This is a genomic window from Aliidiomarina sp. B3213, from assembly GCF_003290085.1.
Taxonomy (GTDB): domain Bacteria; phylum Pseudomonadota; class Gammaproteobacteria; order Enterobacterales; family Alteromonadaceae; genus Aliidiomarina.
In genome coordinates this window covers 691,376-749,046 of record NZ_QMKJ01000001.1, presented here as the reverse complement: position 1 = coordinate 749,046, position 57,671 = coordinate 691,376, and the positions used below count along the sequence as shown (strand labels likewise).

Annotated in this window: 56 protein-coding genes and 7 tRNA genes (1 of these 63 cut by a window edge); 29 read left to right on the top strand and 34 right to left on the bottom strand. The window is 45.4% G+C overall.

Annotated features, from left to right (window positions below; genetic code table 11):
- The first annotated feature begins 98 nt into the window (after window positions 1–98).
- Genes carA through greA form a run of 3 tightly spaced genes read left to right on the top strand, consistent with a single transcriptional unit; the run spans window position 99 to window position 4,986 of the window.
- Window positions 99–1,268, top strand: coding sequence for a glutamine-hydrolyzing carbamoyl-phosphate synthase small subunit (gene carA, locus DQX04_RS03635; protein WP_111914502.1), 1,170 nt, complete (start codon window positions 99–101; stop codon window positions 1,266–1,268).
- 20 nt (window positions 1,269–1,288) lie between these two features.
- Window positions 1,289–4,513: a carbamoyl-phosphate synthase large subunit gene (gene carB / locus DQX04_RS03630; RefSeq protein WP_111914500.1), complete on the top strand. Its 3,225-nt coding sequence runs from the start codon at window positions 1,289–1,291 to the stop codon at window positions 4,511–4,513.
- Window positions 4,510–4,986, top strand: coding sequence for a transcription elongation factor GreA (gene greA / locus DQX04_RS03625; protein ID WP_111914498.1), 477 nt, complete (start codon window positions 4,510–4,512; stop codon window positions 4,984–4,986). Before carB ends, greA begins: the two co-directional genes overlap by 4 nt.
- A 73-nt stretch (window positions 4,987–5,059) precedes the next feature.
- Here greA and DQX04_RS03620 read toward each other — a convergent pair whose 3' ends face one another.
- Window positions 5,060–5,332, bottom strand: coding sequence for a helix-turn-helix transcriptional regulator (locus DQX04_RS03620; RefSeq protein ID WP_111914496.1), 273 nt, complete (start codon window positions 5,330–5,332; stop codon window positions 5,060–5,062).
- A gap of 66 nt (window positions 5,333–5,398) precedes the next feature.
- Between DQX04_RS03620 and DQX04_RS03615 the strand changes: the two genes are divergently transcribed.
- Window positions 5,399–5,935, top strand: coding sequence for a helix-turn-helix domain-containing protein (locus DQX04_RS03615; protein WP_111914494.1), 537 nt, complete (start codon window positions 5,399–5,401; stop codon window positions 5,933–5,935).
- Here DQX04_RS03615 and yhbY read toward each other — a convergent pair.
- Window positions 5,919–6,209, bottom strand: a complete 291-nt coding sequence (gene yhbY, locus DQX04_RS03610) for a ribosome assembly RNA-binding protein YhbY (protein WP_111914852.1) — start codon at window positions 6,207–6,209, stop codon at window positions 5,919–5,921. The two genes, DQX04_RS03615 and yhbY, sit on opposite strands and share 17 nt — an antisense overlap.
- A 137-nt stretch (window positions 6,210–6,346) precedes the next feature.
- On the opposite strand from yhbY, the gene rlmE reads away from it, so the two are divergent.
- The 17 genes from rlmE (at window position 6,347) to DQX04_RS03525 (ending at window position 23,835) form a co-directional block, all read left to right on the top strand.
- Window positions 6,347–6,973, top strand: a complete 627-nt coding sequence (rlmE, locus tag DQX04_RS03605; RefSeq protein WP_111914492.1) for a 23S rRNA (uridine(2552)-2'-O)-methyltransferase RlmE — start codon at window positions 6,347–6,349, stop codon at window positions 6,971–6,973.
- Between the two features lie 39 nt (window positions 6,974–7,012).
- Window positions 7,013–8,962, top strand: coding sequence for an ATP-dependent zinc metalloprotease FtsH (gene ftsH, locus DQX04_RS03600; RefSeq protein ID WP_111914490.1), 1,950 nt, complete (start codon window positions 7,013–7,015; stop codon window positions 8,960–8,962).
- A 62-nt stretch (window positions 8,963–9,024) separates the two neighbouring features.
- Window positions 9,025–9,837, top strand: coding sequence for a dihydropteroate synthase (folP, locus tag DQX04_RS03595; protein ID WP_111914488.1), 813 nt, complete (start codon window positions 9,025–9,027; stop codon window positions 9,835–9,837).
- Between the two features lie 5 nt (window positions 9,838–9,842).
- Window positions 9,843–11,180, top strand: a complete 1,338-nt coding sequence (gene glmM, locus DQX04_RS03590) for a phosphoglucosamine mutase (RefSeq protein WP_111914851.1) — start codon at window positions 9,843–9,845, stop codon at window positions 11,178–11,180.
- A gap of 103 nt (window positions 11,181–11,283) precedes the next feature.
- On the top strand, window positions 11,284–12,021 hold the full coding sequence (gene tpiA, locus DQX04_RS03585) for a triose-phosphate isomerase (RefSeq protein WP_111914486.1): 738 nt from the start codon (window positions 11,284–11,286) through the stop codon (window positions 12,019–12,021).
- 2 nt (window positions 12,022–12,023) lie between these two features.
- Window positions 12,024–12,344, top strand: a complete 321-nt coding sequence (gene secG, locus DQX04_RS03580) for a preprotein translocase subunit SecG (protein WP_111914484.1) — start codon at window positions 12,024–12,026, stop codon at window positions 12,342–12,344.
- A 20-nt stretch (window positions 12,345–12,364) separates the two neighbouring features.
- Window positions 12,365–12,451: transfer RNA gene (locus tag DQX04_RS03575), tRNA-Leu, on the top strand.
- A 95-nt stretch (window positions 12,452–12,546) separates the two neighbouring features.
- Window positions 12,547–12,623: transfer RNA gene (locus DQX04_RS03570), tRNA-Met, on the top strand.
- A 158-nt stretch (window positions 12,624–12,781) separates the two neighbouring features.
- Window positions 12,782–13,240 carry a ribosome maturation factor RimP gene (gene rimP, locus DQX04_RS03565; RefSeq protein ID WP_111914482.1) on the top strand — a complete coding sequence of 153 codons (459 nt, stop codon included), beginning with the start codon at window positions 12,782–12,784 and terminating at the stop codon, window positions 13,238–13,240.
- Window positions 13,241–13,261: 21 nt separating this feature from the next.
- On the top strand, window positions 13,262–14,767 hold the full coding sequence (gene nusA / locus DQX04_RS03560) for a transcription termination factor NusA (RefSeq protein ID WP_111914480.1): 1,506 nt from the start codon (window positions 13,262–13,264) through the stop codon (window positions 14,765–14,767).
- Window positions 14,768–14,779: 12 nt separating this feature from the next.
- A complete protein-coding gene (gene infB, locus DQX04_RS03555; protein ID WP_111914478.1) occupies window positions 14,780–17,437 on the top strand; it encodes a translation initiation factor IF-2 in 2,658 nt (885 codons plus the stop codon).
- 65 nt (window positions 17,438–17,502) lie between these two features.
- A complete protein-coding gene (rbfA, locus tag DQX04_RS03550) occupies window positions 17,503–17,889 on the top strand; it encodes a 30S ribosome-binding factor RbfA (RefSeq protein WP_111914476.1) in 387 nt (128 codons plus the stop codon).
- Window positions 17,890–18,813, top strand: coding sequence for a tRNA pseudouridine(55) synthase TruB (gene truB, locus DQX04_RS03545; RefSeq protein WP_111914474.1), 924 nt, complete (start codon window positions 17,890–17,892; stop codon window positions 18,811–18,813).
- Between the two features lie 126 nt (window positions 18,814–18,939).
- A complete protein-coding gene (gene rpsO / locus DQX04_RS03540; RefSeq protein ID WP_111914472.1) occupies window positions 18,940–19,209 on the top strand; it encodes a 30S ribosomal protein S15 in 270 nt (89 codons plus the stop codon).
- Between the two features lie 197 nt (window positions 19,210–19,406).
- Entirely contained in the window at window positions 19,407–21,533 is a 2,127-nt protein-coding gene (pnp, locus tag DQX04_RS03535; RefSeq protein ID WP_111914850.1) for a polyribonucleotide nucleotidyltransferase, read from the top strand.
- A 129-nt stretch (window positions 21,534–21,662) separates the two neighbouring features.
- Window positions 21,663–22,607 (top strand): lipoprotein NlpI, encoded by a 945-nt coding sequence (nlpI, locus tag DQX04_RS03530; protein WP_111914470.1) that lies wholly within the window; start codon window positions 21,663–21,665, stop codon window positions 22,605–22,607.
- A 79-nt stretch (window positions 22,608–22,686) separates the two neighbouring features.
- Window positions 22,687–23,835: a hypothetical protein gene (locus DQX04_RS03525; protein ID WP_111914468.1), complete on the top strand. Its 1,149-nt coding sequence runs from the start codon at window positions 22,687–22,689 to the stop codon at window positions 23,833–23,835.
- A 17-nt stretch (window positions 23,836–23,852) separates the two neighbouring features.
- Here the strand turns inward: DQX04_RS03525 and lipA are convergent, their stop codons facing one another.
- The 22 genes from lipA to DQX04_RS03415 all read right to left on the bottom strand — a co-directional run bounded on the left by lipA (window position 23,853) and on the right by DQX04_RS03415 (window position 45,134).
- On the bottom strand, window positions 23,853–24,818 hold the full coding sequence (lipA, locus tag DQX04_RS03520) for a lipoyl synthase (RefSeq protein ID WP_111914466.1): 966 nt from the start codon (window positions 24,816–24,818) through the stop codon (window positions 23,853–23,855).
- Entirely contained in the window at window positions 24,802–25,464 is a 663-nt protein-coding gene (gene lipB, locus DQX04_RS03515; protein ID WP_111914464.1) for a lipoyl(octanoyl) transferase LipB, read from the bottom strand. Before lipB ends, lipA begins: the two co-directional genes overlap by 17 nt.
- 13 nt (window positions 25,465–25,477) lie before the next feature.
- A complete protein-coding gene (gene ybeD / locus DQX04_RS03510) occupies window positions 25,478–25,741 on the bottom strand; it encodes a DUF493 family protein YbeD (protein ID WP_111914462.1) in 264 nt (87 codons plus the stop codon).
- Window positions 25,731–26,594 (bottom strand): aminotransferase class IV, encoded by an 864-nt coding sequence (locus DQX04_RS03505; protein ID WP_111914460.1) that lies wholly within the window; start codon window positions 26,592–26,594, stop codon window positions 25,731–25,733. Before DQX04_RS03505 ends, ybeD begins: the two co-directional genes overlap by 11 nt.
- Window positions 26,591–27,754 (bottom strand): serine hydrolase, encoded by a 1,164-nt coding sequence (locus tag DQX04_RS03500; RefSeq protein ID WP_111914459.1) that lies wholly within the window; start codon window positions 27,752–27,754, stop codon window positions 26,591–26,593. Before DQX04_RS03500 ends, DQX04_RS03505 begins: the two co-directional genes overlap by 4 nt.
- A 79-nt stretch (window positions 27,755–27,833) precedes the next feature.
- Complete coding sequence (locus tag DQX04_RS12570) at window positions 27,834–28,730, bottom strand: septal ring lytic transglycosylase RlpA family protein (protein WP_111914457.1); 897 nt, start codon at window positions 28,728–28,730, stop codon at window positions 27,834–27,836.
- Window positions 28,730–29,704 (bottom strand): lytic murein transglycosylase B, encoded by a 975-nt coding sequence (gene mltB, locus DQX04_RS03490; RefSeq protein WP_111914455.1) that lies wholly within the window; start codon window positions 29,702–29,704, stop codon window positions 28,730–28,732. The genes DQX04_RS12570 and mltB overlap by 1 nt, the downstream gene beginning before the upstream one ends.
- Window positions 29,705–29,712: 8 nt before the next feature.
- Complete coding sequence (gene rodA, locus DQX04_RS03485; RefSeq protein ID WP_111914453.1) at window positions 29,713–30,828, bottom strand: rod shape-determining protein RodA; 1,116 nt, start codon at window positions 30,826–30,828, stop codon at window positions 29,713–29,715.
- On the bottom strand, window positions 30,815–32,752 hold the full coding sequence (mrdA, locus tag DQX04_RS03480; protein ID WP_207801080.1) for a penicillin-binding protein 2: 1,938 nt from the start codon (window positions 32,750–32,752) through the stop codon (window positions 30,815–30,817). Before mrdA ends, rodA begins: the two co-directional genes overlap by 14 nt.
- Before the next feature lie 2 nt (window positions 32,753–32,754).
- Entirely contained in the window at window positions 32,755–33,225 is a 471-nt protein-coding gene (rlmH, locus tag DQX04_RS03475; protein WP_111914451.1) for a 23S rRNA (pseudouridine(1915)-N(3))-methyltransferase RlmH, read from the bottom strand.
- Window positions 33,226–33,228: 3 nt separating this feature from the next.
- A complete protein-coding gene (gene rsfS, locus DQX04_RS03470; protein ID WP_111914449.1) occupies window positions 33,229–33,552 on the bottom strand; it encodes a ribosome silencing factor in 324 nt (107 codons plus the stop codon).
- A 66-nt stretch (window positions 33,553–33,618) separates the two neighbouring features.
- The gene (gene nadD, locus DQX04_RS03465; protein ID WP_111914447.1) at window positions 33,619–34,230 is read right to left on the bottom strand and encodes a nicotinate (nicotinamide) nucleotide adenylyltransferase; all 612 of its coding nucleotides are present in this window, start codon (window positions 34,228–34,230) and stop codon (window positions 33,619–33,621) included.
- Window positions 34,230–35,291, bottom strand: a complete 1,062-nt coding sequence (gene holA, locus DQX04_RS03460; RefSeq protein ID WP_111914445.1) for a DNA polymerase III subunit delta — start codon at window positions 35,289–35,291, stop codon at window positions 34,230–34,232. Before holA ends, nadD begins: the two co-directional genes overlap by 1 nt.
- Window positions 35,291–35,683: an LPS assembly lipoprotein LptE gene (gene lptE / locus DQX04_RS03455; protein WP_165831929.1), complete on the bottom strand. Its 393-nt coding sequence runs from the start codon at window positions 35,681–35,683 to the stop codon at window positions 35,291–35,293. The genes holA and lptE overlap by 1 nt, the downstream gene beginning before the upstream one ends.
- Window positions 35,684–35,792: 109 nt before the next feature.
- The gene (gene leuS, locus DQX04_RS03450; RefSeq protein WP_111914848.1) at window positions 35,793–38,378 is read right to left on the bottom strand and encodes a leucine--tRNA ligase; all 2,586 of its coding nucleotides are present in this window, start codon (window positions 38,376–38,378) and stop codon (window positions 35,793–35,795) included.
- Window positions 38,379–38,440: 62 nt separating this feature from the next.
- Window positions 38,441–38,650: a hypothetical protein gene (locus tag DQX04_RS03445; RefSeq protein ID WP_111914441.1), complete on the bottom strand. Its 210-nt coding sequence runs from the start codon at window positions 38,648–38,650 to the stop codon at window positions 38,441–38,443.
- Window positions 38,651–38,778: 128 nt separating this feature from the next.
- Window positions 38,779–40,332: an apolipoprotein N-acyltransferase gene (gene lnt / locus DQX04_RS03440; protein WP_111914439.1), complete on the bottom strand. Its 1,554-nt coding sequence runs from the start codon at window positions 40,330–40,332 to the stop codon at window positions 38,779–38,781.
- Window positions 40,307–41,176: a CNNM family magnesium/cobalt transport protein CorC gene (corC, locus tag DQX04_RS03435; protein WP_111914437.1), complete on the bottom strand. Its 870-nt coding sequence runs from the start codon at window positions 41,174–41,176 to the stop codon at window positions 40,307–40,309. The genes lnt and corC overlap by 26 nt, the downstream gene beginning before the upstream one ends.
- A 50-nt stretch (window positions 41,177–41,226) precedes the next feature.
- A complete protein-coding gene (gene ybeY / locus DQX04_RS03430) occupies window positions 41,227–41,685 on the bottom strand; it encodes an rRNA maturation RNase YbeY (RefSeq protein ID WP_111914436.1) in 459 nt (152 codons plus the stop codon).
- Entirely contained in the window at window positions 41,675–42,691 is a 1,017-nt protein-coding gene (locus DQX04_RS03425) for a PhoH family protein (RefSeq protein ID WP_111914434.1), read from the bottom strand. The genes ybeY and DQX04_RS03425 overlap by 11 nt, the downstream gene beginning before the upstream one ends.
- A gap of 13 nt (window positions 42,692–42,704) precedes the next feature.
- A complete protein-coding gene (gene miaB, locus DQX04_RS03420) occupies window positions 42,705–44,153 on the bottom strand; it encodes a tRNA (N6-isopentenyl adenosine(37)-C2)-methylthiotransferase MiaB (RefSeq protein WP_111914432.1) in 1,449 nt (482 codons plus the stop codon).
- 102 nt (window positions 44,154–44,255) lie between these two features.
- Complete coding sequence (locus tag DQX04_RS03415) at window positions 44,256–45,134, bottom strand: DMT family transporter (RefSeq protein ID WP_111914430.1); 879 nt, start codon at window positions 45,132–45,134, stop codon at window positions 44,256–44,258.
- A gap of 99 nt (window positions 45,135–45,233) precedes the next feature.
- On the opposite strand from DQX04_RS03415, the gene DQX04_RS03410 reads away from it, so the two are divergent.
- Window positions 45,234–46,463, top strand: a complete 1,230-nt coding sequence (locus tag DQX04_RS03410) for an FAD-dependent monooxygenase (RefSeq protein ID WP_126266335.1) — start codon at window positions 45,234–45,236, stop codon at window positions 46,461–46,463.
- Between the two features lie 9 nt (window positions 46,464–46,472).
- On the opposite strand, the gene DQX04_RS03405 is transcribed toward DQX04_RS03410, so the two are convergent.
- The 7 genes from DQX04_RS03405 to DQX04_RS03375 all read right to left on the bottom strand — a co-directional run bounded on the left by DQX04_RS03405 (window position 46,473) and on the right by DQX04_RS03375 (window position 49,147).
- Window positions 46,473–46,557, bottom strand: a tRNA-Leu gene (locus DQX04_RS03405).
- Between the two features lie 25 nt (window positions 46,558–46,582).
- Window positions 46,583–46,657 (bottom strand) — tRNA-Gln (locus DQX04_RS03400).
- 26 nt (window positions 46,658–46,683) lie between these two features.
- Window positions 46,684–46,758: transfer RNA gene (locus DQX04_RS03395), tRNA-Gln, on the bottom strand.
- Window positions 46,759–46,772: 14 nt separating this feature from the next.
- Window positions 46,773–46,857: transfer RNA gene (locus DQX04_RS03390), tRNA-Leu, on the bottom strand.
- Between the two features lie 12 nt (window positions 46,858–46,869).
- Window positions 46,870–46,946 (bottom strand) — tRNA-Met (locus DQX04_RS03385).
- A 142-nt stretch (window positions 46,947–47,088) separates the two neighbouring features.
- A complete protein-coding gene (locus tag DQX04_RS03380) occupies window positions 47,089–47,760 on the bottom strand; it encodes an SDR family oxidoreductase (RefSeq protein ID WP_111914426.1) in 672 nt (223 codons plus the stop codon).
- A 7-nt stretch (window positions 47,761–47,767) separates the two neighbouring features.
- Window positions 47,768–49,147, bottom strand: coding sequence for an aspartate ammonia-lyase (locus tag DQX04_RS03375; RefSeq protein WP_111914424.1), 1,380 nt, complete (start codon window positions 49,145–49,147; stop codon window positions 47,768–47,770).
- Window positions 49,148–49,269: 122 nt separating this feature from the next.
- Between DQX04_RS03375 and DQX04_RS03370 the strand changes: the two genes are divergently transcribed.
- The 4 genes from DQX04_RS03370 to DQX04_RS03355 are packed head-to-tail and all read left to right on the top strand — an operon-like array spanning window position 49,270 to window position 53,571.
- Window positions 49,270–49,956 carry a methylamine utilization protein gene (locus tag DQX04_RS03370; protein WP_111914422.1) on the top strand — a complete coding sequence of 229 codons (687 nt, stop codon included), beginning with the start codon at window positions 49,270–49,272 and terminating at the stop codon, window positions 49,954–49,956.
- A complete protein-coding gene (locus DQX04_RS03365) occupies window positions 49,943–52,273 on the top strand; it encodes a bifunctional diguanylate cyclase/phosphodiesterase (RefSeq protein WP_111914421.1) in 2,331 nt (776 codons plus the stop codon). Before DQX04_RS03370 ends, DQX04_RS03365 begins: the two co-directional genes overlap by 14 nt.
- A 24-nt stretch (window positions 52,274–52,297) precedes the next feature.
- Window positions 52,298–53,146: a DUF3034 family protein gene (locus tag DQX04_RS03360; protein ID WP_111914419.1), complete on the top strand. Its 849-nt coding sequence runs from the start codon at window positions 52,298–52,300 to the stop codon at window positions 53,144–53,146.
- A gap of 8 nt (window positions 53,147–53,154) precedes the next feature.
- A complete protein-coding gene (locus tag DQX04_RS03355; protein ID WP_111914418.1) occupies window positions 53,155–53,571 on the top strand; it encodes a group 1 truncated hemoglobin in 417 nt (138 codons plus the stop codon).
- A gap of 62 nt (window positions 53,572–53,633) precedes the next feature.
- On the opposite strand, the gene ychF is transcribed toward DQX04_RS03355, so the two are convergent.
- From ychF to DQX04_RS03340, 3 genes are read right to left on the bottom strand one after another with little or no spacing between them, the layout of a single operon-like run.
- On the bottom strand, window positions 53,634–54,725 hold the full coding sequence (gene ychF, locus DQX04_RS03350) for a redox-regulated ATPase YchF (protein WP_111914416.1): 1,092 nt from the start codon (window positions 54,723–54,725) through the stop codon (window positions 53,634–53,636).
- 23 nt (window positions 54,726–54,748) lie between these two features.
- On the bottom strand, window positions 54,749–55,339 hold the full coding sequence (gene pth / locus DQX04_RS03345) for an aminoacyl-tRNA hydrolase (protein WP_111914414.1): 591 nt from the start codon (window positions 55,337–55,339) through the stop codon (window positions 54,749–54,751).
- Window positions 55,340–55,353: 14 nt separating this feature from the next.
- Window positions 55,354–56,019 carry a 50S ribosomal protein L25/general stress protein Ctc gene (locus tag DQX04_RS03340; RefSeq protein ID WP_111914412.1) on the bottom strand — a complete coding sequence of 222 codons (666 nt, stop codon included), beginning with the start codon at window positions 56,017–56,019 and terminating at the stop codon, window positions 55,354–55,356.
- Window positions 56,020–56,287: 268 nt separating this feature from the next.
- Here DQX04_RS03340 and DQX04_RS03335 point away from each other — a divergent pair, with 268 nt between their 5' ends.
- The 3 genes in view from DQX04_RS03335 to DQX04_RS03325 are tightly spaced (at most 27 nt apart) and all read left to right on the top strand, a layout consistent with a single transcriptional unit that may run on beyond the window.
- Complete coding sequence (locus DQX04_RS03335) at window positions 56,288–56,809, top strand: hypothetical protein (protein WP_111914410.1); 522 nt, start codon at window positions 56,288–56,290, stop codon at window positions 56,807–56,809.
- 27 nt (window positions 56,810–56,836) lie between these two features.
- Entirely contained in the window at window positions 56,837–57,661 is an 825-nt protein-coding gene (locus tag DQX04_RS03330; protein WP_111914408.1) for a DUF817 domain-containing protein, read from the top strand.
- Window positions 57,645–57,671: the 5' end (the start) of a hypothetical protein gene (locus DQX04_RS03325; protein WP_126266334.1), read on the top strand. The gene runs 432 nt beyond the window's last position; 27 of the gene's 459 nt are visible here — the first part of the coding sequence; the start codon lies at window positions 57,645–57,647; the stop codon falls past the right edge of the window. Before DQX04_RS03330 ends, DQX04_RS03325 begins: the two co-directional genes overlap by 17 nt.

The following is a 57,671-nucleotide window of genomic DNA, read 5'->3' as shown; positions in this document are numbered from 1 at the left end:
AGTAATGTTTAAATAGCGAACGATTTGGCATTGGATACGGTGTTAAAACGGGGAAGTAAGTGCGAAACTTGCCCGTTTTTTTATGTTCGGAGGTTCCCTTGAGTATTCAAGCGAGCAAGACTGCACGCAAAGCAATTTTGGTACTCGCTGATGGCACTGTGTTTTACGGACGCGCAATAGGCGCCGAAGGACACGCCGTCGGAGAAGTCGTCTTCAATACAGCGATGACTGGCTACCAAGAAATTTTAACTGACCCTTCCTATTCAGAACAAATCGTCACCCTGACTTATCCCCACATTGGCAATTACGGCACTAACTCTCAAGACTGTGAATCAAATAGCGTATGGGCTAAAGCGCTCGTTATACGTGAAGAGTCTCCAGTAGCGAGTAATTTCCGTAATGAAATGCCTTTGGGAGAGTATCTAAAGTCGAATAATGTGGTGGGAATTGCGGATATAGATACCCGCAAACTCACGAACAGACTGCGTGAAACGGGTGCACAAAACGGTTGTGTATATACCTACGCCGCAGACGAAGAAGCTCCGGTAGATGAGGCACTGAAACACGCTAAAGCGTTTGGTGGACTAAGCGGCTTAGACTTAGCAAAAGTAGCTACGTGTGACAGCAGCTATCCATGGACAGAGGGCACTTGGACTTTGGAAGATGGCTTCCAAAAGCAACAAGATACTCAGTTCCATGTAGTTGCATACGACTTCGGTGTGAAGCTCAATATTTTACGTATGTTAGCTTCTCGCCACTGCCGCGTTACTGTAGTACCTGCTCAAACGCCTGCGCAAGATGTTTTAGACATGAATCCTGATGGGGTTTTCTTGTCGAATGGTCCTGGTGACCCAGAGCCGTGTGACTATGCTATTTCAGCAATTAAAACGTTCTTAGAGAAAGGTTTGCCGGTATTTGGTATCTGTTTAGGGCACCAACTGCTAGCAATAGCTTCAGGTGCAAAAACCAGCAAAATGAAATTTGGCCACCATGGTGCGAACCACCCAGTGGTAGACCTTGATTCGGGACGTGTGATGATTACCAGTCAAAACCATGGTTTTGCGGTGGACGAAGCTACGTTACCTGAAAACATGAAGGCAACACACAAGTCATTATTTGACGGTTCATTACAAGGTATTCATAGAACAGACAAACCTGCATTCGGTTTTCAAGGTCACCCAGAGGCAAGTCCTGGACCAAACGATGCTGCTCCGTTGTTCGATCACTTTGTTGAACTTATGAAAGCGCACCAAAAAGCCGCGGTTTAAAAAAAGGAAGCAATGTCCCTATGCCAAAGCGTACCGACATAAAAAGTATTCTGATTATCGGCGCCGGTCCAATTGTTATCGGCCAAGCATGTGAGTTCGACTATTCTGGTGCGCAAGCGTGTAAAGCGCTGCGTGAGGAAGGTTATCGCGTAATTCTTGTGAACTCGAACCCTGCAACGATTATGACTGACCCAGAAATGGCTGATGCTACTTACATCGAGCCTATTCATTGGGAAGTTGTAGAGAAAATCATTTCTATTGAAAAGCCAGACGCTATTTTGCCAACGATGGGTGGGCAAACAGCGTTGAACTGTGCGCTAGAGCTTGAAGAGCAGGGTGTACTTAAGAAATATGGCGTGGAAATGATCGGCGCAACGGCTGACGCTATAGATAAAGCGGAAGACCGGGATCGTTTTGACAAAGCAATGAAGGCAATTGGCTTGGAAACACCTCGTGCCGAGATTGCGCAAAGCATGGAAGAAGCATTTGGTGTATTAGACCGTGTTGGCTTCCCATGTATTATTCGTCCGTCATTTACGATGGGCGGAAGCGGTGGTGGTATTGCATACAACCGCGAAGAATTCGAGGAAATTTGTTTACGTGGTTTAGCGTTGTCGCGTACCAACGAATTACTTATTGACGAGTCGTTGATTGGTTGGAAAGAGTACGAAATGGAGGTTGTTCGAGACAAGAACGACAACTGCATTATTGTATGTTCCATTGAAAACTTCGACCCAATGGGTATTCATACGGGTGACTCGATTACGGTAGCTCCGGCGCAAACTTTGTCGGATAAAGAATATCAAATTATGCGCGACGCCTCGATGGCGGTACTACGAGAAATCGGTGTTGAAACCGGTGGCTCAAATGTGCAGTTTGGTATTTGTCCAGACACGGGCCGTATGGTGATCATTGAAATGAACCCGCGGGTAAGCCGTTCTTCAGCACTCGCTTCTAAAGCAACTGGATTCCCGATTGCTAAAGTGGCTGCGAAGCTCGCTGTGGGTTACACGTTAGATGAACTTGAGAACGAAATCACTGGTGGGAAAACACCTGCGTCGTTCGAACCTGCACTTGACTATGTGGTCACAAAGATTCCTCGCTTTAACTTTGAGAAATTTGCTGGCGCCAATGATCGATTAACCACACAAATGAAGTCTGTGGGTGAGGTGATGGCAATAGGCCGTAACCTACAAGAGTCGATGCAAAAAGCGTTGCGCGGACTTGAACTTGGTTCTTCGGGCTTTGATCCAATCGTGGAAGGTGAGGGTGAAGAAGCCAAGGCGCAAATTATTCGTGAATTGAAAGAGCCAGGGGCTGAAAGAATTTGGTATATCGGGGACGCGTTCCGGATTGGTATGAGCGTTGAAGATGTATTCAAACTTACTAAAATCGACCGCTGGTACTTAGTACAAATTGAAGAAATTATTGCGCTAGAAACCGAAATTAAAGAGCTTGGTTTAGCTGGCTTAGATGAACATGCAATGCGTCATATTAAACGCAAAGGGTTCTCGGATTTCCGTATCGCAGCTGTGCTAGGCGTTGCGGAAGACGAAGTACGTGAAAAGCGCCGTAGCTTAAATGTGCTCCCAGTTTATAAGCGTGTGGACACGTGTGCTGCAGAATTCGCCTCTGAAACTGCATACATGTATTCCACCTACGACGAAGAATGTGAGTCGCGTCCGTCGGACAAAGACAAAATCATGGTTATTGGTGGTGGTCCAAACCGAATTGGACAAGGTATTGAGTTCGATTACTGCTGTGTTCATGCCGCCTTAGCTATGCGCGAAGACGGTTACGAAACGATTATGGTGAATTGTAACCCTGAAACCGTGTCTACTGATTACGATACGTCTGATCGCTTATATTTCGAACCTATAACCCTTGAAGACGTTCTTGAGATTGTTCGCGTTGAACAACCTAAAGGGGTTATCGTGCAATACGGCGGTCAGACGCCGCTGAAATTGGCTCGAGCGTTGGAAGCTAACAATGTTCCAATCATCGGTACTTCTCCAGACGCTATCGATATGGCGGAAGACCGTGAACGTTTCCAAAGTGCAGTTAATAAACTGGGCTTGAAGCAACCAGAGAATGCTACGGTAACGGGCTTTGATGAAGCTATTAACGAGTCTCGCCGGATTGGCTATCCGCTTGTTGTTCGTCCGTCTTATGTTCTTGGTGGGCGTGCAATGGAAATTGTGTACGATGAGGCAGACCTGCGCCGCTACCTTACCGAAGCGGTTAAAGTTTCAAATGATGCTCCAGTTCTTCTAGACCGGTTCCTCGATAACGCAATTGAGGTAGATATCGATGCAGTTTGTGATGGCGACACAGTGCTTGTGGGCGGCATTATGCAGCACATTGAGCAGGCAGGGGTTCACTCTGGAGACTCAGCATGTTCATTACCACCATATTCACTGAGTGATGTGATTCAGTCTGAATTACGTGAGCAAGTGCGTAAGTTAGCTCATGAGCTTAATGTTCGCGGTTTGATGAACACGCAGTTCGCTATTCAAGACAATGAGATTTACCTCATTGAGGTAAATCCGCGAGCGGCACGTACTGTACCGTTCGTGTCTAAAGCTACTGGCGTTCCGCTAGCAAAAGTGGCGGCACGTGTAATGGCTGGGCAGTCTTTGAAAGAGCAGGGCCATGTTAGTGAAGTTATTCCTCCGTACTTCTCTGTGAAAGAAGTTGTGGTGCCATTTGCTAAATTCCAAGGCGTGGATCCAATTCGTGGGCCTGAAATGCGCTCTACCGGTGAAGTTATGGGTGTTGGTGAAAGCTTCGAAGAGGCTTACGCCAAGGCTAACTTGGGTTGTGGCCAAGCTTTACCTCGTCAGGGTAAAGCGTTGTTGTCGGTGAGACCAGGCGACAAACATCGTGTAATTGACCTAGCACGCGGACTGATTTCTTTAGGATTTTCTGTAGAAGCTACCCGTGGCACTGCTGCTGCATTGAAAGAAGCGGGTATTCAGTGTTCAGTAGTGAATAAACTACAAGAAGGCCGTCCAAATATAGTCGACGCTATTAAAAATGGTGAGTACAGTTATATTGTAAACACTGTGGAAGGCCGTCAGGCTATAACTGATTCTGTTTATATCCGTCGCGAAGCGCTGCTAAATAATGTAGTCTATACGATTACATTAAATGCTGGGTTTGCCACAGTGAAAGCGCACACGGTCGACGATCGCGCGCGTGTAAGCTCAGTTCAGGATTTACATAAGCGAGTGAAGGAAGTATGAATCAGATACCCATGACAGTTTCTGGCGCGGAAGCATTACGCGCTGAGTTAAAGCGTTTAAAAAGCGAAGAGCGCCCACGCATTATTGAAGCTATTGCGGATGCTCGCGAGCATGGTGATCTTAAAGAAAATGCTGAGTACCATGCTGCGCGTGAGCAACAGAGCTTCTGTGAAGGACGTATTCAAGAAATTGAAGCTAAACTTTCTAACGCTCAAATTATTGATGTAACTAAAATGGCTGAATCTGGCCGTGTTATTTTTGGTGTTACGGTAACCGTATATAACACCAAAACAGACGAAGAAGTTACATACCGTATAGTGGGTGACGATGAAGCGGATATTAAGCAAAACTTAATTTCTGTGAATTCACCTATTGCGCGTGCGTTGATTGGTAAAAGCGTTGATGACGTTGCTGTAGTAGGGACACCTGGCGGTGATGTTGAATACGAGGTGGTAAAGGTAGAACACCTTTAATCGCAACTTAATAAGCAGTAAAAAGCGGCTCAATGCGAATTGAGCCGCTTTTTTTATGCGCTGCTTTTATAAATTATTGGCCTAACAAGTTTCTTAATTCAGATATTTTTGAGGCCCGCTCACTATGAGTGCTTGGAACCTCATGGTTATATTCGGGTACATCCGGAAAAACTTCTTCAACGTTTTTACCGAGTATTTTTGCAATAGCCTCTGCTACACCTTTCGACTTTGCCTGACGTGCAACAACTTTAGATATTAGCGAAGGGCTCTTGTCCAGAGCTTCTGCCACCATTGTGAGGTCGTATCCTTGCGTGGCGAGCTCTTTTTTAATTTGATTTTTGTCCATTTTTGTAATTACATACTGACTCAAATGTGATTCAAATTCGACTCAAATGAAAGTAAAAATATTCAAATGAATAGTTCGGACACTAGACCATATAAGCAGGACGAAAGCAAATCTAAGACTGAGATGGACTTAGACACGGTGATGCGACGCTTAGAGATCATCGTGGGAAGTGATAAACAAGTAGATATTGTGCGTTGGTTAGGGGTGAATCTTTCGAGCATAAACAATTGGAAACGGCGTGGTACGGTTCCCTATAAAGCTATTGTTGAAGCATTGTTGGCACGTAATATCTCGTTAGATTCCTTTTTTGCTCCGAGCAATTCGTTACATGCACCTGAAGCATTGTTACTCCATGAAACTTTGAGTTACCACGGCAAGTCGGTGGAAGCCGAAAAGTCAGACGAAAGAACTCGTATTTTGCATGCGAGTCGTGCGAGTAGCGCGTTTTTGAAGCGTCATGGAATCGAAGAGAATAATGATACGCTAGCTCAGTGCGTAGAACTGTGGTTGTATGACGACGGAGAGTTGATGTCAGAAAAGAGGTTTCAAGAGACTGCTATTAGCCTCTTGAAACGTATGGAGAGCGTTACTTCGGAAGCTTAATCGTCGGCTCTTTTGCTGGACGATAGAACACAGCTACTTTACCGATAGACTGAACCAGGTTCGCGTTCAGGTGTTCGGAGATGGTTGCCTGAATAGCGTCTCGCATCTCTTTTTCTTCTGGAATTTTCACTTTAATTAATTCGTGATGCTCCAGCGCACCATCAATTTCAGCTAACACACCTTCAGTGAGTCCATTTCCGCCAAGTAAAACGACAGGTTTTAGTGGATGAGCTTGTGCTTTCAAAAATTGCTTCTGTTTGTTTGTTAGTTGAATCAATGTGTTTTCCTTACTTACCTTTTCGAATTGTTCAATATTCAAAGCGATTGTTCGATTTCCACTGCTTCTCTATTGAATTTACGATATTCTACCCTCATATCGATTAACGAGCTAGCCAAATACGATAGGTGCCCATGGGCAAGAAAAGAACAGCCAGCAGTAGACGTTGGTTAAAAGAGCATTTTGACGACCCTTTTGTGAAAAAAGCGCAAAAGCAGGGATTTCGTTCAAGAGCTGTATTTAAATTAGAAGAAATTCAGAATAAAGACAAAATTCTGAAGCCGAATCAGATCGTTGTAGATCTCGGAGCTGCTCCGGGTGGATGGTCACAATACGTTGCTTCGCTGCAAGATGGTAAAGGTGAAGTGATTGGCTGTGACATCCTTGAGATGGACCCTTTGCCGGGCGTTGATTTCTTGCAAGGTGACTTTCGAGAAGAAGCGGTTTTGAATGCATTATTGAACCGAATCGGCGGAAAAAACGTTGATGTAGTATTGTCTGACATGGCGCCGAATATGAGTGGAAACGAAGCGGTGGATATTCCGCGTTCCATGTATTTAGTGGAGCTCGCATTAGATATGTGCCATCAAGTATTGAAACCTGGCGGTGCTTTTGCGGTCAAAGTGTTTCAAGGCGAAGGATTCGATGAGTTTTTGAAAGCCGCAAGAGATGCTTTCAAGCAAGTTAAAGTGCGTAAACCCGACTCTTCTCGAGCAAGGTCTAGAGAAGTGTATTTGGTAGCGACTGGATACAAATTATAGTACCCTGCAAGGGATACGAAGTAGTGAGAGGTAAAAGCGTTGAGCGATATGGCGAAGAATCTAATTCTCTGGTTGGTCATTGCCGTTGTGCTAATGAGCGTGTTTCAAGGATTCAACCCGGGTGGAACAGATGCGAATTCATATGCGTACAGTGAATTTGTGCGCAGTGTTAACCGTGGTGATGTTCGAGACGTAACCATTAATGAGCCAAACCGTCTAATTACCGGTAGCATGCGTAGCGGTGAACAATTCCGTACGGTTATGCCGAGTCAAGACCCTGAGTTACTTAATGAGTTACTAACTCAAAGTAATGTACAGGTAAATTTTGTTGAGCCTGAAAAGCGCAGTTTATTAGGAACTATTTTTATTTCTTGGTTCCCAATGCTACTTCTTATCGCGGTGTGGATATTTTTCATGCGACAAATGCAAGGTGGCGGTGGCCGCGGTGCGATGTCGTTTGGTAAGAGCAAGGCACGCCTGATGAGCGAAGATCAAGTGAAAACCACTTTGACCGACGTAGCAGGGTGTGAAGAAGCGAAAGAGGAAGTTGCAGAGCTAGTCGACTTCCTTAGAGACCCTTCAAAGTTCCAACGCCTTGGTGGACGCATTCCGAAAGGTGTTTTAATGGTAGGCCCGCCAGGTACGGGTAAAACTTTGCTCGCGAAAGCTGTTGCGGGTGAAGCAAAAGTTCCATTCTTTACCATTTCTGGTTCAGACTTTGTTGAAATGTTTGTCGGTGTGGGTGCTTCGCGTGTTCGTGATATGTTCGAGCAAGCCAAAAAAGCTGCACCTTGCATTATCTTTATCGACGAAATTGACGCTGTAGGCCGTCAACGTGGTGCTGGTTTAGGTGGTGGTCACGATGAACGTGAGCAAACCTTGAACCAAATGCTGGTAGAAATGGACGGATTTGAAGGTAATGAGGGCATTATTGTTATTGCCGCGACAAACCGTCCTGACGTTCTTGATCCAGCATTACTTCGCCCTGGACGATTCGACAGACAAGTAACTGTTGGCTTGCCAGATGTGCGTGGCCGTGAGCAAATTTTAAAAGTTCACATGCGCAAAGTGCCATTGGCTGACGACGTAGAGCCAGCCCTTATCGCACGTGGTACTCCTGGTTTCTCAGGTGCTGATCTAGCAAACTTGGTGAACGAAGCAGCATTGTTCGCCGCGCGCGGTAATCAACGCATGGTTTCAATGACCGAGTTTGAGAAAGCGAAAGACAAAATATTGATGGGTGCAGAGCGCAAATCAATGGTGATGTCTGAGTCTGAGAAAGAAATGACGGCTTACCACGAATCGGGACATGCCATTGTCGGACGTTTAGTTCCGGAACATGACCCAGTGTATAAAGTTTCTATTATTCCTCGTGGACGTGCTTTAGGTGTAACGATGTACTTGCCAGAGCAAGACCGCGTGAGTCACAGCAAGCGTCACTTGGAAAGTATGCTTTCAAGCTTATACGGTGGTCGTTTAGCAGAAGCAATTATTTACGGCGAAGACGCAGTAACCACAGGTGCGTCCAACGACATCGAACGTGCGACTGATATTGCTCGCAAGATGGTTACTCAGTGGGGCTTATCTTCAAAAATGGGACCTCTATTGTATGCTGAGGACGATGATCAAGTATTTTTAGGTCGTTCTGTAGCGCAGAACAAACAGATGTCTGATGAAACAATGAAGTCTATTGATGCTGAGATTCGTGAAGTTATTGATAGAAACTACACCCGTGCTCAGCAAATTCTGGAAGAAAATATCGATATTCTTCATGCTATGAAAGATGCCTTAATGAAATATGAAACCATCGATGCGGCTCAAATTGATGACTTGATGGCACGACGCCCAGTTCGCGAGCCAGAGAGTTGGCACGATAAGAACGATGGTTCTTCTGAGGGCGACTCTGGTTCTGAGGTGCCTGTAGAAGCTGAGAAGCCGAAGAAGAAAAACGTTGGGCTCGATAAGCCTGGCGAAAATCCGGCAAGTTAAAAAATCACAATGCCCCGTTTTCGGGGCATTTTTTTGAGCATATAAGACTAGAGGAAGGTTTCATGCCAGTGTCTGCTTTTCCTATCGAAGTTATGGGTATTTTAAATGTTACGCCCGACTCGTTTTCAGACGGTGGAAGTTTTAACACAACAGACAAAGCACTGCGTCATGCAGAGAAGATGATTGCAGAAGGTGCGGATTGGTTAGATATTGGTGGAGAGTCGACCCGTCCTGGTGCGAAGGATGTTCAAGAGCAAGAAGAAGTTGATCGCGTACTTCCTGTGCTAGAAAAAATTCGCGATAATTTTGAGGTTAAGGTTTCGGTAGATACCAGTAAAGCCAAAGTCATGTCTGAGTCGATTCGAGTAGGCGTCGACATGATTAATGATGTGAGAGCATTGCGCGAAACTGGGGCATTAGAAGCAGTGGCAGATGCTGACTGTTATGTGTGCTTAATGCATATGATGGGGCAGCCAAGAGTTATGCAAGACAACCCAGAATATGAAGACGTTGTTTTAGAAGTGAAAGCTTTCCTAGAGGAGCGGGTGCGGGTCTGTGAGGCTGCGGGTATTTCTAAAAACCGCGTCATGATAGACCCTGGGTTTGGATTTGGAAAAACCGTAAGGCACAATTATCAATTACTGAATAAACTACAAGCCTTTCATGAAATGGATTTACCGATGCTTATTGGGCTTTCTAGAAAGTCTATGCTTGGCGCAGTGACTGATCGCGCTGTCGATGAGCGCTTGGCAGCCAGTTTGGCTGGAGCAACGATTTCAGCAATGAAAGGCGCAAAAATTTTAAGAGTACATGATGTTGCTCAAACCAAAGACATCGTTCAGGTGGTTATGGCAACAATAACAGGGGAATGTTAGAAGTTATGGGAAAATATTTCGGTACGGACGGAATTCGTGGGCATGTTGGCCAAAGTCCGATTACACCTGATTTTGTATTAAAGCTCGGTTGGGCTGCGGGTAAAGTGTTAGCGGCACAAGGTAATACACGTGTTCTTATCGGTAAAGACACGCGTATTTCTGGATATATGCTGGAGTCGGCACTTGAAGCCGGGTTTTCTGCAGCTGGTGTTAAAGTAGCTTTTCTTGGTCCGATGCCAACACCAGCCATAGCATACTTAACCAGTACGTTCAGAGCGGCTGCTGGTATTGTTATTTCTGCTTCACATAACCCTTATTACGACAACGGCATTAAGTTCTTCTCAGACACCGGCCACAAGCTTTCGGGTGAAATAGAAGCTGCGATTGAAGAGATGATCGATAAGCCTATGGATTGTGTGCCATCGGAACAGTTGGGACGTGCCTCCCGTATCCATGATGCGTCAGGACGCTATATCGAATTCTGTAAAAGCATTTTCCCGTCGGAATTGTCTTTAACTGGTCGTAAGTTAGTTATCGATTGTGCGCATGGAGCTACATATCACATAGCGCCAAGCGTATTTCGCGAATTGGGCGCTGAAGTTGTCGAAATTGGTACACAGCCGGATGGTTTAAATATCAATGCCGGTTGTGGCGCGACAGACACCGCAGCACTCTCTAAAGCGGTTGTGGAGCATAGTGCAGAACTAGGGTTAGCTTTTGATGGAGACGGAGACCGCCTTATGGTGGTTGATCATCAAGGTAAACTCGTAGATGGCGATGAGATAGTTTATATCTTAGCGAAAAACCTATTGGATGACGGTGAGCTAGAGGGCGGAGTTGCAGGTACCCTTATGAGTAATATGGGACTAGAGCTCGCATTAGAGAAACTTGGCGTACCTTTTATTCGCACTGCCGTGGGTGACCGCCACGTAATGGAAGGATTACAAGAACGACGTTGGGCGCTTGGTGGTGAAAACTCAGGTCACATTATTAACCTGAGGCATCATACTACCGGAGACGGAATTCTAGCCGCTATTCAGTTAATGACGGCACTGGTGAGAAAGGGAGCTACTGTACGAGAAATGCTTGCGGGCATGGAAAAGCTACCTCAAGTTTTAGTGAATGTTAGGTTCCAGCAAGGAACGGATCCGCTAAACGCCGACAATGTTATTTCCGCGGTTACTGAAGTTGAGAAGGCCCTTGGTAAAAAAGGGCGCGTACTTCTTCGTAAGTCGGGAACTGAACCTTTAATTCGTGTAATGGTTGAAGGGCAAGACGCGAAAGTAGTTCGCGCGTACGCTCAGCAAATTGCACAAGAAGTTGAAGCAGTGAGTAGCGATTAAACGAACAGCGTGAATTGAGATAAAAAGTTCACGCTGAAGCTTGTATCTGGCGCGGATGTTAGTTAATATCTGCGCCGCTCTGAATACACGACAGGAGACCGGAATGCGTCAACCTTTGGTGATTGCAAACTGGAAGTTAAACGGAAGTTTGAGTCTAGCTAAAGAGTTCTCTGAAGCTTGGTCATCTTTTGTTACTGAAGGCGTTTCAGCCGCCATTTGCCCGCCGATGGTATACATCGGACAAGTTGCTGCGAACTTTCCAGAAGTTATTTGGGGAGCTCAGAATTGTAGCGAATATGAGCAAGGTGCTTATACGGGTGAAGTGAGTGCGAGCATGATTGCAGAAACAGGCGCGCATTACGTGCTTGTTGGACATTCTGAGCGTCGCACTTTATTTGCTGAGTCGAATAGTTCGGTGGCTAAGAAAGCACAAGCAATACAGAGTGCGGGCATGACTCCTGTGGTTTGTATTGGTGAAACTATAGAAGAGCGTGAAGCTGGTAAAGTTTCAGAGGTTATAGAGCAGCAATTGCAACTTGGTTTAACAGATGTTGATTTAACCAATGTTGTGATAGCGTATGAGCCGGTTTGGGCTATTGGTACAGGTGTAACAGCCTCGCCTGAACAAGCACAAGAAGTGCATGCTGAAATTAGAGCTTGGTTATTCAAACAAAGCGAATCAGCGGCTGAGAAAGTACAGATTTTATATGGCGGCAGCATGAAGCCAGAAAATGCTGCTGAATTGTTAAGTCAAACCGATATCGATGGTGGCTTAATCGGTGGAGCAAGTCTCCATGTGGAACAGTTTGCTGCTATATGTAAAGCAGCTCAAGGTAATTAATTATGTATGAAGTTTTACTTGTCATTTATCTAGTTATCGCAATCTCATTAGTTGCGCTTATTCTTTTGCAAAAAGGTAAGGGTGCGGAAATGGGTGCGTCTTTTGGTTCTGGTGCTTCGAACACTGTTTTTGGTTCGTCTGGCTCTGGCAACTTCTTGACAAGAATGACCGCAATTATGGCGGTTAGCTTCTTCCTACTTAGCTTAATCTTGGGTAATATCGCGTCACAAAGCGCTAACCCAACTGACGATTGGTCTGACTTGAGCCTTCCTAGCTCAGAGCAACCAGTACAGCAGGAAGAAGAGTTACCACCAGGTAACTAAGAAAATCCTCATTTGAATTTGCCGAAGTGGTGGAATTGGTAGACACGCCATCTTGAGGGGGTGGTGCTCTAACGGGCGTACGAGTTCAAGTCTCGTCTTCGGCACCAATAGTTAACTTGTTGTTATATCTATCAAAAATGGAATGGGACGACTTACGGTGGTTGCATTCAATAGGTAACAAGGTATAATGCAAGTATTCGGACGCGGGGTGGAGCAGTCTGGTAGCTCGTCGGGCTCATAACCCGAAGGTCGTAGGTTCAAATCCTGCCCCCGCAACCAGTTCGAATTCGGTACAATAAGTAACGAATTCGGGTCGACAGGCTAATAGTTTTCGGGCCCCGACGTAGTACGGGGCTTTTTTCTATCTGGACTGGCGGCAAGATTAAGTTGATCTAAGAACTGGGCTTTATGCCCTTTTTTTGTTTTTGGAGGTTGCGTTGGCAACATTGGTAGATAAGTTAACAGACATGCTTACACCCGCTGTAGAAGCCGCTGGCTTTGAGTTATGGGGTGTAGAGTTTGTAAGAGCGGGTAAGCACTCAACATTACGTCTTTTTATTGATCATGAGAATGGGATCGATGTGGACGATTGTGCGTTAGTAAGCCGCCAAGTAAGTGCAGTGTTGGACGTAGAAGATCCAATTAGCGCTGAGTACAATTTAGAAGTTTCGTCGCCAGGCATGGATCGACCTTTATTTACACTTGCGCATTATGAAATGTTTGTAGGTGAAAAGGTTGCCGTGCAATTAAACATGCCTGTAGATAACCGCCGTAAATTTACGGGGAAATTGGTAGCCGTGGAAGGCGACCAGTTACAGATCGAAATCGATAATGAAATGTTTAACGTAAGCTTCGCTCAGATTAAAAAAGCGAATCTTGTTCCGGTATTTGATTAAGAGTGTTAACGAGGCAAACGCATGAATAAAGAGATTTTGCTAGTTGCAGAAGCGGTTTCAAATGAAAAGGCCGTACCCAAAGAGCGCATTTTTGAAGCTCTAGAAATTGCGATTGCAACGGCTACGCGCAAAAAGAACAGTGGTGACATCGATGTTCGCGTAGAAATTGACCGTACTACAGGCGACTTTGATACATTCAGACGCTGGATGGTTGTTGAAGACCCAGAGGGTGGTTTAGAAAATCCGTATGCGGAGATTTCTTTGTCTGCAGCTCAGTACGACGATCCAAGTCTTCAAGTTGGCGATTACGTTGAAGAACAAATTGAGTCGATTGCTTTTGACCGTATTACTACGCAAACAGCTAAACAAGTTATTTTCCAAAAGGTTCGTGAAGCCGAGCGTGCTCAAGTTGTTGAGCAATATGAAGACCAAGTAGGCGAACTTATTAGCGGCATGGTAAAGAAAGCGACACGCGACAATATTATCTTAGACTTAGGTAATAACGCTGAAGCTGTGATCTTCCGTGACGATATGCTTCCTCGCGAAATGGTTCGCCCTGGTGACCGTGTTCGCGGTTTACTATACGCGGTTCGCCCCGAAGCTCGCGGTGCTCAGTTATTCGTAAGTAGAACTCACCCTGAGTTCCTTATCGAACTATTTAGAATTGAAGTGCCAGAAATTGGCGAAGAAATGATTGAAATCAAGGGTGCTGCGCGCGACCCAGGTTCACGTGCGAAAATTGCCGTGAAGTCTAACGACCGTCGCATTGACCCAGTTGGTGCTTGTGTTGGTATGCGTGGCGCGCGTGTTCAAGCCGTGTCTGGTGAACTTGGCGGCGAGCGCGTTGATATTGTGATGTGGGACGATAACCCAGCACAGTTCGTAATCAACGCAATGGCTCCAGCTGAAGTTGTTTCTATCGTGATGGACGAAGAAACGCATTCAATGGACATCGCTGTTGAAGAAGGTAACTTAGCGCAAGCAATCGGACGGAATGGTCAAAACATTCGTTTAGCAAGCCAACTTACAGGTTGGGAGCTAAATGTAATGACTACAGAAGACTTTAACTCACGTAACGAAGCCGAGTCTGCTCGCTTAACTGAACTATTTACGTCAGGTTTGGACATCGACGAAGATTTCGCGGCAATCCTGATCGACGAAGGGTTCTCATCATTAGAAGAAGTGGCTTATGTTCCTGTAGCAGAGCTGTTATCTATTGATGGTTTAGACGAAGACACCGTTGAAGAGTTACGTGCTCGTGCTCGCGATTACCTAACGACAAAAGCGCTTGCAAGCGAAGAGTCGTTGGAAGGCGCTGAGCCTGATGAAACATTGTTGAATCTTGAGGGCTTAGAGCGCCACTTGGCGTTTGAGTTGGCTGCCAAAGGTGTAGTAACGCTGGAAGATTTAGCAGAACAAGGTATTGATGACCTTGAAGAAATAGAATCGTTAACACCAGAAATGGCTGGCGAATTAATTATGAAAGCCCGCAATATTTGCTGGTTTAGTGAAGAAGATAACAAGTGAGGTGAGAGTTAAATGGCAGAAGTCAAAATAGATAAACTTGCCAGTGATATCGGTACCTCCGTTGATCGCTTGCTGAAACAATTAAGTGATGCGGGTATTACTAAGAAAGCTGGTGATGCTGTAACTGAAGACGAGAAACAGCAACTATTAGCTCATTTGAATAAAGCGCACGGTGGAGACGGCGATTCAGCGCCTGCTCGTATGACTTTAAAACGCAAAACTCGCAGCACTTTGAGTGTTGGCGGTGGTAGCGGAAACAAGGCTGTACAAGTTGAGGTGCGTAAGAAGCGTACTTACGTGAAGCGCGACCCTGTTGAAGAACAAAAGCGTGAAGAAGAAGAGCGTTTAGCTGCTGAGCAAGCAGCTGCAGAAGCTGCTAAAGCGGAAGAAGAAGCGCGTGCAAAAGCAAAAGCGGAAGCAGAGAAGAAAGAAGCTGAAGCCAAGAAAGCACGTGAAGAAAAGCGTAAAGCTCAGGAAGCAGCGAAAGCTAAAGCGAAAGAGCAAGCAGCTAAAACTCCAGAAGAGAAAGCTGCGGCTGAAGCTGCGCGTGTAGAAGCAGAAAAACTTCGTCAAGCGCAAGAAGCTGAAGCGGCTAAGAAAGCTGAAGAAGAAGCTAAACGTCAAGCTGAAGAAGCTCGTAAGCTAGCTGAAGAAAACCAAGCTCGCTGGGAAGAAGAAGAGCGTCAGCGTAAGAAAGCCGAAGAGGAAGAAGTACACTTTACTACTTCTGAAACTGCGAAATACGCTGAAGAGCAGCAAGACAGCGAAGAAGAGCGTCGCTCTCGTCGCAAGAAAACTAAGCAGAAAAAGACCAAAGAAGAAGAGGAACAACCGCGTCGTGAACGTCGTCGTAAAGGCGGTAAGATGCGTGCACCTCAAACGCTTCAGCATGGGTTTAATAAACCAGCTGCACCGGTAGTGAAGGACGTGAAAATTCCTGAAACTATTACAGTAGGTGATTTGGCAAACCGTATGTCGGTGAAAGCTTCTGAACTTATCAAGACCATGATGAAAATGGGCGAGATGGTTACCATTAACCAGGTTCTCGACCAAGAAACAGCGTCTCTTGTGGTTGAAGAGCTGGGTCACACGCCAATTACTGTAAAAGACAATGCGCTTGAAGAGTCGGTACTTAGCGACCGTGAAGAAGCGGGCGAACTAACGCCACGTGCGCCAGTTGTTACGGTTATGGGTCACGTTGACCACGGTAAGACATCGTTATTGGATTACATTCGTAAAGCCAAGGTTGCAGATGGCGAAGCCGGCGGTATTACGCAGCACATTGGTGCATACCACGTAGACACCGGTCACGGCATGATTACGTTCCTTGATACACCAGGCCACGCCGCATTTACTTCAATGCGTGCTCGCGGTGCAGGTGCTACGGACGTTGTTATTCTTGTTGTCGCTGCAGACGACGGTGTTATGCCTCAAACTATTGAAGCGGTACAGCACGCGAAAGCTGCTGGCGTTCCTTTAGTAGTTGCTGTAAACAAAATTGATAAACCAGAAGCAGACCCAGACCGCGTTAAGAATGAACTTTCTCAGCATGACGTAGTTTCTGAAGAATGGGGTGGTGATACTCAATTCGTTCATGTTTCTGCGAAGTCTGGTGAGAACATCGACGCGCTACTAGAAGCTATCTTGTTGCAAGCTGAGTTACTTGACTTGCAAGCTGACCATAACGGTATGGCACAAGGTATTGTTATCGAATCGCGCTTGGACAAAGGTCGTGGTCCAGTAGCTACAGTACTTGTACAAAGCGGTACGCTAAACCGCGGCGACATCGTGCTTTGTGGTTTGGAATATGGTCGTATTCGAGCGATGCGTGACGAACTCGGTAGAGACATACAGTCTGCTGGTCCTTCAATTCCTGCTGAGATTCTTGGCCTGTCAGGCGTACCTCAAGCTGGTGATGAAGTTACCGTGGTGAAAGACGAGCGTAAAGCCCGTGAAGTTTCGAACTATCGTCAAGGTAAATACCGTGACGTGAAACTGGCTCGCCAGCAAAAAGCTAAACTTGAAAATATGTTTAGTAACATGCAGGAAGGTGATGTTTCTGAGCTTAATATTGTATTGAAGTCTGACGTACAAGGTTCACTGGAAGCAATTTCAGATTCATTAATGAAGCTTTCAACTGATGAAGTGAAGGTAAACATTGTGGGTAGCGGTGTAGGTGGTATTACTGAAACCGACGTAACCTTGGCTGGTGCTTCGAACGCAATCGTAATTGGTTTTAACGTTCGTGCTGATGCTTCTGCGCGTAAAGCTATTGAGAGCGAAACCATCGAGTTACGCTACTACAGCGTAATTTACGACCTAATTGATGAAATCAAGCAAGCAATGACGGGTATGTTGTCGCCTGAATTCAAACAGGAGATTATCGGCCTTGCGGAAGTTCGTGACGTGTTTAAGTCACCGAAGATCGGCGCAATTGCAGGTTGTATGGTTACGGAAGGCATCGTGAAACGTTCTGCTCCAATTCGTGTACTACGTGAAAACGTAGTGATTTACGAAGGTGAGTTGGAGTCACTACGCCGCTTTAAAGATGACGTTCAAGAAGTTCGCAACGGTATGGAATGTGGTATCGGTGTTAAGAACTATAATGACGTTAAAGTAGGCGACCAAATCGAAGTATTCGAGACGGTTCAAGTAGAACGTAGCCTTTAATCGTTAAGACAAAAGCCGATCTGTGTGTCGCACTGATCGGCTTTTTTGACTCTAGGAGAAATAAAATGGGTGACTTTAAGCGCGTGGACCGTTTTTCACAGCAGCTGCAACGAGAAGTCGCGATGATTTTACAGCGTGAAATCAAAGATCCGCGAGTCGTTATGCCTACGGTTTCAGACGTCGAAGTGTCTCGAGACCTTTCATACGCCAAAGTTTTTATTACGTTTTTACAAGACGATGATGAGGCGAACAAGCAAGCACTGTCTGTACTTAACGAAGCTTCTGGCTATATTCGCTCGCTATTAGGTAAGCGTTTGAAAGCACGAGTTACACCTCAACTTAAATTTATGCACGACCAGTCAACCACTGAAGGCATGAGAATGTCAGCATTGGTGCGTGAAGCTCGCGAGTCTGATGAGCTTAAGAAGCGTGGTTCGTCAGAGGAAGAATAAGTGGCGAGAAGAAGAAAGAATGGACGTAACGTTCATGGCATGATTCTTATCGACAAGCCTGAGGGTATTACTTCAAACCGAGTGGTACAGGTTACACGTCGCTTGTTTAATGCGAATCGAGCTGGGCATACCGGTGCGTTAGACCCTTTAGCTACAGGTATGCTTCCGGTGTGTTTAGGTGAGGCGACAAAGTTTTCTCAGTTCCTTTTAGACGCCGACAAGTCTTATCGTGTAACGGCTAAGCTAGGTGAGCGCACCAATACCAGCGACGCCGACGGTGAAGTCATAGAAACTAAAAGTGTACCGTCAGTTGGTGTTCCTGAACTTGAACAAGCCATTGCGCCTTTTAAGGGTGAAATTGAGCAAGTGGCGTCAATGTTTTCTGCGCTGAAATATGAGGGGAAACCTTTATACGAATACGCGCGTGCCGGCATAGAAGTACCAAGAAAGAAACGCCGAATAACGCTTTACAGTATCGACATAGTTGATATTGATTTGCCGTTTATCACATTAGACGTGGCTTGTAGTAAAGGAACTTATATTCGTTCTTTTATTGATGACTTAGGCCAAGCTTTAGGCTGCGGTGCGCACGTTACCGTGTTAAGAAGAACGGCTGTTGCTGATTATCCGATGCAGTCAATGTTGTCGTTATCGGCTCTTGAAGAGTTAGCCAGTAGCCTTCCAGAAGGTGAGTACACTGATTTAGATCAGTTATTGCTTCCTATGGACACGCCAGTGGCTTCGCTTCCGTTAGCTACGGTGAGTGACGTGATGGTTGGTGCATTTACTCATGGGCAGCCTTTAGATCTTGAAGCGAGTGAGCCTTTGCTTCGCATATTTGATGACCAGGGTGTATTTTGGGGACTGGCGGAGCAGCAAGAAGATAAGCGCTTCTGGCCGAAACGCGTCGTGGTCTATAGTTAAATTATAGGTTGTAAATTAATAGGCGGGCTCGTATAATGCGCGCTCGAAATTACTGGGGCTAAATTAGTGATTGGCTTCAGTTGACTTAAACGCAAGCACACTCTTGCATATTTTTTGGAGTAAGTTATGTCACTAACTGCTGAACAGAAAGCACAAGTTGTTAAAGATTTTGCACAAGGCGAAGGCGATACAGGTTCACCTGAAGTACAAGTAGCACTTCTAACTGCCCGCATCACGCACTTGCAAGATCACTTTAAAGAGCACAAGCACGACCACCACTCTCGCCGTGGTTTGCTACGTATGGTTAGCCAACGTCGTAAGTTGCTTGACTACTTAAAAGGTAAGAGCGAACAGCGTTACCTAGACCTGATCAAGCGTCTTGAATTACGTCGCTAATCAGCAAAAATGAAGTTTATTTAAAAAAAGGGGCCTAATTGGCCCCTTTTGTTTTTCGTTCGGGCAATGAATCCGTTATACTGCCTGCGCAAGAAATGTAAGATAAACGGTCTATAGTTAGGCCAAATGCACAAATAAAGAGTTTGTGTATGTCAGTCAGCCCGGGTTGGGCAAATGTAAGCAAAGGAAAAGAAAACGTGAATCCAATTATTAAACAATTTCAATATGGTCAGCACACAGTAACGCTTGAAACAGGTGCTATCGCACGCCAAGCAACTGCTGCAGTAATGGCAACAGTGGACGACACTTCAGTATTAGTATCTGTAGTTGGTAAAAAAGAAGCTCGTCCAGATGCTGACTTCTTCCCGCTCACTGTAAATTATCAAGAAAGAACGTATGCAGCGGGTAAAATTCCAGGAGGCTTTTTCAAACGTGAAGGTCGTCCTTCTGAGAACGAAACATTAACTTGTCGTCTTATCGACCGTCCTATTCGTCCTCTATTCCCTGAAGGGTTTTTTAACGAAGTACAAGTTGTAGCAACTGTTGTGTCGTTAAATCCTGAAGTATCTCCAGACATCGTAGCTCTAATTGGTACTTCTGCAGCTCTAGCAATTTCTGGTATTCCATTTAATGGCCCTATCGGTGCTGCTCGTGTTGGTGTTGTAAACAACGAATATGTTTTGAACCCTTCACAAACTGAACTAGAAAGCTCTGATCTTGACCTAGTGGTAGCTGGTACTGAAGCTGCTGTTCTTATGGTTGAGTCTGAAGCAAATCTTCTTAGCGAAGACACCATGCTAGGTGCAGTTGTATACGGTCACGAGCAAATGCAAGCAGTAGTTTCTGCGATTAACGAATTTGCAGCTGAAGTAAATACGCCTAAGTGGGATTGGTCTCCAGCAGAACCGAATACTTCTCTTATCGAGAAAGTTCGTGCTTTAGCTGCTGAGAAGATTGGCGACGCATACCGCATTACCGATAAAGCTGAGCGTAAAGACGCGATTACAGCTGTTCGTAATGAAATGATGGAAAAACTACGTAGTGAAGACGAAGAGCTGAATGAAAAAGAAGCTGGCGATATCTTCCATGACCTAGAGTCTGAAGTTGTTCGCTCTCGCATTATTGCGGGTGAACCACGTATCGACGGTCGTGAACCAGATATGGTTCGTGCATTACACGTTGCAACAGGTGTGTTGCCACGTACACACGGTTCTGCAATCTTTACTCGCGGCGAAACTCAGGCGCTTGTTACTGCAACGCTTGGTACAGAGCGTGATGCACAAAACATCGATGAAATTCTTGGCGCGCGCACAGACCGCTTCATGCTTCACTATAACTTCCCTCCGTACTGTGTTGGTGAAACAGGTATGGTTGGTTCTCCGAAGCGTCGTGAAATCGGTCATGGTCGTTTGGCGAAGCGCGGTGTGTTAGCGGTAATGCCAAGTGTAGAAGAATTCCCGTACACAGTTCGTGTGGTTTCTGAAATCACAGAATCAAACGGTTCAAGCTCAATGGCTTCTGTTTGTGGTACTTCACTTGCGTTGATGGACGCCGGTGTACCGATTAAATCATCTGTTGCAGGTATCGCAATGGGTCTTGTGAAAGAAGGCGACAAGTTTGTTGTTCTTTCTGACATCTTGGGTGACGAAGATCACCTAGGTGACATGGACTTTAAAGTTGCAGGTAGCACTGAAGGTGTAACTGCACTGCAAATGGATATCAAAATCGAGGGTATCACTAAAGAAATCATGCAACAGGCATTGGCTCAAGCTAAAGCTGCTCGTCTTCATATCTTAACCGTTATGGACGAAGCACTGGGCGGAGCACGTGAAGAAGTATCTTCATTCGCGCCTCGTTTCCATGTGATGAAGATTAACCCTGAGAAGATTCGTGATGTTATCGGTAAAGGTGGTGCAGTGATTCGTGAGTTAACCGAGTCAACCAATACTAATATCGAAATTAACGATGACGGTACAATTAAGATTGCTGCAACTGACGAGAAAGACGCGAAAGCTGCAGTAGAAAAAATTGAAGCGTTAACAGCTGAAGTAGAAGTTGGTCGCATTTACGAAGGTAAAGTTGCACGTATCGTAGACTTTGGTGCGTTCGTAACAGTATTACCTGGTAAAGACGGTCTTGTTCATATCTCTCAAATCGCTGAAGAGCGCGTTGAGAACGTGAACGACTACTTAACTGTTGGTCAAACAGTGAACGTTAAAGTTCTAGAGATTGACCGTCAGGGCCGTGTACGTTTAAGCATGAAAGAGGCTGCTCCGAAAGAAGAAAAGCCTGAAGAGAGTGACGGTTCTGAAGCTTCAGAATAAGCTCTATGCTGATGCAAAAAGGCCACTTCATTTGAAGTGGCCTTTTTATTTGTAAAGATTATTTTAGCAGTGGCTGAAATTTAAAGACGGGTATGCTGTAATGAAAACACTAACGATAAGGAGACGTAAGTGTTAAGAATTCTATCGATTGCCGCATTAGCTGTAGGTCTGAGTGCTTGTGCGCAACTTCCTACGAAAACAATTTCCACTTCTGAGCGCACGGATGAAACTCAGGCTTCAGAGGAACCTTCACGCAGCCCTCGTGCTGACTTAGCGATTATCGAGCCGCTACCCGCCTCTAGAGCCGCACAAAGCGAGGTTGCGCAAATCTCTATGCTGTTAGAAGGTGAGGAGTTGTCGGAAGAGCAACGACCAGTCGCTTTGTATCGTAGAGGCGTGTTATACGACCAAATGGGCTTGCCTGCGCTAGCTATGTTAAGCATGAACCAAGTGATTGAACTTGACCCTCGGTTCTTCGATGCCTGGCACTATATGGGCATTTATTATATGCAGCACGGCGACTATCAACGCGCATATGAAGCCTTCGATAGTGTGTTAGAGCTTAGCCCTGAACACGAGTATGTGTATTTAAATCGTGGTTTAGCTTCTTATTATGACCAGCAATTTGATTTAGCCTTAAATGACTTAGCAGATTTTTACTTTCAGAATACCTCCGATCCATATCGAATTATCTGGTATTACTTTGCCTTTAGAGAAGTGAATGAAACACGCGCTGTTGAACAGCTCAGTTCAAATCGAGACGATATTATTGATGATCCTTGGGGCTTAACCTTAGTGGACTATTTCCTAGGTCGGGTAAGCGAGCAACAGCTTATGAATCGAGCGTTTGATAATGTGGAAAGTCATCGCCAACTACTAGAAAGGCTTTGTGAAGCGTACTTTTATTTAGGAAAAGAAGCGGCTATGGCGAATGAGAACAATAGAGCGATGAACTTCTTTAAACTGTCACTAATGACTAATATTTATGACTTTATCGAGTACCGTGTTGCCCGCACAGAGCTAACACGTCTGAGATCCCAAGACTCTGAACAAGCTCAAGGCAGTGAATCTTAAACATTGCCTCGTCATTTTAGGACTAACATTATTGGTTGTGGGGAGTTCTCCTAGCTGGTCTCCCCAAACACGTCTAGCAATGCCATCTACCGCAGTTAAGGCTGCGGCGAACCAACCTAATTTATATGCCCAGAAAGACCTTGTGCGTGTGTATAACGACCTTCAGAAGCGCTCTGAGCATCAACTGTGGCTTCGTCGCTCTGCGTTACTAGGTGATGTTGAATCCGCTATTACACTCGCTAACCTATTGCCGGATGAGAGCAGAGCTTGGCTAACACACGCGGCAGACTTGGGCTCGACACAAGCGCGAGTTGAATTAAGTTACGCGCAAATAGATACACCTCCTAACTATACAATTGCCAGCGAAGCGATAGCTAATTTAACCGTTCCTCAGCGCAATCAATTAGCAATATTGGCAATGAGCTGGGATCAGCAAGCAACAGCTCAGCATTGGCGTAATATCGCGCCAGAAACAACGCGTTGGCAAAACCGTATTGAAGTCGATGATTGGTTTCGTGCCGCGACTAATCAATGTGATCGACATTTAGTGTTGTACACAGAGAACCCTAGTTCGATACCGAAGTTATATGACTGGCTTTATCAGATTAAAAAGCAATTTACCCCCAGTGCAGGAAGACTATGCGTAAGCAAAGCCCTGCCTCATCAAGCCTTGAGTTGCTCGCCTGTTGAAGGTAGGGCGCATTGCCAGCATCAAAGCTTCGAAGTGGAAAATAGCACGGCTGTTTACGTAACAGAGCGGGGGAGAGCGAATACTCGCAATGGTGTGGTATTTATAAACGACAGTACATCGTGGCATGTGTTCATACATGAACTTGCTCACGCTTGGGGTTTAGCCGATGAGTATCGCATGCACATCAGCGTGCGAGAGCCGTTTTGTGAAGGTCAATTCAGTTTTACGGCGAAAAACCTAGTGGTCTCTGACAGTAGTTTACTCACAGATTCTGAATATCAGAATTTCTTGTCTACCTTACCTTGGAGAGAAGAGCTTACTGTAGAAGCTGCGTCTAGGGTAAGAATTATGGGTATTGATTATTGGCGATTAGGCAGCTCTAGCGGTGACGGTATAGGTTTGTATCCGGCTGCAACATGCGAAGGTACAGGTGTTCAAGCTTGGAAGCCTCTGCGGGCTATGACTTTTATGGAGCAAGCTGAAATAGGGAAGATTCCAACACTATATTTAGAGTGGATGCTAGAGCCTAACTTATAGGCTCTAGCTTTAATGGATTATTTAACTTCAATACCTGCAGCTTGAAGATCTGCATGGTATGAAGAACGCACCAATGGGCCCGACGCCGCTTGAGTGAAGCCCATTTTGTCTGCTTCTTCCTTAAACATCGCGAATTCATCAGGTGTGACATAGCGTGTGACAGGAATATGGTGGCGACTTGGCTGCAAGTATTGACCAATGGTAAGCATGTCTACGTCGTGTCGACGTAAATCTTCCATGACCTGCAAGATTTCCTCATTAGTTTCGCCTAACCCAACCATTAATCCTGACTTTGTGCGAACGTCTGGGCGCCGTTCTTTATATCGCTTCAATAAGTCTAGAGACCATTGATAGTTTGCACCTGGGCGAGCTGCACGGTACATACGAGGCACGGTTTCAAGATTGTGATTGAAAACGTCCGGTGCTTCGTCACTAAGAATATCTAGTGCGATATCCATACGGCCACGAAAGTCAGGTACAAGTATTTCAATTTTAATACCTGGCGTGCGAGAGCGTATTTCACGAATACAATCCGCAAAGTGTTGCGCACCGCCGTCTCGAAGGTCATCACGGTCCACAGAAGTAATTACAACGTAATTTACACCCATATCTGCAATGGTTTCGCCAAGCTTTACGGCTTCTTCTGGATCAACCGGTAGAGGTCGACCATGCGCTACGTCGCAGAAAGGGCATCGGCGTGTACATATTGCGCCAAGAATCATGAACGTTGCCGTACCATGATTAAAGCACTCAGGAAGGTTAGGGCAAGAAGCTTCCTCACATACTGAGTGTAAGCCATGCTTTCGCATCGCCTTTTTAATATGGTCGATACGTTCTGTAGAGGCAGGTAACCTTACTTTCAACCATTCAGGTTTGCGGAGCATTTCATCTCGTTCAGTAGGAACGACTTGAACCGGAATTAACGCCATTTTATCGGCGTCTCTAAGTTTTACACCGGGTTCTACTCTAACTGGCTTTGACATATTGACTCTCTAGTCCGCTTTGTTCTTGAGTGGATTCGTACTGCATTTCTTTAATAAAGGCTTGTGTAACACGTTCAGCCGCTTCCGCGAATGTGGTTGGTCCACCGTGGTCCGCGGTTTGTGTCATCACCATACCGGCATAACCGCATGGATTTATGCGATGAAAAGGCGACAGGTCCATGTTTACATTCAGTGCTAAGCCATGGAAGCTGCACCCCTTACGAATACGCAAGCCTAATGAACATACTTTCTCTTCACCAATATAGACGCCAGGTGCGTCTGGTCTTGGAGCGCTCGTAATACCATACGGCTCAAGTGCCTTTACGACACTGTTCTCTATCGCTGTAACCAAGTTACGCACGCCTATTTTTCTTCGGCGAATGTCGATCATGAAATATACGACAACTTGCCCTGGTCCGTGATAAGTGACTTGTCCGCCTCGGTCAACGGGTACAACAGGAATATCTCCTGGAGCTAAAAGATGTTCTTCTTTACCCGCTTGGCCCTGAGTGAAGACAGGAGGATGTTCAACTACCCAGAGTTCGTCTTGTGTGTCTTGGTCGCGGCTATCCGTAAATTCCTGCATAGCGTGCCATACGGGAACGTAGTCAAGCTGGCCAAGATGGCGAATTATGATCTCATTCATACAGGCTGTGCTCTTATAGAACGTGTCTTACGCCTTCGATACGTGCAAGACTCTGATATAAGGTTTCAACGTGGTCTTTGTCTGTTACCGTAACTCGAATTGTTACCGAGTGGTAATTGCCTTTGCTTGAGGCTTTAGTTTCTGGGTTGTAGTCGCCAGGTGCATGTTCTTGCACAACTTCCACCACTTCTTCAGTAAGTCCGTCTCTTGCGACAGCCATTACTTTGTATGTAAACAAGCAAGGGAAGTCTAATAGTTCATCAAATTTAGTTTTCATCGGTAGACTCCTCAACACTAACCGGACGCGAATTTCTAAATGCTTGAGCAAGTTGGTCGGTTATTCTACCAGTTTTTCCGTCTGCGATCAGTTGTTCGCCAACAGTTCCGACCGGTTGAACTTCTCGGGTTGAGCTTGATAGGAAGCATTCGTCTGCTTGCATGAGGTCTTCGACTGAAAACGCCTCTTCTTTAAGCTCTAAACCCAGTTCGTGGGCTAGCTGAATAATCCACTCTCGAGTGATTCCTGCAAGAATTAGCTCATCTGCGGGCGGGGTGTAAATGACTTCATCTTTAACGATAAAGTAGTTACACGACGCTCCTTCTGTAATGCGTCCTGCGCGATGAAGAATAGGCTCAAACCCACCTTTTCTATGCGCTTCTCTCTTTAGATGAATATTGCCTAACAAGCTAATGCTTTTAATATCGCAACGATGCCAACGGATGTCTTCTAGTAACTCAACATTAACGGGTGGTGGAGTTGTTGTAGGTGGTGTCCAATGGGAGGCTGTTGCCATAAATGTCGGTTCAATATCCTCACTTGGAAGGTGAGCACGAGGATATTCCGCACCTCGAGTCACTTGGATATATACAATGGCGTTCGCTTCTGGTACTTGCTCTGCCAATGTTTGTAAAACACTCACCCATTCGTCGTTCGACAAAGGGTTAGGAATATCTATTGCTTCAAGGCTACGCTCTAGTCTTTCTAAATGATGATCGATAAGTAACGGATGACCTTGATAAAACGGAACGACCTCGTAAATACCGTCCGCAAACAAAAAGCCGCGGTCAAAAACAGAGACCACGGCTTGATCAGGGCGAAGCCACTCGCCGTTTAAATAAACTAGGCTCATTCGTCAGAGAATCTCCGCTTAATACTGTCCATCATGCGCTTAAAGAAGCCACCGCGCTGAACTTCATGTAGCGTTACTAATGGGAATGTCGCTATAACTTCTTCGTCCAAAGTTAGATTAACCGTGCCTACTTGCTCTCCCGCTTCTAAAGGAGCTTCTAGCGGACGGTCTAGAATAAAGTTGGCGTCTAAGTTTTGTCTCTGGCCACGTGGGATTGTTACAACCACGTCGTCTTGTACGCCTAATGTAATTTCGTCGCGGCTACCACCCCAAATGCGCTGGCTAGCAAAGCTTTCACCAGACTGGTATGCGGTGATGGTTTCAAAGTAACGGAAACCATAGTTCAATAGCTTTTTAGACTCTACAGCACGAGAATTCTCGCTGTCAGTGCCCATAACCACAGTAATCAGGCGTGTGTCACCGTCTACAGCTGAAGTAATAAGGCTGTAACCAGACTCGTCTGTATGGCCTGTTTTCACACCGTCTACGTCTAAACTTCTGTCCCAAAGTAGAGAGTTACGGTTATATTGACGAATGTCGTTATACGTAAATTCACGTTCGCTATGTAAGCGGTAAGTTTCTGGCAACTCACGAATTAATGCTGCGGTAAGCAAAGCCATGTCGTAAGCTGTTGTTTCTTGCCCTGGTGCCGGTAACCCGTGAGGGTTTCTAAATACTGTATTGGTCATGCCAATGTCTTGTGCATGAGCATTCATAAGGTCTGCGAAAGAGTCTGAAGCACCAGCGATATGCTCTGCCATAGCTACAGAAGCGTCGTTTCCTGAAGAAATAACGATGCCGCGTTGCAAGTCAGCTACGGAAACCTCGCGACCAACTTCGATAAACATTAATGAAGAACCTGGGAAGTTACGTGCCCACGCGTTCTCGCTAATCGTAACCATGTCGTCTAAAGAAATAGTGCCACGCTCAAGTTCTTTACCAATAATATAATTGGTCATCACTTTGGTTAAACTCGCTGGCCCATGCGTATCATGCTCATTCTCACTGGCGATGATTTGCCCAGTCGTGTAGTCCATAAGAATAAAGCTTCTTGCGTCTATGCTGGGCGCTGGGGGAACTATAGCGTTTGCCGAGAAAGAAAGTGCGGAGAGAAGTACTGCACTGGCTGAAATAAGTGGTTTTAAGACGTTCTTGTTCATGAGTCTAGAAGCTCTCTTTGTTCTTTAATTATGAATGGACAAGATTTAGGTGTTCAATAAACGGCGGAATTATACCAGATTATTCTGGTGCCTCCGAGCTTTCAGAAGGGTTTTGTTCGCTATTTTCAGAGCTGAATTCAACTCTAAATGCGCCTTCATAACCGTCAGCTCGTAATTGAGACAACCACCGTGCAGCCTCTAATTCACCAAATGGACCGGCTAACAGTTTATGTAGACCGTTGTTCTGGTAAATAGTTGCGGATAGGTTAAAGTTTTCTTGAAGTTCTGTCGCTGCGTTTTCGGCATTTTTGCGTTCTTGCGTTGCAGCAATTTGAATAAATAGGCCATGCAAAGATTGTGGCAACTCGCTTTGTTGTTCTTCGGGTGCCGCCACAATAGTCTCACTAACTTCAACGGGCTCTGAACTGTCAGACTGCTCCGCTAAATCTTCTAGCTCTGGCTGTAGCACTTCAATACGTACCTGCGCTGTCCCTGTTTCCGTGACACCCAGGCGGTAGGCAGCAGCATAGGAAAGATCAATGATGCGACCATCATGGAATGGACCGCGGTCATTGACGCGAACAATGGCTTCTTCTCCATTGTCTAAGTTAGTTACGCGCACATAACTCGGTAATGGCAGAGTTTTGTGTGCCGCGGACATACTAAACATATTAAAATACTCACCATTTGAGGTGAGATGGCCATGAAATTTTTGGCCGTACCAAGACGCAATTCCTGTTTCTTCGTATCCTCTTACGTCCTCTACAATTTGGTAGTCTTCACCGAATAAGGAGTAGGGCGCGTTACCTTGCCTAGTGTATGGTTCAAACCTAGGCGTTGGGTCCATAGTTTCAGCTTCAGTCGGCGTACGTGTGGGCGCATGGTCTTGGTCTATTTGGTAACGGCCGCCCGAAGTTTGGCTGCAGCCACTGATTAACAGGCTTAAAGCCGAAACTAGAAAGAGATACTTCTTCATTACATCTGCCTACGAAGACGTTCAGAAAGTTGGAACACCACCATCGCATATAACGGGCTGTGGTTATAGCGCGTTATGGCGTAAAAATTTTGGAAACCCACCCAGTAAGATGCGTTGCCTTGTGCTTCTTCAAATTTAAATAATCGAGCTCTTGTGTTGCTTGTTAGCTCTGTTGTGAACGCAACATGGTGCTCCTGTATCTCACCTACGGTATGGGTAAGTTGTGTGCCTCGAGAAGAGATTAGGGTATTAAATTCATGTTCTGAACTAGGCCACGCTGGCGTTATAATAGGCTGGTTTCTTTGCCAATTATGGCGAGCAAAATAGTTTGCAACACTACCAATGGCGTCAACAGGGTTGTTCAGAAGGTCGCGTTGTCCGTCTTGGTCAAAGTCTACCGCGTAGGCGCGGTAACTAGACGAAATAAATTGACCGAAACCCATAGCTCCTGCATAAGAACCATTTAGCGTACTTGGGTCTAGTTGTTCCTCTGCGACTAATGCTAAAAAGTGTTGCAGCTCCGAACGGAAGAATTGTGCGCGAGGAGGGTAGTGAAAAGCTAGCGTATATAAGCTATCCAGAACGCGATGACGCCCCATAATCTGGCCATATGATGTTTCTACACCAAGGATAGCGAGGATAATTTCGGCTGGAACCCCGTATTCCTCTTCGGCTCGCAAAAGAGTGTCTTGGTGCTCTTGCCAAAAGGCTATGCCGTTGGCTACACGTGATTCGGTTAAAAAGATCGGGTAATACTGAAACCAAGGTTTCGCTTCCCAAGGACGGGCTATCGCGTCTAAAACGTCCTGGCTACGCTGGGCATTTTGTAGGATTTGCTCGGCAGTGGTTCGGTCAATCTGAAACTTCTCTTCCAGTTCCTCATAGAAGTCAGCACTAATCTGAATAGGGGTCGAATTAACTTGTGTAGTGAATAGTATGGCAATGCTTATACATAATGCCTTTAAAGCTTTCATAGAATCCCCTAATTACTGACAACGAGTCGACGATGCGTCGCAATAGCCATGATAATACCGAACCCTGCCATCATGGTCACCATTGATGTACCGCCATAACTGATTAATGGTAGCGGCACGCCTACTACAGGCAGTAAGCCTGAAACCATACCTATATTCACCAACACATAAATAAAGAAGGTTAGGGTGATACTCCCCCCCATCAGGCGAGTAAACATGCTTTGTGCGCGAATGGAAATTAACATACTCCGAGTAATCACGAAGCCATAAAGAATGAGAAGTCCGAGTACACCTATTAAACCGAATTCTTCGCTAAATACCGAGAAAATAAAGTCGGTATGGCGTTCTGGTAGGAACTCTAGTTGAGATTGCGTACCTTGTAGCCAGCCTTTGCCTTCAACGCCACCTGAACCAATGGCTATTTTCGATTGGATAATATGGTAACCCGCACCGAGCGGATCGCTTTCCGGATTAAGAAAAGTGAGTACCCTTTGTTTTTGATAATCGTGTAAAGCAAAAATCCAAAGTAAAGGCAGTGATAATGCCGCTAAGAAGCCACCTAGTGTAATGAGTCGCCAACTCATCCCTGCCAGAAACAACACAAATATACCTGATGTCGCAACCAAAATTGCGGTGCCTAGATCAGGTTGTTTGTAAATTAAAAACGTAGGGATCATGACCAAAATAAGCCCACCAATTACGTGGGTTGTACGTATTGGAAGTTCTTTACGAGCGCAATACCAAGCCAGCATAAAGGGTACGGCTAGCTTCAGCACCTCAGAAGGTTGCACGCGAGCAATGCCCAGGTCTAGCCATCGCTGCGCGCCTTTCCCTGTAACACCAACAAAGAGCACGGCAACCAATAATGCAACACCAAATAAATAAATGAGGACTGCCCAGCTGGAATATCGAGCTGGATTAATTTGCGCGACAATGAACAATATGGCGAACGACAATCCAATACGAATACTTTGCGCAATCATAATTCGGCTATTTTCACCGCCAGCACTATAAATAACGAATAAGCTGACAACACATAGTGCTAACAGCCCCAAAAATAAAGGTCCGTCGATATGCAGCTTAGCTAACAGTGGGTGACGATCTCTTTCTTCAGTCGTTTGCATCTGTAGGCTCCTCTGCGGGTTCCACATAGTCGGCAATTGCTGAGATAGGGCGGCCATCGACACTTAAGTGTTCAAAGTAATAGTCCATAACTTCTCTTGCTATTGGAGCCGCATTACTGCCGCCACCGCCGACGTTTTCGATAGCTATTGCGATCACTATTTCAGGGGTGTCTGCGGGCGCGTAACCGATATAAGTTGCATTATCTCGAAAGCGTTCTTCCACATCCTCTGTTTCTGGACGTTCCGCATCGTCTTCATCAGCCAACCTTACAACCTGTGCGGTACCTGTTTTGCCAGCTGCAGTGTAGTTGGCGTCGTTAAAAGCCCGAAACGCTGTACCGGTAACACGAGAAGTTACGTGTTCCATAGCGGTTTGCACTGCATCCCAATATTCTTCGCTATCTACAACAATAGGCGTTTCAAATTGTGGAACAACTCTTCTCAGGCCTGCGTCTTCCTCCACAGCTCTTAAGAATCTCGGAACGCCTCGGCTACCTCGGTTAGCTAATACTTGAGTGGTCGTTGCCAATTGCAATGGAGTAACGGTCCAGTAACTCTGACCTATACCTACGGAAAGTGTTTCACCGGCAAACCAGGGCTCCCCAAAGCGAGCTTGTTTCCATCCCCGCGTTGGCATAAGTGCTGCGTTTTCTTCCAGAATGTCGACACCTGTTCGGTGGCCAAAGCCTACTTGGTGCATAAAGTCTGACAGTGTGTCGATACCAAGCTGTAACGACAGGTGGTAATAGAACGTATTACAAGACTCGGTTATCGCGCGGTCCAAGTTTACCCAACCATGACCACCGTCTTTCCAGTCCCTCATGCGTCGATCAACACCATCTATTTCGAAGTATCCTGGATCCCAAACGCGTGTTTCGGGTTCAATGATTTGTTCTTGCAGACCTAATAGCCCGATCAATGGCTTTACTGTGGACGCTGGTGGATATCGACCTTGTGTAGCTCGGTTAATCAGCGGGTTGTCTTGGTTTGATAACAGCGAACGGTATTGGGCAACAGAAATACCTCCTACAAACCAGTTAGGGTCGTAGGTAGGGGTACTCGCCATCGCTAGTACTCCTCCTGTTTGCGTATCAAGCACTACAATGGCACCGCGCTTGTCACCAAGTTGCTCAATAGCGACTTGCTGCAAACCTGCATCTACTTCTAAATAGATGTCTTGTCCGGGAGTAGGAGAGTTGAGCTCTAATGTACGTAAAACTCTTCCGCGGTTGTTTACTTCTACGGTTTGGTAGCCAACTTCGCCATGCAGCAGGTTTTCATAAAAACGTTCTACACCAAGCTTGCCCATGGTGCGTGTTGCAGCGTAGTTTGCTGACAGGCCGGCTTCTTCAAGTCGAGTCTCATCTTGCTCGTTAATTCTACCAACATAACCTATCGAGTGGGTAAATAATGGGCCAAATGGGTAATTGCGTTGTAAGCGAGCTTCTACAGAAAATCCTGGGAAACGATGCTGATGTACTGAAAACTGCGCAACTTGCTGTTCGGTTAAGTTATCGGCAAGTGCAATTTGCGGGAAACGTCGCGAGTAACGAAGTTGTTGGTTAAATTGTTCAATATTTTCTAAGGGTAAGCTAAGTAACTCGGTAACCTCAAGTAACCTTTCGTCGAGGTTGCGAACCTCTTCGGGAATGACTTCTAGGCTATATACAGGAATATTCTCAGCAAGAATTCTTCCATTGCGGTCATAGATTAGTCCTCGGTTTGGAGCTACCGGTAAAACCATGATTCGGTTACTGTTGGAGCGAGTTTGATATTCTTCGTGAGACGTAACCTGTAGACGATACAAGTTACCTAATAGCACTAGAAAAACAATGCAGACAACCACCAAACAAAAAGCAGCTCTTCTGAAAAACAGTTGAGCTTCAGCTTGATGGTTTCTAATCGGTACGCGTTTTCTTATCATTTTTATTCGCGATGATATGGGTGGTTATTTAATAAGCTCCAAGCCCTAAATAATGACTCTGCAATTAATACTCTGACGATAGGGTGAGGTAATGTCAACGGCGATAATGACCAGCGTTCATCTTTCGCTGCAATACACGCCGGAGACAACCCCTCTGGGCCGCCAACGAGTAATGAAATATCTCTACCATCAAACTGCCACGACTGAAGTCGCTCGGACAGTTGATGAGTAGTCCACGGCCTACCTTCAACCTCAAGCGTAACAATGCGATTAGACCGAGGGACTGCAGCAAGCATTTTCTCGCCTTCTCGTTCGGTAATTCGCACTGTGTCTGCTTTCTTTCCGCGCTTCTCTGCCGGAATTTCAGTTAAGGAAAACTGAATTTCTGGAGGGAAACGTTTGCTGTATTCAGCAAAACCTTCTTGAACCCAGCCGGGCATTTTTGTGCCTACGGCTACGAGTTGAATTCGCATGACTTACGGGTGGCCCCATAACTTCTCAAGTTGGTAAAAGTCTCTAGCACTGTCTTGCATGACATGAACTACAACGTCACCTAGGTCAACCAATACCCACTCAGACTCGTCTTCTCCCTCTAGTCCTAGAGGAGCGTTACCGGCATGTTTAGCTTCGGTTGCAATGTGGTTCGCAATACTCTTCACATGAGTTTTAGAGTTACCCGAACAAATCACTAAGAAATCGGTAACATCTGTTTTATCGCTAATATCGATAATTTGGATATCTCTAGCTTTAATATCTTCGGCTTTATCTACGACAAAATCTCGTAACGCTGTAGCTTGCAAGTTCAGTTATCTCCAATAATGATTTATGACAGGTAAAGTTTATCACGAGTTCCCGAATAAAGGGATTTAACGGTATAAATTATGTGTTTTTATGTAGTTTGCTACTTCAGGAGAAAGCAAACCGTCGGGCACATTATCGATCCCTTTAGTTTGAATCAATTCGCGAAGCTCTGTTGACGATATATTTACAGTGTTGGTTTGTGGAAAGAATAGCTTTCCTTGTTCTTTTTGCTCAGCAGCCCAAGCATTGAGTTCGGAAGAACACTGTGACAAATCATATTTTGGTCTGCCAAACACCACTAGGCGGGCATAATCAGTGAGCTCTCGCCAGCTTAGCCATTTATCTAAAGATACAAAGCTGTCCATGCCAATTAGGAAGTAAAGCTGGTCAGTAGAGTGTTGTTGTTTAAAATGCTTCAGTGTGGGCAGTGTACGCGAAGGCCTTTTCGAGCTTAATTCATAGTCATTGGCAACGAGATAGTTAGCTGTTTCAGCTGCCAGTTGAACCATCTCCCAACGTTGCTGGTCTGTTGCTATAGGCTGGTCGCGGTAGGGCGGTGTGAAGGTAGGCAATAGGTGAATTTGGTTCCACCCAAATTCATGTTGAACCTCCAACACCGGATCTAAGTGACCCGCATGAATAGGGTCGAAAGTACCCCCTAAAATGGCAACTCGCATTACCTAGCCTCTAGCTCTACGCCCGGAAACTCTTGTAGCTGTTCAACGCAATGTGAACGACATAGTGCAACGCCGAATTCAGCAAAAAGGGTAAATATGTCTTCTCCAGACTCGCGTTTAATCGCGAACTCTAAACGCTCTAATAGGTGTAAAAGGTGATGGTTGAGCGACATTTGATATTGTCTGGCAAGGTGCTCAAATTGTCCTTGCTGCTGAGCCCAAATACGTTCTCTATTGTATATTCCACGTAGGTCTTGCCTGGTAGCTATCGCTCTCGCAAGCTGGTCTAAGGTAGATTGCAACTTACTTAACGTCCAACATATCAGTACGGGTTCGGTACCTACTTCACGAAGCCTACTCAAGGTGTGTAAGTATTGCTTTAAGTTCTGCTGAATTAATGCGTCTCTTAGTGCAAAAATGTCGAAACGGCTTTGGTCCGAACTGGACTGTTGTAGCTCTTCAGCAGACCACACATAACTCGCGTCAGGCTGCCTAAGTTTAAGTTTTTTTAATTCTTGGTCTAACGCTAGCAAATTGCCCTCATACCATGTTGCCAATTGCTGAATGGCTTCTGGCTGCAATTGTATTTGGTAAAGTGAGGCTCTAGTTTTGATATATTGAGGTAACTTTGCTGCGTCGGGGGTGTATACCGGTACGAACACTCCAGCTTGAATAAGTGACTTACACCATTTTGTATTCTGCGTTGCTTTATTAATTCTTGGACCGAACACAATTAATACATGATCGTCAGTTCTTTGTTCAAGATACGCTAACAGCGCTTTGCCTCCTTCTTTGCCAGGCGCCGCTTTAGGCAACTCTAACTCTATAAGCTGTTTGCTCGAGAAGAGCGACATCGACTGAGTGGCGTCTGCAAGTTCAGACCAACTAAACTCTTTATCTTGAACTAGGCTTGTACGTTCCTCAAAACCCTGCTGTAGAGCCGCTTGGCGAATTTGCGCAATATGCTTCTGCAACAAAAAAGGGTCGTCTCCGAAGATCAGATAAACCGGCGCTAGGCTGGTGTTTAAGTGGCTTTGGAGTTGATCTGCTCGCAATTGCATTAGTCTTGCCGAACGTATTGGTTCAATAGAATGAGTGCACGCGAAACTGACTCTTGTCTCATTTCTTCAACGACTAATTCTAACTCTCTCATTTTTGCTAGGGCAAAGTTGGGGTTGTCTTGGTAGTCGCGCGTGAGCTGAATTGTTTGTTTCGCTTCTTTTCCTGAGGCAGTAACAAAGGTTACTGGCAAGGTATAAATCAGTTCGTACTCAGCAACTTGGCCAGAAGGTAATAAGGAGAGAATTCTTCTATCGAGTGTGTCTTGTTCAATGATAATCGACGGTATGCCATCTTGCGGTTGAGTAACTTCCACACCGCGTTGTGACAACGCCTGAATGAGAATCTCTCCAACTTCGCTTCTTTCCGGTGCAGAAACTGCTATTTCTTCCACATGTTCGGGAAGCTGGAAATCGCCACGTAAATGAAAACCGCAGCTGCTTAATAGCAGGACGCACAGAGCACAGAGGCTAAACCAGCCTCTGCGACTCCATGATTTAGCGTTAGTTGGCAACAATGTTAAGAAGCTTCCCTGGTACATAAATAACTTTGCGTATTGTTTTACCTTCTGTAAAAGAAGCAACTTGTGGTTGTTGCAATGCCACTTCCTCAAGCGCTTCTTTACTTATATCGGCGGCAACAGTTAATTTCGCTCTAAGCTTACCGTTAACCTGAACAATAATAAGTTTCTCGTCTTCAACCAAAGCGCTTTGGTCGACAGTAGGCCACTGAGCAAAGTTAATGTCGTTGTCGTGTCCTAGTGCTTGCCAAAGTACCTCACCTGCATGAGGTGTAATAGGGAACAGCATAACAACCATAGCGTCTAATGCTTCCTGCATAATCGCCTTGTCTTGGTCGTTGTCGAGTTTTGCTTTTTGTAAGGCGTTACTTAACTCCATGATCGCCGCAATTGCCGTGTTAAAATTTTGGCGACGGCCCATGTCGTCGGTTACTTTTTCAATGGTCTTGTGCAAGGTTCTGCGTAACGCTTTCTGTTCGTTGGTTAACGCTGCAACGTCTACCTTTCCAGCCGTTTCCACATGAGGCTGGAACTCATAGATAAGTCGCCACAAACGTTTTAAGAAACGGTGCGCACCTTCAACGCCAGACTCTGACCATTCCAATGTCATTTCCGGTGGAGCAGCAAACATCATAAACAAACGCACAGTGTCGGCCCCGTATTGGTCCACCATAATTTGTGGATCAATACCGTTGTTTTTAGATTTTGACATCTTGGTGACGCCAGCATGCTGTACAGGTTTGCCGTCAGCTTTTAATACAGCTTGCTTGATACCCCCTTTTTCATCTCTCTCAAGTTCTACTTCGGTTGGAGAGTACCAAGTTTTACTGCCGTTACTGTTTTCGCGATAAAAACTGTCAGCTAAAACCATGCCTTGACATAGTAAACGCTTGAATGGTTCGTCTGACTCTACTAAACCAGTGTCGCGAAGCAATTTGTGGAAGAAGCGCGCATATAAAAGGTGCAAAATAGCGTGTTCAATACCACCGATATATTGGTCTACGGGTAGCCAATAATTAGCTTGCTCAGGGTCAAGCATGCCATTTTCATAGCGAGGAGAGCAGTAGCGCGCGTAATACCACGAGCTTTCCATGAATGTGTCAAAGGTGTCGGTTTCATGTTCAGCTTCTTTGCCATGCCAACTCGTTTGACGCCACTCAGGATCGGCTTTAATTGGAGACGTTACGCCATTCATCACAACGTCTTCAGGTAACCGCACTGGCAGTTGGTCGTCAGGAACGGGTACAGAGTCGCCATTCTCGAGATTAATCATCGGAATCGGTGCGCCCCAATAACGTTGACGCGAAACACCCCAGTCACGTAAACGGTAATTCACTTGGCGCTCGCCGATGTTCATCGACTCAAGTTTGTCTGCAATCGCATTAAACCCTGATTTGATATCCAGACCGTCAAACTCGCTAGAGTTAATTAAGGTACCGTTATCAGTGAATGCGCTTTTGCTAAAGTCGTGCTCGCCCTCGGTAGGTTGAATAACCGGCTGAACCGTTAACTCATACTTTGTGGCAAATTCCCAGTCGCGTTGGTCGTGTGCAGGTACAGCCATAACCGCACCCGTACCGTAATCCATCAATACAAAATTGGCGACGTAAATCGGAATATCTTTACCCGTTAGCGGATGTTTCGCTGTAAAGCCGGTCGCTATACCACGCTTTTCCATGGTGGCTAGGTCTGCTTCGGCTACCTTTTGCTGTTTGCAAGACTCAACAAATTCAGCCACTTCAGCACTATTTTCTGCTGCTACTTTTGCTAACGGGTGCTGCGCTGCAACCGCCATGTAGGTAACACCGTAAAATGTGTCTGGTCGTGTTGTATATACCGTAAGTTGTTGGTCTAAATCGTTTACCGAAAAACTGATCTGTACACCTTCAGAGCGTCCAATCCAGTTCTTTTGCATGGCTTTAACTTGTTCTGGCCACTCATCTAACTGCTCTAAGTCTTCTAACAACTCTTCAGCGTAATCTGTAATTTTGACAAACCACTGTGGAATCTCTTTTTGTTCTACGGGTGCGCCAGAACGCCAACCTTTACCATCGACGACTTGTTCATTGGCAAGAACAGTTTGGTCTACAGGGTCCCAGTTCACCGTAGCGTTACGCTTATAAACCAACCCTTTCTCGTAAAGGCGAGTGAAAAACCACTGTTCCCAGCGATAATACTCAGGGTGGCAAGTTGCTATTTCACGATGCCAGTCGTACCCGAAGCCAAGCGCTTTAAGTTGTGTGCGCATGTCGCCGATATTTTTGTAAGTCCAATTTGCTGGTGCAGTTTCGTGTTGAATCGCTGCGTTTTCAGCAGGTAAGCCAAAAGCGTCCCAACCGATAGGGTGTAAAACGTTTTTACCTTGTAGTCGCTGAAAACGAGAAACTACGTCAGAGAGCGTATAGTTTCGAACATGTCCCATGTGTAGCTTTCCGCTTGGGTATGGGAACATAGACAAACAGTAAAATTTCTCTTTACTTTCGTCTTCTGAAACGTTGAAAATTTGCTCTTTCTCCCAACGCGCTTGAACTTGTGGCTCAATAGCTTGGGGATTATATTGTTCTTCAATTTTTTGCGTCATTTAACTTACAACCTGTCGACGACCTTGCTTTAAATTGATGTTGGCAAGGCTTAAGAAAGCCACATACCTACCCACATAACGAATGCTACAACGACACCCGCAAAACCGAAAAATGCATACTCGACGCGCGTTTTAGCGAGTTCTTCCGCAGATTGTTCTTCCGAACGTACAGGAATAATAGTCATAACAATGCTGGCAAGCCCTAAACCGAGTGCGCCAATCAAAGCCGTAAATAAAACTGCATGGAATAAATCAAGCATAGGTAATTCCTTGTGAGTACGAAATAGAGCCTAATTAAACTCGTACGAGCGCAGGCCCTAAAAATGAAAAATATAGGGTTAGTTTATCTTATTTTTCACTGGTTTTACTATGGCGAAAGGGGAAGTTTCTAGCGTTTTTTGTAGGCTTTACGGATTAACACGATTGCAGAGAGTAACAGGCTGATAAGCCAAGCAATGCTGTCTCCCCATTTTTGGTAAAGAGTTTCCCCTTCAACGAGCACAATTGTTTCTTGTAGCACGCCAGGAGCGAACTGAGCAATTCGTGCTGCTATATTACCGTTGTCGTCGATAACACCGGTTACGCCGTTGTTGGTGACTCTAAGCATCGGTCGGCCTAACTCTTTGGCACGCATTTGCGCTATCTGAAAATGCTGATGCGGACCATGTGAGCGACCAAACCAAGAGTCGTTGCTTATGGTAAGTAAAATGTCCGTGTCGCTGTTTACTTGTTGACGAATGTAGTCGCTGAATACCACCTCGTAACAAATATTGGCAGCAATATTGGTGTTTGCGACATTCAGGTTGTTTTGCTCCGTATCGCCGCGAGAAAACGAGGACATAGGCAAATTAAATAACGGTCCAAGTTTGCTTAACAGTGTTTGAAAGGGCACAAACTCTCCAATAGGCAATAGGTGGTGTTTTTCGTACCGGTTTTCGCCCATGTATTGATAAGGTTGGCTTTCTGAACCTAGTGTAATAATTGAATTAAAGTATTCGCGGGTTTCTCTGTTGTAATTGATAATGCCCGTGACAACTTCTGTACTTTGGGTACGCACACGATGGTCTAGTTCGTTTAGAGGTTGTTGTGCATACGGCTCAATAAAGGTAACTGCCGATTCAGGCCAAAAAACAATGTCGCTACTGGCATATAGTGGTCGGCTCAAGTCTTGATAGGTGAGATAATTAGGCCATTGTTGTGACTCATCCCACTTCAACGATTGCTGAATATTTCCTTGCACTAAGGCTACCGTTCGCGTTTCTCCAGTAGGTTGCATGGGATTAAAGTTCGGACTAAACCAGGCGATGGCGAACAATAAAACCGGTATAGCTAAATACTCGAGCTTGCGTTTTAGGAGAATTTCACAGAAGGCTATAGCAATAAGCCATAGCACGACGGTTATGCCGATCTCACCCATGTGGGGTGCAAGGTTCCCTAGCGTGCTAGATGTTTGCGTGTAGCCCAAACCCAACCATGGAAAGCCAGTGAGAAGCCAGCTTCTTAACCATTCGGAAAAAAGCCAGAATAGTGGAAATGTCCACAATGCGTAGCTACCTGAACGAATACGAAACTTGTGCCAACTCCATGCAGCGATAGCGGGGTAAAGTGCTAGGTAACCACACAATAGAACCATGAGAAGAACAGAAAACAGTAGGGGCAGGCCACCAAATTGGTCGATACTCACGTAAACCCAACTGACACCAGCTCCAAACCAACCTAAACCGAAGGAGAAGCCCACAAGTAAGGCTTGTTTTGCTGTAGTGCTTCTAACTAGGACAAGTAATAAGCCTGTTAAAAGCACAGGCATAGACAAATGTAAGGAAAATGGTGCGTAGCTAAATACGGTAGTTCCACCCAACAGAGCCGCGGCTATGCAGCGGCCCGAAGGGTATCGCCAAAACGACAACCAAAAGTGTTTATTCAGCAGAAGATTCAACTTCATTCTGATTGGTTACGTGAAGGTGTTGAATACGACGACGATCAGCGGCGGCTACTTTAAAGGTAAAGTCGCCAATATCGACTGACTCTCCAATTTCAGGAACATGACCAAAAGCCTGTGCAACAATACCTCCAACAGTGTCGTGCTCTTCATCAGAGAACTCAGTTGCGAAGTAGTCATTGAAGTCTTCAATGGTGGTCAGGGCTTTTACTGAGTATCTAGAAGTACTCAATCGTCGAATATTAGACTTGCTATCTTCATCGTCAGTCTCGTCTTCAATTTCACCGACAATTTCCTCTAACACGTCTTCGATAGTGACTAGGCCAGAAACTCCGCCATACTCATCGACTACAATCGCCATGTGGTAGCGTTTGGAGCGGAATTCTTTTAGCAAAGCATCAACGCGTTTACTCTCTGGAACAATGACCGCAGGGCGCATAACTTTGTCGATAGAAAAGTCTTCGTCGCGTAGGCCAAATCCAAAAGGAAGAAGATCTTTAGCGAGCAAAATACCCTCGATATGATCTTTGTTTTCAGTGACGACGGGGTAGCGGGAATGCTGTGTTTCTATCACGATAGGTAAAAACGACTCTACCGATTGGCTTTTGTCGATGGTTACCATTTGTGAGCGGGGTATCATGATGTCGCGAACCTTCAGTTCAGCAACATCCAGAACACCTTCAATCATTTCTTTGGTATCTGTATCAATAAGATCGTTGTGTTCTGCGTCTTGGATTATGTCAACTAAGTCCTCTCGGCTACTCGGTTCTGCTGTAAAGCTTTGCAGTAACCTGCTCGCCCAAGATTTTTTAGTTGACTGACCCGACGGAGGGTTTTCATCGCTCATGCGTCGCATTCGCTCCTTTGTGGTTATAATTCAACAATTCTCGTCTCCCTCTAGCGTTCTACGTAAGGGTCTTGAATATTCAATTGCGCAAGAATTTGTCGCTCTAAGTTTTCCATTTCTTCTGCTTCTTCGTCATTTATATGGTCATAGCCAAGTAAATGCAATGCCCCATGTATAATCATGTGCGCCCAATGCTCGTGAAGAGCTTTATTTTGCTCTTTAGCTTCTTGGGCTACAACGCCCGCGCATACGATTAAATCACCAAGCAATGGAATAGGTAATTCTATGTCACTGTCGAATGGAAATGACAGTACATTTGTGGGCTTGTCTTTGCCTCGGTAGTCGTGATTGAGAGTTTGGCTCTCTTTCTCGTCGACAATACGAACGGTGAGTTCACCGTTGCTTAACTTCATGACTTCCGCAAAGGTACGCAACCACAAACTGATATCTTCGTCAGTGGGAAGGTTGTTCTGCTCAGAAACAATTTGTAAATCGAGTTCAAGACTCACGAGGTTCACCAGACTGGTGGGCTTTTTTCTTTTTGTCGAAAGCCTCGTAGGCCTGTACCACTTTTTGCACGACGGGGTGTCGAACTACGTCTGCAGCGCTAAAGAACGTGAAGCTTACGTCTTCAACTTCGTGAAGTATTTCGATTGCCTGACGTAAACCCGAGCGTTGGCCTCTTGGCAGGTCAACTTGAGTAATATCGCCAGTAATTACTGCTTTCGAGTTAAAGCCAATACGGGTGAGGAACATTTTCATTTGTTCAGGTGTCGTGTTTTGGCTCTCATCCAGAATAATAAATGCGTCATTAAGTGTGCGTCCACGCATATAAGCAAGCGGGGCAACTTCAATAACATTACGTTCAATGAGCTTTTCTACTTTCTCAAAACCCAGCATTTCAAACAGAGCGTCGTATAGCGGGCGAAGGTACGGGTCAACTTTTTGCGCTAAATCACCAGGAAGAAAACCAAGCTTTTCGCCGGCTTCGACAGCAGGGCGTGTCAGCAGAATTCGACGAATTTCTTGGCGCTCAAGAGCGTCGACAGCTGCTGCAACCGCAAGATAAGTTTTACCGGTGCCTGCAGGACCGATGCCGAAGTTTATGTCGTGCGCGATCATGGCGCGAACATAGTCTTGTTGATTCTTATTTCGTGGCTTAACCAAGCCACGCTTGGTTTTTATCGTGGTGTGCTTGTCGTCTTCAGGTTCACGCGATTGTTCCATGGCTTGGCTTTCTTGAATCGCCAAGTGAACTTGGTCCGGTTCGACTACCGGCATTTTGCCGCGAACAGGAGCCGTTTCTACGTATAAGTCACGCAAAATTTGAGAGGTAGCAAGAATGCTCGCAGAAGAGCCGATGAGTTGAAAGTGATTGTCTCGATAACTAATTTCAACGCCAAGTCTGCGTTCAATATGCTTGATGTTGTCGTCGAATGGCCCGCAAAGGTTGGCAATTCTCTTGCTGTCTGCGGGCTCTAAATACAATTCAAAAGTGTCGAGTTGCGAGCTCAATCAATATCTCCAATTATTTGTGAGGGTTAGCGGTTGGCACATATTTGCCAACACCAGAAGTGTCCACGGTTTCCGCTTTTTGCTTCTGTAAAATACTCTGTGGCGCAACGTCTACACGAAGTCCCATATCTGCTTCTTCACGAATAAGGTCTCCGCGTAAAGAGTTAGGTAATGCTTCGGTAATTTTTACGTCAACAAACTTACCAATCATATCCGGACGACCTTCGAAGTTAACCACTCGGTTGTTCTCAGTTCGACCTGCTAGCTCCATCGGGTTTTTCTTCGATGGACCCGTCACTAAAATGCGTTGCTCTGTGTGCAGCATTTGTCGCGCGTGACGTTGAGCTTGTTGATTAATGCGTTGTTGTAAAAGCTGTAAACGTTGCTTTTTGGTTTCTTCAGAGACGTCGTCTGGCAAGTCTGCCGCAGGCGTTCCTGGGCGTGCGCTGTAAATAAAGCTAAAGCTAATATCAAAGTCTACAGCTTGAATAAGGTCCATTGTTTTTTGGAAGTCGTCGTCGGTTTCACCAGGGAAGCCGATGATGAAGTCAGACGATAGCGCTATGCCTGGTCGTGCCTTTTTCAATTTGCGAATTTGCGACTTATATTCCAAAGCTGTATGGCCACGCTTCATAAGCGCTAAAACACGGTCTGATCCGCTTTGTACCGGGAGGTGCAAATGACTTACCAGCTCAGGAATAGTTTCATATGCGGCAATAATGTCGTCTGTAAATTCTACTGGGTGTGAAGTGGTGTAACGTATGCGGTCAATTCCGTCTATAGCAGCAATCAGTTCCAATAGCTCTGCGAACGAGCAAATCTCTCCATCGAAATGATTACCACGAAATGCGTTCACGTTTTGGCCGAGTAGATTAACTTCTCGAACGCCTTGCTCTGCAAGCTGTGCAACTTCGTAAAGAACGTCATCGACAGGACGGCTAACTTCTTCACCACGCGTATAAGGCACGACACAAAATGTACAATACTTGCTGCAGCCTTCCATAATGGAAACGAATGCGCTTGGGCCTTCAGCAACAGGTTCCGGTAACCGATCGAATTTTTCGATTTCAGGGAATGAAACGTCTACAACTGAGCCTTTACCGCTTTCCAAATCTGCAATCATTGCGGGTAAACGGTGCAGTGTTTGTGGGCCAAACACAAGGTCGACAAAAGGAGCGCGGGTACGAATTGCCTCGCCTTCTTGTGACGCGACACAGCCACCAACACCAATCACTAGATTTGGGTTATCTTTTTTAAGGTTTTTCCAGCGACCTAGCTGGTGAAATACTTTTTCTTGAGCCTTCTCGCGAATTGAGCAAGTATTTAACAGAATAAGATCAGCGTCTTCGGCTTCGGAAGTGCTTTCATATCCCATTTGAGCGTGTAATAGGTCAGCCATTTTGCCCGAGTCGTACTCGTTCATTTGGCAGCCCCACGTCTTTATGTAAACCTTCTTAGACATACTCTCAACTTCGCTTTACTTCATTAAAAAAGGGCGTGTATTTTACTCCGATCTTAATGCAGATGCTACCGTTGTAACGTGGATTCGGTGATTGGCTGAATATTAAGGCGTTGGGTCTTCTAAAACGGTGCGTTTTTGGCGCTTCAGCGCGAAGTAACCCGCGATAAATATAAGCACTGTACCCAAAATCATTTCATGGGTAATTGCTTCACCCCAAACCCAGTATCCCAATAAAGCAGCAAAGATAACCGAGCTATAGGTGAATACACCAACTTTTGACGGTGACGCCAAACCAAACCCTTTGGTCATTGCGAGTTGGCCCGCCACAGCGAGCACTCCGATACCCACGATTCCGGGCCAAGCTTCAACAGGAACGGGTTGCCAACGTAGCATCATGGGTAAAGCTGATAAGAGCGTGGCTAAAAACGAGAAATAAAAGACTATTTTACTGGAAGACTCGGTCACCGAAAGCTTTCGAATGACTGTTTTCGTAAACGCGGCGAAACAGGCTGCGATAAGTGCAACGAACACCATAGGATGAATTGCTTGCTGCCACGGAGAGAGAAATATAATCGCCCCGGAAAAACCGATTGCAATTGCCATAATGACTTGCAGTGTAATCGACTCTTTTAACCAAAAGTGGCTAATTACTGGAATGATAAAAGGCGCCATAAGAAGAACTAGCGTTGCTTGCGCCAATGGAATGGTTGCGATAACCCAAAAGAAAAGGTACATCGCGGCTATGCCTAAGCAAGCGCGTAAAATATGCAAGCCTGGTTGTTGAGTTTTAAAAGCGTCGCCACGCTTTTTCAGAATCCAAGGTAATAAGATAATAAGCGCAAACAAATTTCTAAAAAATACCAAGTGCTCGTAGGGCAGCAATTGCGATGTATGCTTAACCAATGCACTCACACCTGCAAAACACATTTCTGCCAACAGAACGAGGGCAGACGCAATGAAAAGAGGTGACTTGATAGGCATAAAACTTCTGGCTCGTTAGCAAGTAATTCGAGCCATGTAGCTTATCATATAGGGTGAATTGCGGCATAATAAAACGCTTACAAGACAAGGAATAAAGCTTTGCAATCGAGAATACAAACATCCGTGTTAGTTGTTGGTGCCGGTATGGTTGGAGGCGCTTTAGCGATTGGGCTAGCGAAGAAAGGGTACGACGTAACTGTGCTCGACCCTAACTTTACCAGAGCCTGGAGCGCTGCCAGCGACTACGACCTTCGAATTTCTGCGGTAACGGCAGACAACATTGAGTTACTGCAAAGTCTTGGTGTTTGGCCTGAGATTGCAAAGTGTCGTGCAAATCCTTTCTTTCAACTCGCGGTAACCGATAGTTCGGAAAACTGGTTAGAGTTTGGAGACTCGGAGGAAGGTAATCATCCGCTGGGCTATATGATTGAGAATTCTGTATTGCAATATGCAGTTTTCCAACAACTTCAACAATATCCCAATATTCAATTACTCGAGGCAGGTTTACAGTCTATCGACTTCAATAATAGGGTGGTTAAGGCTGAAACAAAGGCTTCACCGGAAGGTGGGGATGAGTCGCATTATGAGGTTGAATTTGAACATTTGCTAGGCTGCGATGGTGCAAATTCAAAAGTTCGTGAGCAAAGTGGTATTGGTGTATCGGGAAAGCAATACAAAGACGCTTGTTTGTTGGTTAATGTGAAAACTGAAAAGCCGGTGGCGAAGCGGACTTGGGAGAAATTTAGCGCGGATGAAATTCATGCGCTGCTCCCTTTGGACCCGAATCACGCTTGTTTAATCGTGTATGCGAATAAAGAAACAATTTCGAATTGGTCGAGCTCGAAAGATCAATTGGCTGAGCATTTGAACAGTCGCTTCGAAAGTATTGGACCTTTTAGCGTCGAAAGTTACGGACACTTTCCTTTGCAAAGGCAGAGTGCTAATCGGTACGGCATTGCGCCGGTTACGCAAAACTCAGAGTTAAAAACACCTTTTATAGCTTTGTTCGGAGATGCCGCACATACCATACATCCACTTGCAGGGCAGGGTGTGAACCTAGGTTTCAGAGACGTTGAATGCTTTTTACAGCAAGTCGACAAATTTGGCTTTAGTCAGCAAGCTCAAGCTCGATATGAAAAGCAGCGTAGGCTCGACAATGAATTCATGGCGCACAGCCTCGAATGGGTCGGCTGGGGAATGCGTTCTGAAAATAAAGCACTTAAGCGAGTGCGAGCTTTCGGTTTGAATATTTTAGGTAGACTGCCGGGAATGCAATACGCGTTGTCTGCATATGCTAGCCGAGCTTGGAAAGTATCAACGAAAGGTTAATGTCTTGAATGGTGCGGACGGAGAGACTTGAACTCTCACGCCGTGAGGCACTGGAACCTAAATCCAGCGTGTCTACCAATTCCACCACGTCCGCAATTCAAAGGTAGTTCTTTTAGGTTTGGCTGGGGTACCAGGATTCGAACCTGGGAATGGCGGGATCAAAACCCGCTGCCTTGCCGCTTGGCTATACCCCATCAGACCATAGCGAGAGGAAGAAGAGTGGCTGGGGTACCAGGATTCGAACCTGGGAATGGCGGGATCAAAACCCGCTGCCTTGCCGCTTGGCTATACCCCAACAGCTCAGAAACTTGGTGCGGACGGAGAGACTTGAACTCTCACGCCGTGAGGCACTGGAACCTAAATCCAGCGTGTCTACCAATTCCACCACGTCCGCATCGTTTTGTTTTGGTGGCTACGGCGGGATTCGAACCTGCGACCCCATCATTATGAGTGATGTGCTCTAACCAACTGAGCTACGTAGCCATCAATGTTTTGTTTCTGTGCACCTCAGCGCGGCGCGTATTATGCGAATCCACGCCGCTACCGTCAATACTTTTTCACAAAAAAACCGTGTTTCTTTTACTAATTGGTCAAAAAAACACAGGATTGCACAAAAGTCGTGCAATTAGAATGGTAGAACTTCGCCATTGCTATGCCAAAACGTTCCGGTGTTATCGATGTTTAACTCTTCGATACGTTGAATAAGCCGTTCAGCAGCTGTGTCCGCACTTATGTCGCCGGCATGGTTCACCATGTCGGTTTGTACGAATCCTGGGTGTAGAAGCGCAACAGCAATACCTTCACCATGTAAATCTCTCGCTAATGAAACGCCAGCAGCATTCAATGCTGCTTTCGACATGCGGTAGCCGTAGTAGTTACCACTACCATTGTCGGTCATTGAGCCCATACGGCTGGTAATAAGCGCCACTTTGGAGCCTTTAGTTAAATGCTTTTTAAGGGCGATGGTCAGGGTTAGTGGGGCGAGTGCATTCACTTTAAACTGCTGAGTAATAGCTTCAGGAGCTGCATTTTCAATCGACTCGCGGGTTAAAATGCCAGCGTTTTGAATCAGTACGTCCAACTGCGTTGTGCCTAGCGCTTCGTGAATTAACGTTGCGGCGTTGTCTGCTGTTACGTCTACGCCAGAAATAATATTGACGTTGGCATTGCTTGCAAGAGACTGCAACTGTTCAGACGGCTGCCGGCAAACGGCCCAAAGCGTGTGACCCTTTTCGCTAAGTTGGCGCGTAAGTGAAAATCCAATGCCACGGTTTGTGCCTGTAATGAGAATATTCAAAACCAGTTTACTCCTGTTGTGGTTGGGTTAAATTTTTAGGATCAAGAAGAGACTCTAACTCTGCTTTAGAAATATCTGTTTGGCGCGCCGCAACATCGATTATAGGCTCACCTGTTTTGTATGCTTCTTTGGCTATTTCTGCTGCTTTGTTATAGCCCACTCTAGAATTCAATGCGGTTACCAATATTGGGTTCTTCGCTACGGTTTTATCAAGTTGTTTCTCGTTGAACGTTAAGCTAGCAATACATTGGTCGGCTAGGCTAATAGCGCTGTTCGTCATTAATTCGATGCTTTGCAATAAGTTATATGCAATCACAGGCAGCATTACGTTCAATTGAAACGAACCTGATTGACCGGCGACGTTTATCGTAGTTTGATTGCCAAAAACCTGAGCACACGCCATTGCAACGCTCTCTGGAATTACAGGGTTAACTTTCCCTGGCATAATGCTCGAGCCTGGCTGCAACGCCTTTAAAGATGCTTCTCCTAAACCAGAAAGAGGGCCGCTATTCATCCAACGCAGATCGTTACTTATTTTCATAAGTGCTGTAGCTAAAGAACTGGTGATGCCGGCTGTTGCGACCGCAATGTCTTGTCCGGCAATTTGGCTAAATGGATTATGCGTCGGTGTGTAAGGGCATTCAGTAAATTCTGATAGTGATCTACAAAACTCTTCCCGAAATTGAGGGTGCGCGTTAATGCCTGTGCCAATTGCAGTACCACCTTGTGGAAGAGCTCGTAATTGGGGAAGCATTTGTTCGAAGCGCTGCTCTGCAGACTCTATTTGGGCTGCCCATGCGCGTAACTCTTGAGCGACTGTCATCGGCATGGCGTCCATTAAGTGTGTTCGCCCCGTTTTAACCAAGGTCTCATTTTCTGAAGCTCGTTTTTCAATGATCTCTCTTAAATGACTTAGCGCGGGTAGTAGCTTTCGTGTAATTCTGCGGGATGCACTTAGTTGAATTGCAGTAGGTATGACATCGTTACTACTTTGCCCCATATTTACGTCGTCATTGGGGTGAATGGTTAAGCCTGAGGCTCTACTGGCAAGTGTGGCAAGCACTTCATTAACGTTCATGTTTGTACTGGTGCCAGAACCCGTTTGGAAAACATCTACCGGAAATTGCGATTGCCAACGACCCTCGAATACTTCAAGCGCAGCTTGCATAATGGCGTCGGCTTTCTCACTGTCGAGTACACCCAGCTTACTGTTGGCTTCAGCAGCACAATACTTAATTAAGGCAACAGCTCGAATGAAAGCAAAGGGAAGTTGCAACTCACTTATGTTGTGATTGTTCAGCGCGCGCTGAGTTTGCGCGCCATATAGAGCGTCTGAAGGAACCTCTACTTCGCCCATGCTGTCTTTTTCCGTTCTAAACTCACGCATTTGTACTCTCCATTAAGGGTTCACTCTTACTATGGTGGTGACAGTTCTTACAATTTTCAACGTAAATTACGTTTGCTATTTGTTCTATTCAGCGCAACTATAGGTAGGAAAAGGGGGAAAGTATGCTATTTCGACAACAATATACTCTGGCTTTTACTGCATTTAGTGCTGTTTGCTTGCTAATTGCTGCTACCGCTCAGGCCGGAGAAGTCTTGATTAAGGACGAGCGAGGCGAGCCTTTGCAGGGCGCTGTTTTAGTTCAGTTCCAAAGTGAATCAGACAGTGCGTCGCGCGAACCCCAGGTTCATATTATGGACCAGGTTAATCGCCAGTTCGCTCCCCAACAAATCGTGATTCGTAATGGCGACTTTGTAAATTTTCCAAACAGCGATAATGTAAGACATCACGTTTATTCTTTCTCAAGTGCAAAAACATTTGAATTAGAGCTATATCGTGCAGGTACTGCAGAAGATATGGAGTTCCCAACACAAGGTATTGTTGTGGTGGGGTGTAACATCCACGACCAAATGCGCGGACATATAGTAGTTTCTGGCTCAGACTTAACCGCTACAAGTGATGAAAACGGGACACTAACATTTAATGATGAATGGACCGGGTTAGGTGATTGGTATGTGTTCCACCCTTGGATGTCTGACCAAGGACTTGAACCTATAGCGGTAGACTTGTCATCATGGTCACAAACCGATGGACAGAGTGAATATATGATTCCAGTGACACGGCCTCGAAGAGACAGAGGCTCTGAGCTAGAGAACAGATTCCGTAGGAGAGGCACGGGTGGCGGCTATTAGTTTTCGAGCGAAGCTCTTACTTTTTATAAGTGGTTTAGTTGTTGCTTCGCTCTCTGTAGTCATCGTTGCGATTGTATTGACCACCAATTCAACGGTAAACCGTAACATCGATCGTGAACTTGGTGTTGCCGAGCGTGTGTTTACCCAGCTTTTGGAAATTAGAGAAAGTCAGTTAAACCAGTCAGCTACTGTTCTTGCAGACGACTTCGGTTTTCGCCAAGCCGTCGCCACAGGTGACGAAAATACGATTCTATCTGTACTGGTCAATCACGGTCAGCGTGTTGCTGCGGATCTGATTACCTTAATCTCTCCTTCCGGAGAAATTGTGGTCTCAACTCATGAGATTGCAGCCCCTGAAACACTTATGACTATGAGTACTACAGACCGAGAAACCGACTTTGGGCTGATCGTGGCTGAAGGGGAGATATACCAACTCGTGGTTGTGCCTGTTCGAGCGCCTCATTTAATTGGTTATGTCGTGCTTGGCTTTGTCGTTGATGACTCATTGGCGACACAGTTGTACCAGCTTACCAATACTCAAATTACCTTTGTTGCTCGCTTCGAGGAAAGAGAACCTATTGTTGTTTCTTCTTCTTCACAGCTTATGGAATCAGGGTTTAGTGCGGCTGTGGCAACAGAATCACAAGTTCATAATTTCCTCTCAGAAAATGAATTGCGCGGTAACTGGATTACCCTGGAAGGTTCGCAAACTTTAGAGGGTATTCAAAAGAAAGACTTAAGTGTGCTTATATCTGCTTCGGTTAAAGAAGCAGCCGCACCGTTTTCTGCACTTCGTTCTAATCTTATAGCTATTGCTTTGGTTACGCTTACGTTATCTACGCTACTTGCCATGCTGATCGGTAATCAGGTGGTAGAGCCGGTCCGAATGTTGGCGAATGTTGCTAAGCGTATCGCTGGGGGGCGCTATGACCAGCGTGTAGAAGTTTCAAAACAAGATGAAATAGGTCAATTAGCCAATAGCTTTAATAAAATGCAGTCAGCGATTTCGGAACGTGAAGCGCGAATCTCTCACCAATCATTTCATGATTTACTTACCGACTTGCCGAACCGACGTTTCTTGAACGAAAAAATAGATGAAAATATCCAGAAAAATAATGGATTCGTAATTGCCGTACTTAATTTAGATAACTTCAGCCGGTTAAACGATATGTTTGGCCAGACGATTTGCGACCAGTTATTAGTGCGCTTGGCAGAGCGGCTGAAGAACCAGTGCGAAGATTTGATGTGGCCATCGCACTTACACGGTGATGAATTCGTAGTTCTAATTCCTGAAGAAAATTACCAAGGGGTAGAACAAATTCGAGACATGTTGGCCTTCTTTAACCAACCCTACGACCTCGAGCAAGTAACATACAACCTGCAGGTTTCAGCTGGAATTGTGCAATACCCACAAGGTGGGGAAGACATTGATATATTGCTTCGTAGAGCTCAATTTGCACGCCTGCGCGCTCGGGAGAATAAGTCGTCTATTGGGGTGTTTGAACTTGGTGATGACGAACCTCACATGCGTAAGTTACAAGTAGCAGCTGCCCTTAGAGACATTACCGAAAGTGGCCAGCTGTCACTCGCTTATCAGCCTCAACTGGACATTCAGTCCAAGAAAATTCATGGCGTAGAAGCTTTAATTCGGTGGATTCATCCTGAATTAGGTTTTGTCAGCCCTGTTGAGTTTATTCCGCTAGCAGAACAGAGTGGTGACATCACTCGCATTTCCTATTGGGTTATTCACGAGGCAGCTCGGCAAGTTGCGCAGTGGGCAGAGAAAGGCCACCATTTGAATATATCAATTAACCTTTCTGCAGCCGATTTAATCGACGAAGGACTGATCGAACACATTATGAGTTGCGTTAACCAATACAAGCTTAAAGCTGAAAACTTCACCTTTGAGGTTACTGAAAGCTTAGTTATGGTTGACCCTGAACGGTCGATCCAAAGGCTGAATGCATTAAAACAAGCGGGAATGGGGGTGGCTATTGATGATTACGGTACAGGGTATTCGTCACTTTCCCAGATGAGAAGTTTACCTGCCGATGAGCTTAAAGTTGACCGAGCCTTTGTTATGGAGATCGACACCAATCAAGACGATCAAACCATAGTTCAGTCGACTATCGATTTAGCTCATCGACTGAATATGCGTGTAGTAGCAGAGGGTGTAGAAGAACAGTCTGGTTGGGCGCAGTTGGGTAAGTTTAATTGTGATATTTTGCAAGGCTATTATATTGCTAAGCCAATGAAAGGTGAAGATTTTACGAGTTGGTTAGAAGCGTTTGACTATGATCAGATAGCACCAAAGTAAGCGCTTAGGATACAGAGGATAAGTATGAAAAAGAGCATGTTAGGCGCACTAGGCGTTTGTTTATTTGCAACAGGCATAGCAAGTGCACACGCCAGTGGCGGTAAGCTATTAGCAACTGGTGGCGTAACCTCAATTGAGGGCGCAGCAGGTGGCGGCTTAACGCCTTGGGCTTTACTCAGTAGTTACGCCGAAGAAGGAGAGTGGGGCGGTACCGCTGCAATGAGCCAAGCCAATGTTAGCGACTTTAGGCTTGACCTAACCGCAGCTAGCGTGAATTACAGTAATAGAATAGAGCTTTCCGTGGCACAGCAAACGTTTGATTTGCCGGAGGTAATTGGTGGGGAACTCGAGCAAACCATTTATGGAGCGAAATACCGTGTTTTGGGTGACGTTATATATGGCAACTACCCTCAAGTTTCGGTAGGAGTTCAATATAAAGAGAACACGCGAGCCGCTTTACCTACAGCTGTTGGTTCGCAAAGAGATTCAGACTACGACGTTTATGTTGCTGCGAGCAGAGCGTGGCTTAACGGCCCGTTTAATCGCACATGGCTAGCCAATGCAGCGGTACGTGCAACAAGAGCTAATGAAATTGGCTTGTTGGGATTTGGCGGTGATTTAGAAGACGACCATCAATGGGTTGCAGAAGTTTCTGCTGGCGTGTTTCTTCATAGGTCATTAGTTGTGGGTGCTGAGTATCGACAAAAGCCAGACAACTTAAGTTTTGCTTCTGAAAGCGACTGGACATCGGTATTTGTAGCATGGTTTCCTTCGAAATCTTTGGCACTTACCGGGGCTTATGTAGATTTAGGCGAAATTGCTGGTTTGAGCGGACAAGATGGGCTGTATCTTAGCCTTCAAGGAAGTTTCTAGGAGGTTTCATGAAATATTTGAACGGTTTTATTTTCGTTTTTGTGTTGGCTTTAAGTGCACCTGCCGCTAAAGCCGAGTCTTTATATCAACAGTTAGGTGAGCAACAGGGTATTTCTGCGTTAGTGGAGCAAATGCTTTTTAATATCGCTGACGACCGCCGTATTAGGCATCATTTTGAAGGTAGTGATTTGTCGCGTGTGCATGAAATGCTTACCGAACAGATTTGCGACCTCAGTGGTGGTCCTTGTACCTACTCTGGTGAAGACATGGAAACTTCGCACAGTGGAATGGGGGTAACTCGCTCAGACTTTAATGCGCTAGTGGAGAACCTGCAGTTGGCTATGGACGACTTAGATGTGCCAACCGGCACACAAAACCAATTGCTAGCTTTACTGGCTCCTATGCACCATGAAATCGTTGAATAAAACGGTATAAGCAATAAAAAAGCCACCCTGAGGTGGCTTTTTTATTAGGTGAAGCGCTTTGCTTAAACGTTAAAGCGGAAGTGAATCACATCGCCGTCTTTAACAATATATTCTTTACCTTCCAAGCGCCATTTTCCTGCGTCTTTAGCGCCTTGCTCACCGTTGTTGCTGATGTAGTCGTCGTAACCTACGATCTCAGCACGAATAAAACCTTTTTCGAAGTCTGTGTGAATACGTCCTGCAGCTTGTGGGGCAGTTGAGTTTTTCTTCACAGTCCACGCGCGAACTTCCTTTTGTCCAGCAGTGAAGTATGTGTGTAGATCAAGTAGCTCGTAACCTGCGCGAATCACTCGGTTTAGGCCTGGCTCTTCAAGGTTCATGGTTTCCAAGAACTCTACTTTCTCTTCGTCTTCAAGCTCTGCAATTTCAGACTCAATTGCAGCACAAACTGGTACTACAATGGCGTTTTCGCTAGCAGCAATTTCTTCTACTTTTGCCAAGTAAGGATTATTTTCAAAACCATCTTCGCTGACGTTGCAAATATACATGGTTGGCTTAAGGGTCAGTAGGTTATATGAGCGAATTGTTTTACGATCGTCGTCTGACAACTCAACCGAGCGCGCCATATTACCTTCAGAAAGAGCTGGTAGTAGTTTCTCTAATACAGCAATTTCTGCTTTCGCTTGCTTGTCTCCACCTTTTGCTTTTTTACCTAAACGGTGAAGCGCCTTTTCAACAGAGTCTAAGTCGGCTAACGCAAGTTCAGTGTTAATGGTGTCGATGTCTTCTTGCGGATCTACTTTTCCAGCGACGTGAACGATATTCTCGTCTTCGAAACAGCGTACAACGTGACCAATAGCATCTGTTTCGCGAATATTAGCGAGGAACTGGTTGCCGAGACCTTCGCCTTTTGAAGCGCCTTTTACCAAACCAGCAATGTCCACAAATTCCATCGTTGTAGGAATTACCTTTTGTGGATTAACAATAGCTGAAAGCTTGTCTAGGCGGGTATCTGGAACCGCTACTACGCCGGTGTTCGGCTCGATCGTACAGAAAGGAAAGTTTGCCGCATCAATACCTGCTTGTGTTAATGCGTTGAATAAAGTTGATTTACCTACATTCGGCAAACCTACGATGCCACATTTAAATCCCATAACACTTTCCTTCTCAGTAATACTTATTCATGTCGTGACGAGTGCAGTGATTGTTTTGCTTCTAACAAGCGGCCCTGCAATAAGTCAGGTACTACACGCACTGCGTCATCAATAATTGCATCTATAATATTTCGTTCCGCTTCAGGTGGCTTGCCTAGTACGTAGCCAGTCACTTTGTCTTTGTGACCTGGATGACCTATACCGATGCGTAAACGATGAAAATCTTTTTGGTTACCTAGAACCGAAATGATGTCGCGCAAACCATTATGGCCACCATGTCCACCACCTTGCTTCAATTTAGCAACGCCAGGAGGAAGGTCGAGTTCGTCGTGAACGACCAATATTTGATGAGGCTCTAATTTATAAAATTGCGCTAAAGGACCCACAGACTGTCCGCTGCGATTCATAAATGTTTGTGGCATTAAGAGGCGAACGTCAGGGTACGGGGAGGGTAGGCGCGCTACCAGCCCTTTATATTTACTGTCGGCTGTTAAACTAACAGAAAAGTAATTTGCTAAGGACTCTATGAACCAAAACCCGGCATTGTGCCGGGTTTTGTCATATTCGGGGCCTGGATTACCCAAGCCCACGATGAGTCGAATGTCGTTGGACATCCTAAACGACTCGCTTACTCAGATTTGTCTTCGTCAGCGCTTGAGTCGCTTGCTGCGTCAGAAGCTTCTGAAGACTCATCTGCGTCTTCGTCAGTTTCTGCTTCAACTTTAGGTGCAGCAATAGTTACGACTACTTGGTCGTGATCTTCACCACGGGTAAGCTCTAGAAGAGTTACACCTTTAGGAAGTTTAAGATCAGTCAAGTGTACGTTGTCACCGATTTCCATGCCGTCTAGATCAATTTCTAGATACTCTGGAAGATCTTTTGGTAAACAGCTGATTTCAACGTCGTTCAAGTTGTGAACCACAACACCACCAGCTTTCTTCACGCTTTCTTCATTCAAGAAATGAAGTGGGATATTTGTGTGAAGCTCTTCTTTCGCACTTACGCGTTGGAAGTCTAGGTGAGTAAGCTTTGGCTTGTACGGGTGACGTTGAATGTCTTTCAAGATAGCTTGGTGCTTCTTGCCGTCGATAGTCAAAGTTAAGATGTGGCTGTAGAAACCTTCGTGGTCTGCAGCGTTGTTCACTTTGTCGTGATCAAGAGTGATAGATACAGCGTCTTTGTTTCCGCCGTATAAAATCGCTGGAACTTTACCCTCGCGACGTAGGCGGCGGCTCGCACCTTTACCCATATCGCTACGGAGTTCAGCGTTAAATTCATAAGTTGGTGAACTCATAATAATACTTCTCCAAAAGAAAATGATGTTGATTTCCGCGACCAGAAATCAACAGGAAGCCCTTTTTCAGGGGCGGCGCATTTTAGCACTATGGCACTGGCCGCGCAACGACCTATAACCTTATATTTATTTTCTAATTGAGCCTGGTCGTTTATTGTATAGTAAGTTTGGATTTGCAAAGTATGAACCGTTCGGGAATAGTGAGCCTGCTGCAAGGCGTATGTTCATGGACAGAATCTTAAGGCAATAATTTTAAAGGACTTTATTCGTGACAAAATCAAAATGGTATAAAAATCCTGAAATGCTAATAGCGCTTTCGGCACTCTTCATCGGTTTTCTTACTGCTATTATTTCCATCTACTCCGCAGCTATTGACCGCCAATATGCGCGAGCCGCTGTCTGGCCTAAATTGGAGATTTTCAGAAGCTTCAGTGCGCACTCATTTAGTTATAGCGTTTCAAACCGAGGCACCGGCCCTGCAATAATTAAATACGCGATCGTAAAAGCTGACACACAATACATAGAGAGATGGTCGGATTTAGATGCCTTCTCTTCCAATGTTAGGCAATCTCATATCAGCACGACAACAATGTCTTCTGGGCAAACTATTAAAGCTATTGAATATTCTGGTGAGTTAGCCTCTAGCGGTATAGCCGAGGTCGACGCCACTTTGTCTATAGAGCTTTGCTATTGCTCTATTTATGATGAGTGTTGGCTTGTTGATAGAACGAATGAGAATAGACCTGTCTCGCAATGTGACGCTACTATTGAGCATGGTTTTGAGCAGTAACGATCAACGAGTTCAAGCAATAATATTATGAACATAAAAACAATCATTCACGAATTCTGGCTTTTTGGCTTAAAACAAGCGAATGCCTGTATCTTCGGTGGCTTTCTACTGGGTGTCATGATCGTTACTAATTATTGGTATCCGATTGAAAGCCTACACCGCTACGACTTCATTTTTCTCGCTGCAATCGCGTTTCAGTTGTTTCTTCTTATTTTTAGACTTGAAACGCCGCGCGAAGCCTTGGTCATTATCGTATTTCATATTGTCGCTACGGTAATGGAGTTGTTCAAAACATCAGACAGCATAGGCTCTTGGGTGTACCCGGAAGAGTTCATCTTTGGCATTGCTAATGTGCCTTTATTTACGGGTTTTATGTACAGCGCTGTGGGAAGTTACATAGCCCGAGTTTGGCGTATTTTCGAGTTTGAGTATTCCCACTACCCGAATAAAGCCGCAACTATCGTGCTGGTTGCTTTAATCTATATGAACTTCTTCACCCATCACTACATTTGGGACTTACGTTGGCTCTTGTTGGCCTTTACTGTGTTCTTGTTTTATCGCACGCATATTTACTTCAAAATTATTAAAACTCACCGCAATATGCCACTTCTGTTAGGCTGGTTTCTGGTTGCTTTGTTTATTTGGATAGCCGAGAACATTGCTACATTTACGAATATCTGGATTTATCCGAATCAGACAGAGCAGTGGGAAATGGTGTCGTTTTCTAAATTGAGCTCTTGGTACTTGTTAATGCTGTTAAGTTTTGTACTGGTGTCGTTGATAAATCAGATTCAAATTCGCCGAGTACTGGGTGCCAAAGCTATTGGGGATAATAGTGAACCTGCAGCTTAGACAATCAAGG

Bases quoted from the DNA above. Each gene is read 5' to 3' on its own strand.
- secG (WP_111914484.1), top strand. From the start codon at position 12,024: ATGTATGAAGTTTTACTTGTCATTTATCTAGTTATCGCAATCTCATTA.
- DQX04_RS03415 (WP_111914430.1), bottom strand. From the start codon at position 45,134: ATGCCTATCAAGTCACCTCTTTTCATTGCGTCTGCCCTCGTTCTGTTG.
- rlmE (WP_111914492.1), top strand. From the start codon at position 6,347: ATGGGCAAGAAAAGAACAGCCAGCAGTAGACGTTGGTTAAAAGAGCAT.
- rbfA (WP_111914476.1), top strand. From the start codon at position 17,503: ATGGGTGACTTTAAGCGCGTGGACCGTTTTTCACAGCAGCTGCAACGA.
- ybeD (WP_111914462.1), bottom strand. From the start codon at position 25,741: ATGAAAACTAAATTTGATGAACTATTAGACTTCCCTTGCTTGTTTACA.
- mltB (WP_111914455.1), bottom strand. From the start codon at position 29,704: ATGAAAGCTTTAAAGGCATTATGTATAAGCATTGCCATACTATTCACT.
- lnt (WP_111914439.1), bottom strand. From the start codon at position 40,332: ATGAAGTTGAATCTTCTGCTGAATAAACACTTTTGGTTGTCGTTTTGG.
- glmM (WP_111914851.1), top strand. From the start codon at position 9,843: ATGGGAAAATATTTCGGTACGGACGGAATTCGTGGGCATGTTGGCCAA.
- DQX04_RS03525 (WP_111914468.1), top strand. From the start codon at position 22,687: ATGCCATCTACCGCAGTTAAGGCTGCGGCGAACCAACCTAATTTATAT.
- corC (WP_111914437.1), bottom strand. From the start codon at position 41,176: ATGAGCGATGAAAACCCTCCGTCGGGTCAGTCAACTAAAAAATCTTGG.
- infB (WP_111914478.1), top strand. From the start codon at position 14,780: ATGGCAGAAGTCAAAATAGATAAACTTGCCAGTGATATCGGTACCTCC.
- DQX04_RS03500 (WP_111914459.1), bottom strand. From the start codon at position 27,754: ATGAACAAGAACGTCTTAAAACCACTTATTTCAGCCAGTGCAGTACTT.
- nadD (WP_111914447.1), bottom strand. From the start codon at position 34,230: ATGCGAGTTGCCATTTTAGGGGGTACTTTCGACCCTATTCATGCGGGT.
- DQX04_RS03620 (WP_111914496.1), bottom strand. From the start codon at position 5,332: ATGGACAAAAATCAAATTAAAAAAGAGCTCGCCACGCAAGGATACGAC.
- DQX04_RS03330 (WP_111914408.1), top strand. From the start codon at position 56,837: ATGAACATAAAAACAATCATTCACGAATTCTGGCTTTTTGGCTTAAAA.
- DQX04_RS03375 (WP_111914424.1), bottom strand. From the start codon at position 49,147: ATGCGTGAGTTTAGAACGGAAAAAGACAGCATGGGCGAAGTAGAGGTT.
- DQX04_RS03445 (WP_111914441.1), bottom strand. From the start codon at position 38,650: ATGCTTGATTTATTCCATGCAGTTTTATTTACGGCTTTGATTGGCGCA.
- rpsO (WP_111914472.1), top strand. From the start codon at position 18,940: ATGTCACTAACTGCTGAACAGAAAGCACAAGTTGTTAAAGATTTTGCA.
- DQX04_RS03360 (WP_111914419.1), top strand. From the start codon at position 52,298: ATGAAAAAGAGCATGTTAGGCGCACTAGGCGTTTGTTTATTTGCAACA.
- folP (WP_111914488.1), top strand. From the start codon at position 9,025: ATGCCAGTGTCTGCTTTTCCTATCGAAGTTATGGGTATTTTAAATGTT.
- tpiA (WP_111914486.1), top strand. From the start codon at position 11,284: ATGCGTCAACCTTTGGTGATTGCAAACTGGAAGTTAAACGGAAGTTTG.
- DQX04_RS03340 (WP_111914412.1), bottom strand. From the start codon at position 56,019: ATGAGTTCACCAACTTATGAATTTAACGCTGAACTCCGTAGCGATATG.
- DQX04_RS12570 (WP_111914457.1), bottom strand. From the start codon at position 28,730: ATGAAGAAGTATCTCTTTCTAGTTTCGGCTTTAAGCCTGTTAATCAGT.
- ychF (WP_111914416.1), bottom strand. From the start codon at position 54,725: ATGGGATTTAAATGTGGCATCGTAGGTTTGCCGAATGTAGGTAAATCA.
- rodA (WP_111914453.1), bottom strand. From the start codon at position 30,828: ATGCAAACGACTGAAGAAAGAGATCGTCACCCACTGTTAGCTAAGCTG.
- DQX04_RS03505 (WP_111914460.1), bottom strand. From the start codon at position 26,594: ATGAGCCTAGTTTATTTAAACGGCGAGTGGCTTCGCCCTGATCAAGCC.
- holA (WP_111914445.1), bottom strand. From the start codon at position 35,291: ATGCAATTGCGAGCAGATCAACTCCAAAGCCACTTAAACACCAGCCTA.
- carB (WP_111914500.1), top strand. From the start codon at position 1,289: ATGCCAAAGCGTACCGACATAAAAAGTATTCTGATTATCGGCGCCGGT.
- lipA (WP_111914466.1), bottom strand. From the start codon at position 24,818: ATGTCAAAGCCAGTTAGAGTAGAACCCGGTGTAAAACTTAGAGACGCC.
- miaB (WP_111914432.1), bottom strand. From the start codon at position 44,153: ATGTCTAAGAAGGTTTACATAAAGACGTGGGGCTGCCAAATGAACGAG.
- rlmH (WP_111914451.1), bottom strand. From the start codon at position 33,225: ATGCGAATTCAACTCGTAGCCGTAGGCACAAAAATGCCCGGCTGGGTT.
- lipB (WP_111914464.1), bottom strand. From the start codon at position 25,464: ATGAATGAGATCATAATTCGCCATCTTGGCCAGCTTGACTACGTTCCC.
- pth (WP_111914414.1), bottom strand. From the start codon at position 55,339: ATGTCCAACGACATTCGACTCATCGTGGGCTTGGGTAATCCAGGCCCC.
- DQX04_RS03615 (WP_111914494.1), top strand. From the start codon at position 5,399: ATGAATAGTTCGGACACTAGACCATATAAGCAGGACGAAAGCAAATCT.
- DQX04_RS03355 (WP_111914418.1), top strand. From the start codon at position 53,155: ATGAAATATTTGAACGGTTTTATTTTCGTTTTTGTGTTGGCTTTAAGT.
- greA (WP_111914498.1), top strand. From the start codon at position 4,510: ATGAATCAGATACCCATGACAGTTTCTGGCGCGGAAGCATTACGCGCT.
- nusA (WP_111914480.1), top strand. From the start codon at position 13,262: ATGAATAAAGAGATTTTGCTAGTTGCAGAAGCGGTTTCAAATGAAAAG.
- mrdA (WP_207801080.1), bottom strand. From the start codon at position 32,752: ATGATAAGAAAACGCGTACCGATTAGAAACCATCAAGCTGAAGCTCAA.
- DQX04_RS03370 (WP_111914422.1), top strand. From the start codon at position 49,270: ATGCTATTTCGACAACAATATACTCTGGCTTTTACTGCATTTAGTGCT.